Source organism: Enterococcus sp. DIV1283b (genome assembly GCF_051710965.1).
In the GTDB taxonomy this organism is placed as follows: domain Bacteria; phylum Bacillota; class Bacilli; order Lactobacillales; family Enterococcaceae; genus Enterococcus_B; species Enterococcus_B lactis.
Map to the genome: position 1 here is coordinate 2,808,014 of NZ_JBIOLR010000001.1, position 57,671 is coordinate 2,865,684.

Consider the following 57,671-nt stretch of genomic DNA (forward strand, 5'->3'; position numbering starts at 1 on the left):
TCTGAAGCGTACTGGATTTCTTTGTTTTTGCCAAATGCATTAGTAACGACTGCTGTTTGCTGCTTCAACCTCAAACTGTCTGCTAAAGTTGAAACCGTTCCTTCCCCTCCATCGCCTATGGGTAGCAGATCATATTCAGCCTGAACCAAAACTTCTTGGAAACCTGATTGAATGGCTTGTGCTGCCTCTAAGGCTGTCAGACTTTCTTTGAAAGAATCTGGCGCAATCAGAATACGCATTATTTTTCCCTCCGTTCCAAGATTAGTTCTTTTTCCAGCTGGTATTGGTCTCCATTGACAAAAATAGGTAATGTTTCTTTCGTCTCTTTTTTTATTACTATTTGTTTTTTTGTCAAGACGAACTGCAACCTGTGATTTTTCCAAATAAAAGGAAAAGAAATTTTTCCCCATGCTGAAGGAAGTCTTGGAGAAACTGAAAGAGTTCCATTCGTTACTGTAATACCTGAAAAACCAAATATAACTGCTAGCCATAGTGCTCCTAATGAAGCAGCATGAATCCCGTCATCTGAAGAATGCGGATCTGGTCCTAAATCAATCAGGCACGCTTCTTGGAATAAACGATACGCCCATTCCATTTCTTGGATACGGCAAGCCTCTATGGCGTGAATCGCTTTACTCAACGATGAGTCGTGGATCGTTTTGTTCTCATAGTAACGCAAATTCTTAGAAACGATTGGTTGAGAAAAATACTCAGGCAATAGGTATAACAACATAACAAGATCTGCTTGCTTGCTGACTTGGAGTTCATTTACTTCGCTACGGGCATAATCAAGTAAAATAGACTGGCTGCCAGGACGTTCTTTGTAAGTGGTCAAATCAATAACTGGCTTGCTGAGATACGTGTCATCTTGCGGAATCAGCTGTTCTTTGTTAGGCACTGGCAAATATAACTTGTCTAAAAAATTTTGACATTCTTTCAAAAAAAGCGGATCGCCAGCTTGATATTTGACAGCTAAGGCCACATTATAATGCGCCAGATAGTTCGTATATGCATTATTGTCGATATATTCTGTGTATTCATCTGGACCAATGACTCTGTGTATCTCTAAATGATCATCGACTTTTACAGCTCTGCTCAGCCAAAAAGCCGCTGTTTCATGAATGAGTGTTTTTCCCTTTGTTTCTAAAAACGATTGATCCTCTGTTGCTTGGACATACTCTTGAACGGCATAAGCAAGGTCTGCACTGATATGGTGTTCTGCGGCAGCTGAAGCAACTTCTTGTCTTGTTCCGGTTTTGATATTCAATGCAGCAAATTTGGGTGTCTCTTCCTGACCAGTGTGCGCGCTCTCCCACGGAAAAAGTGCACCTTGATAGTGATGATCTCGTGCTTTTTGCCGTGCGCCTTCTAATCGATCATAACGGTATAGCAGCAAATTCCTTGCTACTTCAGGAAACTGATATAAAAAGAAAGGCAGGATAAAAATTTCCGTATCCCAGAAAACATGACCTTTATAACCTTCGCCAGTTAGTCCCTTCGCCCCTACACTGACACTTGGATCATTGCGGGGAGTCATAATCTGTAAATGGTAAGCAGCGAAGTCTATCGCTAACTGATCGAAAGAAGAATCGCCTTGGATCGTTATCCGATGCTGATGCCAAAAATCTGCCCAATAAGCCATCGACTGCTCTAAAATTTCTGTATAACTAACGCTTTTCTGTGCTTGGACAATGCTTTTCTCAAATGGGTCTGTTTGCTGAAGAGAGGTAGAGAGCACGATGATCTTCTCTAGCGTAAAGGACGTATTTTTTCTGACCTTTTCTGAAAAGGAAGCGGTGATCCGGCGATTTTTTGCTTGGAACACACCTGCTTTATTGAACTTAGCTGCAATCCCGATATCAATTTTACTTTCTGTTGTCTGGTAGGAAGCACTGATCAAATCGTCACCAAATACTCGCAGTTCTTTTTCAACCAACTGCTGTGTACCAAAATTAGTTTGCTGTCCATCGATACCCGTTTTCACATCTACTTGGCAGTCTTCAGTCAACGGCTTGATGACCACTTTCAGGGCTGCCTGATGGAGATTGTTTTGATCAGCAACACGGCAAGTGATGACTTCTACTTTTTTTCCTTGAGCAGTTTCAATGAGTGCATAGCGTTTAAGCTCTCCCGTTTCTAAATCTATTGCTCGTTCATATGCAAGAACTTTCATCGTTTCAAGAGAAAAATGTTCACCGTCGATTTTTATTTCCCATCTGATGACATCTGGGAGATTCACTAACTCGGCTGATTCTGCTCCTAAAGGCCGGTTATATACACCAGCTGCAAACATTCCCCTTACTTGATTCCGATAGTCTTCCTCTTGGCTTCCTCTGATACCCAAAAATCCATTCCCAATGGTCATCTGACTCGCATACTTATTGATATACTCTAAATCAAATTGTTTTTCTTCTACTTTCATAAGGTAATAACTTCTCCTGTTTCTGCCGAACGATATAAATTTTCCACCAGATTCTGGATGATGTACCCTTGCCAACCATCTGCAATCATCTGAGTCTGGTCACCGAGCGCCCGATTCACAAAATGAGCCATACTTTGTTCATGTGGGTCATTAACTGGCGTGGTCTTTTGTAAGGAAACCAGCTTTCCATCTACATCTTCGAATAGTTCGCCTGGATACAGATTAGCACCTGCCTGATCGCCACAAAAAGCCACATTCAGTTTCTCTTCTCTGATATTCAAAGCAAACGAAGTATTCAATTGGATGATCTTGCCGTTTTCTAATTCCAGTGTGCCAAAAATTGCATCTTCTACTGTGAATTTGCTTGGATCCCATTTCCCAAATTTCCCTGAATTTTTTTTCGTGCCGATTTTTTGAAAGCTGTAAGCCCGAACGCTTTTTACTTTAGGAAATCCAGTAATATACATCGCTGTATCAAGCATGTGGATTCCATAATCGATCAAAGGCCCGCCTCCTTGAAGTTCTTTATCGATAAACGTCCCCCAGCCTGGAACACCAGACCGTCGAAGCGCATTCGCTTCGACGTAATAAATATCCCCGAGAACATCAAGATGATTCTTGATCATTGTTGCTTCGTCAGAAAAACGATGCTGGAATCCATAAGCCAAAATCTGCCCGTGTTTATCGGCTGTCTCTGCCATCTTTCTTGCTTGATCAGCTGTCATAGCTGGTGGTTTCTCGCACATCACTGAAGCATTAGCTTCGAGGGCAGCCAATACATGTTCGAAGTGAAAGCGATTGGGTGTACAGACACTCACGATATCGGGAGAAATCTCATTCAGCATTTGTGTAACTGACGTATACGCATGAGAAAATCCTGTACGCCGACAAAAGTCTTCTGCTCGCTGGCTAACTGGATCAACCACAGCGGCCAATTCTAAGACATCTGATCTTTTTTGATAATAAGCAGCATGTACTTTTTCTGCTACTTGTCCAGCGCCTATGATTGCTACTTTTTTCATTTGTTTCTCCCTCCTTTACTTATTATTTTTCTTTCTCTATTCTTTCTCTAAATCATTTAAATGACGCGCTGTTTCCAGACAATTTTTCAAGTATTGCAATGATTCTTGATAAATTTCCACTTCATTTTCTCCTCGCAAACGACATTCATACACCATATAACCTTCATAATTATTTTGAAGCAGCGTTTGAAAATGGCGAGTAAAATCAATTGCGCCAGATCCTGGTTGGTAGCGATGATTATCTGCTAAATGGATATGTCCCACATACTCTTTTTGCTTAGTCAATGCTTTTGAAATATCATCTTCTTCAATATTCATATGATAAAAATCAGCGATGATCTGCACATGTTTCAATTGATTGGAGTCAATGTAATGACGCGCATCTGCTAACAAATTGATCATGTGGTCTTGGTATCGGTTCAAAGGTTCCAAATAAATAACCGTACCTGTTTCTTCGGCTACTTTGTCTAAATAACGAAGTGATTCGCTGACTGCTTTGTAGTCTCCTTCTTTGCTTCGTGGTGAAACCATCGGTGGTAATCGATAAGTGAACATTCCCCAAGCTGCTGGAATAACGATTCCTTTGCCTCCAACCTCGCTTAGCGCGCGCAAAATCTCAGCAATTTGACGTACACCATTAAGACGCCGTTCTTCGATAAAGTCACCGATCCACCCATCGTAGCCGTTACAAGCTGTCACTACTGGGATTCCTGTTTCTTTGATTGCCTGTTTGACTGTATCGATATTTTCTATTAACAACTTACCGTCGATTTCGTATTCTTCAAATCCACATTCTTTGATAAATCTAAATTTTTCTAAAATGTCTCTTGGGAAAAATGCTTGATCTTGCGTACCGAATTTCATTGTTCTCCTCCTTGTACTTGAACACCCATTTTGATACTTTCTTCTGGGTGCTGATCTACATAACGCATGTAAGCTTCTGCACTTTCTGCAAATGGCACAACTGGATCAATGATCTCTTCACAATCCAAGTAACCGTTCATCAATAATTCCCAACATGTGTCCTCGATCCGTTTACGGTTCCATCTTGGGTAATCTGGGTTTGGTTCACTAGATGCTCGAGCAAAGACGATTTTTGCATTATTGAAATGTGCTTCGCGACCAAGATTAAACCCAGCTGGAAAAGGTTTAGCAAAGGCAACATAAGAAATGATCCCGCCATAGCCGATCCCTCTTAAAGAAGCTTGTAATGCGGCAGCACTGCCACTCGTTTCAATAACTGAATCTACTCCACGTTTATCTGTCAATTCCTTTAGACGAAAACCGACATCCTCTTTCATAGGATCTAGCGTGTAATCGGCACCGTATTTTTCTGCTAATTCTCTACGCTGCGCTATGGGATCGATCCCAACGATGGTAGTGGCACCTGCTTTTTTAGCTAATTGAATCGCAATTTGTCCGATAGCGCCTAAACCGAAGATTGCTACAGCATCACCTGCTCGAACATGTGCTTCTCGGATACCACCTAAAGCGAATTGAGCGGGATCGTAACATACTGCATTTTTCCATTGATCCAACCGATCAAGTTTACGTAGTTTATAATTATCAACACCGTTTGTAATCAGTGTTTCACGAATGGGTCCATAAGTGCAGACTAACTCTCCTTTTTGATACTCTGTCACCAAACTGCCCGTTTCTTCGATCGTACCGACAATCATATTTCCTAATTGAAATTCGCCAAATACCACACCGCGTTGGCTTCCTTCTTCTCTTGGCATGAATAGGCGCCATTCTTCTGAAAATTCCTCGTCGATAAACGGACTTAGTCCTCTGAAATCTACAATTTCCGTTCCTGGTTTTGGAGTAGCGAAAATTACTCGGATACGTACTTCGTTCTTTTCTATCTCACGGTCTTCGTAATCTTTGAATCCGGCTACTCTTGGTTCTAATGCAACTAATTTTTTCATCTTTTCTTTCCTCTTTCTTTTCTTTTTTATCCTTTTACGCCGCCTTCGACTAAATCACCTTTAATGAATCGTTCAGATAGCGCATACATAATAATGACTGGTAAAGCGGTCACCAATGAAGCGGCCATCATTCGTCCCCAGATATAGTCTGGTGTACTGAATAATGTGTTCAAACCAATTGGTAAAGTAAATTTTTCGGAGGTCGACAGGAAAATCGAAGCAAATAAATAATCATTCCACGAAACCATAAAACAATAAACGAAGACAGAAATGATTCCCGAAATAGCCAATGGTATAATGATCCGAATAATGATCTGTACACGGCTAAGGCCATCGATCATTGCTGCTTCTTCAATGTCGGTCGGAATCGTATCAAAATAACTTTTTAGCATGAATATCGCCGTAGGCAGTGTTTGAACGACCATCGTGATAATCAGTGCTGTATTGGTATCATACAAACCTAGACTGGAAATGATTTTAAATAACGGGACAACGATCAAAATACCGGAAAACATGTAGACGGTATAAAAGCTAGCATTGATTTTCGAGCGAGCTTTGAAGCGTAGTTTTGACAAAGCATATGCCCCGCTGATCCCAATCACTACTGCAGTTACGGAGGCTATCAAGGAGATCACTAAACTATTTTTGAAATACATGATGAATGGAAAAATCTCAGCATTGAAAATATCCTGATAATGTTCAAAAGTCCATTCTTTCGGGAAAATAGTTTGTGTCGTCGCAATGGCTTCTTGTGAATCCTTGAATGACGTCATCAGCATGATCAAAAATGGAAACAAATTGACAGCTAACAGCAACAGAATCGCCGCATAAAATAAGATTTTCTTGCTCTTTTTATTTTTCATTTTAAGTCCACCTTCTTTCGTGAGAGCAAGACGACCGCTGCAATAATGATGAATAGCAAGATCGATATAGCTGCTGCTTTTCCAAGATCATTGAACGCAAAGGCTGTTTGATACAAATAAACGCCTAAGATATTGACTTTATTCGTCAGTAGATAGACATCTGTAAACATATAGAACATCCAGATAGATCGTAAAACAATCACAGTTGCTAGTACTGGTTTGATTGCCGGCAGTGTCACGATCTTGAACTTCTGCCAAGCATTTGCACCGTCCATTTCTGCTGCTTCATAAAGTGTTTTGTCGACTGTTTGCAAAATAGCCAAAAATGAAATAAACGCATACGGATAGTATCTCCAGATTGCAAACAAAACGACCATAAAGAAGCTAGCAACTGGCTGATCGAACCACAGCGGTGCTTCGTTGAAAATCTGCAACTTATCTACTAGCAAATCATTGACGATTCCATAACTATTGTTGAACATATATTTCCAAGCAAAAATCAAAGAAATAGATGGCGTAACATAACTTAATAAGATCAGTGAACGAACCGTTTTCCTAAATCTAAACTTGCGGTTAAGTAAAATAGCGACAGCTAATCCTAAAGCTGTACTGCCTGCTACGACTAGTAACGTATAGGCAACTGTCAAGCCTAAAGAACGATAAAACTCACTATCACTTAAAATTTCAAGATAATTGCTTAACCCAATAAAAACTGCATCTAAATTAGGATTCAGTGGCATATCGAAAAAACTGATCTGAATATTGGAAAGCATTGGGATCAGCACTAGAACAGCTAATAAAAGCATGCTTGGTGCTAAAAGTCCCATGGCTAATTTTAAGTCAGAATGTTTCCTTGGACGATTCATTGAAACCTCCCCCTGATAATCTGCCAATAGCTATCTACTTTTTTCGGTCACTATTGGCAGAACTTCATGTTATTTCGTATTTTTTTGTGCGTCAGCTAAAGCTTGATCGACATCTTCGTTGCCAACAGTTACTTGATTCACCGCTTTTCCGATCACACCTGAGCTAGTGATATCTCCCATTTTCGTAAAGTTCTTTTCTCCAACTAGTCCAAAAACTTGTACTTCATCAAAAGCACTAGCAATCTCAGATGGCAACTCTCCAAATGACTTGATGACTTCATTTTCTTTGTAACCATCCAATTCTACTACTTGCTTATTCACTGGTTGAGCACCACCAGGGGACATCAAAACCCATTTCTCCATATTTTTCGGTTGGGATAAGAAAGCGGTAAAAGTTTCAGCAGCCTCTTTTTGTTTCTCGTCTAGACCAGAAGAGATCGTCAAGCCAGATACTGTGCCATAGACAGCTTGATCTTTTTGTGTTGGGATAGCAAAACCGATATTTTCTGAATTCCCTGCTTCGTAAACAGAAGGCAAAATATAAGTTGAATAAATAGCCATTGGGACTGTTCCATTCATAAAGGCATCCTTGATTTCTGTCACATCATTGGAACCTGGCATTGTGTATTGTGATAAGTTTTGATAGAACGACAAGGCTTCTCTCATCTTGTCCGTGTCGATCGTTACCTCGCCTTTCTCATCCAAGACGTTTGCCCCATTTGACAAAGCAAATTGAGAGAATGCCTGCTCGCTCATCGTTCCTTCAGCAGTAGGCATAGCAATCCCATATTTTTTATTTTCTTTATCTGTGAAATGTTGAGCAATTTTTAAAATATCATCCCAATTTTTCGGTTCTGAAAAACCAGCTTCTGCTAATTTTTCTTTGTCATACCAAATGCCTTGAACCCAGCCACTGATTGGGGCAGCAATATAGCTTTTTCCATCTTCCGAACGAACAAGATTTTTGGCGCCATCATAATAATTGTCTTCTCCAGCTTTCTCAATAACATTTTGGACTGCCGTCTGATCGATCAGTTCATCTTTATCCATCACTTTAGCAAAATCTTGGCTGACTTCCATTACTTCTGGTAATTTACCAGAACGAGCTAGTGTAACGATCTTCGTATTGAATGCCGACTCTTCTACTGGCATTTGCTTGATTTTGATATCTGGATTTTCTTTTTCAAAATCAGCGACTAGTTCATTGATGACACTTAACCGTTCCTGTTCGACAGAAGAGTGCATGAATTGGATCGTTGTCTGTTTTGATTCCTCAGAGCTTTTACTTCCGCCACAAGCAGTAAGCAGAAATCCAGTAGCCAGCAGACATGTAGTAACAAGAATTTTTTTCATTTTTTCCCACCTCTTAATTTATTATTTTCAGCCACATGTATTCATAAGGCTGGAATCTCAACTTTTGTTCTTGACTGCAATGGATAATTTGACCAGAAAACAAATCTTGGTAGTCTCCTTTTGGTAAAAGATAGTCTGCTGATTGGTCGGAAAAGTGTTGGATGACTAAAACTTTCTCTTCCTTCGCTTCGCGGATAAAACTAATAAAAGAATCTGCTGAATCGAGCAAGTGAATCAAACTATTCGGATGGAAGGCTTTTTCTTTTTTTCGAATAGCTAGCATTTGTGTCAACTCTTCATACACTGCTGTTCTTAATGGGTCTGTCTGCAACTCTTTCTCAATATCTGCTAACGAAAATTTTTGCCGATTGATTTTTCGATTCTCTCCTGTTTTTTCTACGCCTTTGTAATCATTTCGACTTCCTAGCACACTTTGAATATAAATTGCCGGTACACCTGGTAGCGTTACCAAAAATGAATGAGCAGCTAAAAAGCGTTTGCTTCTCCATTCCGTCGTATCTGTTGGAGAGCTCAATGCATCTAGATACGTCGCGTTTATCTCATATGGACTAGTCGTTCCATCTGGATTTTTCTTGTAGTTTACTCGGGCACCCTCTTTCTTCAGCTGTTCCACTAAATCAAGGATTGTTGTTTCTGGCAAAATACCTCGTACCGGATTCAATCCGATACCGTCATGGGAGGCTAAAAAATTGAAAAAAGTTGTTTTTTTCGATGCGAAATCGATGGTTTTTAACCATTCTTTCAACTTACTTGTATTACCCGAACGAATCGCTTGAAGGGTCAAAGGTGGTAGCGAAAACTGATAGACCATCTGTGCTTCATTCTCGCCATTCCCAAAATAACTGATATTATCTTTGTGTGGCACATTTGTCTCAGTGATCAATACCGTTCCTGGAGCTGCTTCATCAACGATTGCACGGAATAATTGGATGATTTTATGCGTTTCTGGCAGGTGTATACAAGAAGTTCCTAGTTCTTTCCATAAAAATCCCACAGCATCCAAGCGAATAAATGAAGCGCCTTTTTCTAAGTAAAACAAAAGAATATCGATCATTTTCAATAAAACTTCTGGATTTTTAAAATTCAAGTCTACTTGATCTTCACTAAAAGTCGTCCATACGTGTTTTTCTTTCCCTTTTTTGTCAATGAACGTTGTAAATAACGGGCTGGTCCTTGGTCTAGTCACGCTACTTGTATCTGTATCCAGTGGCAAATCAATAAAAAATTCTTTGTACGTATCATTCAAGTTTAAATATTCCTGAAACCAATTACTTTCAGCAGACATATGATTGCAGACAAAGTCGAACATCAACCTTGTTTCGCTTCTCATTTCTTCTACATCGTCCCATGTGCCCAAATGGTCGTTGATTGCCTGATAATCTAAAACGGAGAAACCATCATCAGATGTATATGGAAAAAATGGCAAGAAATGAACAACACTAAATGTATCTGCCAAATACTTCCGATAAAATTTTTTAAATGTACGTAAAGTTGGTTGCTGCTCTTCAAAAAATTGATCTCCATAAGTAATCAAGAAAATATCTTCTTCGTCCCAATGCAGTTTGCCTGCTTGGCTTTTCTTCTGCTGATAATCACTGACTTTTTGTTCAATTTTGGAGGCGATTTTTTCAGCTAAATCTGAGTCGCGATAAATTGCTTGTAAAAGTTTTGTATACATCGGATTCCCCTTTCTTTTTATGGGAGCGTTCCCAGCAACTCGATCATATTACGGAAAACGCTTACTGTCAATAGCGTTTTTTTAAATAATTTTGATATACGCAAAAATACAAATAAGAAAGCTTATGTATCAATAGTTAGTGGATTATTAAAAAAATATGATCTCTTATTATCCTCTAAGCTATTCCTCCATTTTCAAAATCATAGACAAAAAAGAATGTCTATTGTACTATGGAATTATTCTAAAACGCTCCCAAAAAGGAGGTGCATATAAAATTGAAACCAACTATTTATGACATTGCGAAAAAAGCCAATGTCTCAAAATCAACTGTCTCTAGAGTATTAAATAACCAGCCAAATATATCTGATAAAGCAAAATCTAGTGTACTTAAAGCAATCAAAGAATTAAATTATGAACCGAGCAAAATTGCAAGAGGACTATCAGGAAGTGGATTTGATGCGATTTTAGCATTATCCCATCGCACATCCCATACGACTTATGGCAATCCCTTCTTTTCAGATGTCATTCAATCCATTTCTGCCGTTTCTGAACAAAATAACTTCGACTTGATTCTACAGACGGCAAAAACACCAGAAGAAGAGTTGGAGAAATGCGCAAAAAAAATCCAAGAAAAAATGATCCGAGGAATTATTATTTTAAGCTCTACGATGGATGAAACACTTCTTTTTGAATTGGATCAATACAATATTCCTATTGTGGTGATTGGAAAAGTTGGTCATGACTATACGAACATTTACTCAGTAGACACGGATAATTTCCAAGATAGTTACGATTTGGTGGAAACACTAATCAATAACGGCCATCAGCATATTGGCTGCCTCCATGCTCCGACAGAAGTTTATGTATCCAATGATCGTCTCAATGGTTACCGTCAATGCTTATTTGATCACCACCTAGATATCCGTAATGAATGGATCATAGACGGCGGCTTTCGCTTAGAAGATAGCATGGCAGCAATGAATGATTTAATGAAACTACGAGAAAGACCAACTGCGATTTTTTCTACCGATGCATTAAAATCATTGAGTATTTACAAAGTGGCAGAACAATCTGGAAAGCAGATACCTGATGATCTTTCGATCGCAGGATTCAGTGATCCCTTATTGTCCTCCCTATTTTCGCCACAGCTGACTCGGATAGACATTCCGACAAATCAGTTAGGAATCAAAGCCACAGAACTTTTATTCCAACTAATCCACCACCAATACCCTGAAGAAAAAAGAATCATTCTTTCAACCGAGATTACTCTCACAGATTCGATCCAACAACAAGAAATGTAGAACAGAGTTATAAAAGAACAGAAACACTGAGGATAAGTCAGTTACTCTGTTCTTTTTTCAATCACTCATTTCTCGTTACCCCCTCCCGGTATTTTAGCGGATTTTTCTTCATTTCCCTTTTTTTTCAATTGGTTGTGGATAACTATAATGTTTGTGTTAAACTATTTTTTCCACAGGAAAAAAACTATTTTTAACCACGTTGTGTATAAGTTTTTATAGTTCATTTTTTCAAACTCATTTACCCTTATTTCAATCCATGTTATGTGGGGATACTTATCTCTAAAACATAAATAGAATAACTAGACATGTCTACTGGTTTTGTTGTATTCGAGGATCTATTCACTAATAGCTAGCAAAATATTAAAAATAACCGCTCTATCTTCCCATGAATTTATTTTGCATTCAAAAAATGATCTATCTTTATTTTTATTGATTGACTTCTCTGGGAAGATGATCGTTCCGATACCTTAATGGGATACGAACTGATGTTGTAAGATCCTTTCCCACTTTTCTTCTAGTTAGACAAATTATTTTAGACAAACAAAAAAAGAGGTTGTGACAATAATTTGTCACAACCTCTTTTTTAAAATATCTATTTTGTTTGATTGTTCATTGCGTCTTCTGCAGCCATTTGCGCTTCAATATCTGAAATACTGTAGACATTTTCGCTTGCTACACCGACTTCTTTTGGTTCCATGTCACGGTAACGTTGCATACCAGTACCAGCTGGGATGATCTTACCGATAATAACATTTTCTTTCAAACCAAGAAGAGGATCTTTCTTACCGCGGATCGCAGCATCCGTCAAGACACGAGTTGTTTCTTGGAATGATGCAGCAGATAAGAAACTATTTGTTTCTAATGATGCTTTTGTGATACCTAGCAAGACAGGTCGAGAAGTTGCAGGAACGCCTCCTGAGACTAGCGTATTGTAGTTTTGATCTTTAAAGTCTGCGATGTCTAATAATGTACCTGGTAAGATATCTGTATCACCTGGATCCATTACACGAACTTTACGCAGCATTTGACGAACCATTACTTCGATATGCTTGTCGCCGATTTCTACCCCTTGCATACGGTAAACACGTTGTACTTCACGAAGCAAGTAGTTTTCAACAGATAATACATCGCGGACTTGCAACAATTGTTTTGGATCGATTGATCCTTCTGTCAATGGCGCACCACGGTGGATCATATCGCCTTCTGCTACTTTCATACGTGCTGTATAAGGAACAGTATACGTACGTGTATCTGTTTTTCCTTTGATTGTTACTTCTTTGGTACGTGTTGCAGGATCTTCTGAGATATCGATGACATCCCCTGTTACTTCTGTGATCACTGCTTGCCCTTTCGGATTACGTGCTTCAAAGATTTCTTGGACACGAGGAAGACCTTGAGTGATATCGTCTCCGGCAACCCCACCCGTATGGAATGTACGCATCGTCAACTGAGTACCAGGTTCACCGATTGATTGAGCGGCGATCGTACCGACTGCTTCGCCGACTTCAACGTCAGAGCCAGTTGCAAGGTTACGTCCGTAACAATGTTTGCAGACACCATGTTTTGTATTACATGTGAAGACAGAACGAATTGTCACTGTTTCGACACCTGCATCAACGATTTGTTTTGCGATGTCTTCGGAAATCAATTGGTTTCCTGCGATGATCATTTCATTTGTTTCAGGATGACGTACTTCTTTACGAGTGTAACGTCCCACTAAACGATCTTCTAATGATTCGATAATTTCATTTCCTTCACGGATTGCTTGGATTTCAAGACCTCGGTCAGTACCGCAATCTTCTTCACGGATGATTACATCTTGGGCCACGTCAACCAGACGACGAGTCAAGTAACCTGAATCGGCAGTCTTCAAGGCTGTATCGGTCATCCCTTTACGAGCCCCGTGAGTTGAGATAAACATTTCCAAGACGGATAGTCCTTCACGGAAGTTCGAAATGATTGGCAATTCCATGATTCGACCATTAGGAGCGGCCATCAAACCACGCATTCCGGCAAGCTGTGTAAAGTTGGAAATGTTCCCACGAGCTCCAGAATCAGACATCATGAAGATTGGGTTTTTCGCTTCCAAACCTTCCATCAGTTTTTGTTGGATGCTGTCTTTTGCAGCGTTCCAAACAGCAATGACACGTTCATAACGTTCGTCATCTGTAATCAGACCACGACGGAATTGTTTTGTAATAGTTTCAACTTGTTTATGGGCATTTTCAATGATTTCTTGTTTTTCATTCAGTACACTGATGTCAGCGATCCCTACTGTGATACCGGCATGTGTTGAATGTTTATACCCTAAGTCTTTCATACGGTCAAGCATCTTAGAAGTTTCTGTTACTTTGAATCGTTTGAAGACTTCTGCGATGATGTTCCCTAAGTTCTTCTTCTTGAACGGTAATACTAATTCTTGCTCTTTGATATGTGCAGGAATATCCGTACCAGCTTCAACAAAGTATTTATCCGGTGTTTGGACGGTCAAGTTGAAGTCTGTTGGTTCATTCAAATAAGGGAATTCAGGAGGCATGATCTCGTTGAAAATGATCTTACCAACTGTTGTGATCATCGTACGTTCTTTTTGCCATTCAGTAAATGGTTTTTCACCTAATGAGTTAGGGTTCACACCGATACGTGAATGTAAATGAACGTATCCGTTGCGCCATGCGATAACGGCTTCGTTTTGATCTCTGAAGACCATTCCTTCGCCTTCGCGTCCTTCTTCTTCCATTGTCAAGTAGTAGTTACCTAGAACCATATCTTGAGAAGGAGTAACAACTGGTTTACCATCTTTAGGGTTCAAGATGTTTTGAGCAGCTAACATCAACATACGTGCTTCTGCTTGTGCTTCTTCATTCAATGGCACGTGGACAGCCATTTGGTCTCCATCGAAATCGGCATTATAAGCTTCACATACAAGCGGATGCAAACGGATTGCGCGTCCTTGTACTAAAACTGGTTCGAATGCTTGGATACCAAGTCGGTGAAGCGTAGGTGCCCGGTTCAGCAATACTGGATGTTCCTTGATTACGTCTTCTAAGACATCCCATACTTCGTCTTCTTGACGTTCGATTTTACGTTTCGCATTTTTGATGTTTGAAGCTAGTTCACGTTGAACAAGTTCACGCATCACGAATGGTTTGAATAATTCGATGGCCATTTCTTTTGGAAGTCCACATTGGTACATCTTCAAGAAAGGTCCAACAACGATAACAGAACGACCGGAGTAGTCTACACGTTTACCTAGCAAGTTTTGACGGAAACGACCTTGTTTCCCTTTCAACATATGAGAAAGAGATTTCAATGGGCGGTTACCTGGTCCAGTTACTGGACGTCCGCGACGACCGTTATCGATCAATGCATCTACTGCTTCTTGCAACATGCGTTTTTCGTTTTGAACGATGATTCCAGGTGCGTTCAAGTCTAATAAACGTTTCAAACGGTTATTACGGTTGATGACACGACGGTAAAGATCATTCAAGTCACTTGTTGCAAAACGTCCACCTTCTAATTGAACCATTGGGCGCAAATCTGGTGGAATAACAGGGATAACATCCATAACCATCCAGCTTGGTTGATTTCCTGAAGCACGGAATGCTTCTAAAATATCCAAACGGCGGATTGCACGTGTACGTTTTTGTCCTTGTGCAGATTTCAATTCTTCTTTCAATTCGGCTGCTTCTGCATCTAGATCAACATTATCAAGTAATTGTTTGATCGCTTCTGCACCCATAGCAGCTTGGAATTCTTGTCCATATTGTTCACGTTTTTCGCGATATTCGCGTTCTGTCAACAATTGTTTTTTCTCTAAATTCGTGTTTCCTGGTTCGATAACCACATATGAAGCAAAATAAATGATTTCTTCCAAAGCGCGTGGGCTCATGTCTAATACAAGACCCATACGTGAAGGAATCCCTTTAAAGTACCAGATATGTGAAACAGGAGCTGCTAATTCAATATGTCCCATGCGTTCACGGCGAACTTTCGAACGAGTCACTTCCACTCCGCATCGATCACAAACGATTCCTTTATAACGGATACGTTTGTATTTTCCGCAGGCACATTCCCAGTCTTTTGTAGGACCAAAAATCCGCTCACAGAACAACCCTTCGCGTTCAGGTTTTAAGGTACGATAGTTAATCGTCTCAGGTTTTTTTACTTCACCGTAAGACCAGCTTCTGATTTTTTCGGGAGAAGCCAAACCTATTTGCATACTTTCGAATTTATTTACATCGATCAAAAGGGGTTCCCTCCATTTCATTTAATGGCAAACCGCAAGACGGCTGATCTTCGACCGCCTTGCAGCTCATAGACCGGATTAGTCTAAATTATCTTCTGCGGTTTCAAAGTTTTGGATGACATCGTCTCTTTCATCTTCCACTTGTTCAGCAGCTTTCTTTTCTAATTCTTTGGCAGTTTGCTGTTCGGCAAATTTTGTCAAAGCATCAACAGTGATCAAATCGTCATCTTCATCGTCCATGTCGCGAAGTTCGATCTCTGTCTCTTCGATATCCAAGACACGCATGTCCAGACCTAGTGATTGCAATTCTTTCACCAATACGCGGAAGGATTCCGGTACACCTGGTTTTGGAATTGGTTCACCTTTGACGATTGCTTCGTATGTTTTCACACGTCCGACTACGTCATCTGATTTGTATGTCAAGATTTCTTGTAAAGTATAAGCCGCACCGTAAGCTTCCAGTGCCCATACTTCCATTTCACCAAAACGTTGTCCACCAAATTGAGCTTTACCTCCCAATGGTTGTTGTGTAACCAATGAGTAAGGTCCGATTGAACGTGCATGCAATTTGTCATCGACCATGTGAGCAAGTTTGATCATGTACATTACACCGACAGACACACGTCCGTCAAATGGTTCACCTGTACGTCCGTCGTACAGAACAGTTTTCGCATCGCTGGCCATACCGGCTTCACGAACTGTTTCCCATACGTCTTCATCACTTGCACCATCGAATACTGGCGTTGCTACGTGGATACCTAACTGACGTGCAGCCATACCCAAGTGTAATTCCAATACTTGTCCGATGTTCATACGTGAAGGCACCCCTAAAGGATTCAGCATGATATCGATTGGTGTTCCATCAGGTAGGAATGGCATATCTTCTTCCGGCATAATACGGGATACAACCCCTTTATTTCCGTGACGACCGGCCATTTTATCCCCTTCATGGATTTTACGTTTTTGAACGATATAAACACGAACTAACATGTTTACGCCTGGTGACAATTCATCTCCAGCTTCACGAGTAAAGATTTTCACATCGTGAACGATCCCGCCGCCGCCATGCGGTACACGTAATGATGTATCGCGGACTTCACGAGCTTTTTCGCCAAAGATCGCATGCAATAGACGTTCTTCTGCAGATAATTCTGTTACCCCTTTTGGCGTGACTTTCCCTACAAGCAAATCGCCATCTTGGACTTCTGCACCGATACGGATGATACCCATTTCGTCTAAATCTTTCAATGCGTCTTCCCCGACATTAGGGATTTCGCGTGTGATTTCTTCAGGTCCTAATTTTGTATCGCGGGCTTCTGATTCATATTCTTCAATATGAATAGAAGTGTATACGTCATCTTTTACCAAACGACGGCTCATGATGATCGCATCTTCATAGTTGTATCCTTCCCAAGTCATGAAACCAACTAAAACGTTTTGGCCTAGAGCCATTTCGCCTTGTTCCATAGATGGTCCGTCTGCCAGAGTATCCCCTTTTTCGACTTTCTCACCCAAATGAACGATTGGACGTTGGTTGTAGCTTGTTCCGGAGTTTGAACGACGGAATTTTGTTACATCGTATTTATCTAATGCACCGTTGTCGCGGCGTACGCGGATTTCAGAAGCATCAACGTATTCAACGACACCGTCATGTTTACATAACAAAGCAGCTCCTGAGTCATGCGCTGATTTGTATTCCATACCAGTACCAACCCATGGTGCTTGAGGATTGATCAACGGCACTGCTTGACGCTGCATGTTGGCACCCATCAAGGCACGGTTGGAGTCATCGTTTTCCAAGAAAGGAATACATGCTGTCGCAACGGCAACTACTTGTTTAGGTGATACGTCCATGTAGTCTACTTTATCAATAGATACTTCTAAGTTTTCACTTTGAGCACGAGCCATAACAACGTCTTGAGCAAATGTTCCATCTTCATTCAATGGGCTGTTTGCTTGGGCTACGATGTAATGGTCTTCGATATCTGCTGTCAAGTAGTCGATTTGGTCAGTAACCCGACCTGTTTCGCGGTCTACACGACGATAAGGTGTTTCGATAAATCCGAATTTATTTACTTTCGCATAACTGGACAAACTATTGATCAACCCGATATTTGGGCCTTCAGGAGTTTCAATCGGACACATACGGCCATAGTGGGAGTAGTGAACGTCACGAACTTCATAACCGGCACGGTCACGAGTCAATCCGCCAGGTCCTAAGGCTGAAAGACGACGTTTGTGTGTCAATTCGCCAAGAGGGTTTGTTTGATCCATGAACTGTGACAACTGAGAAGAACCAAAGAATTCTTTGATACTTGCCACAACTGGACGGATATTGATCAATTGTTGAGGTGTCAATGTTTCAGTATCTTGGATCGACATTCTTTCACGAACCACACGTTCCATACGTGCTAGCCCGATACGGAATTGGTTTTGTAAAAGTTCACCGACTGAACGGATACGACGATTTCCTAAGTGGTCGATATCATCGACATTGCCGATACCTTCCATCAAGTTCAAGAAATAGCTCATTGAAGCAATGATGTCGGCTGGACGAACTGTTTTTACAGCTGCTTCTGGATAGCCGTTTCCGATCACGTTCACTTCACGTTCAGGATCTCTTGGTGAAAATACTTTGATGACTTGGACAGTCATTGGATCTGTGACCACACCATCTTCTGATGGATAGTAAGTCACTGAATTTAGACCGTTATCAATGAAAGGAGCTAATGTTTCCATGACTTGGTGAGTCAAGACTGTTCCTTTTTCAACGATGATCTCGCCTGTTTCTGGATCAACTAATGTTTCAGCTAATGTCAGATTCAATAGACGTGTTTTCAAATCTAATTTTTTGTTTACTTTGTAACGACCAACGTTTGCTAAGTCGTAACGTTTTGGATCGAAGAAACGAGCATTCAGCAAGTTACGTGAGCTGTCTGCTGTTTTTGGTTCGCCTGGACGCAAACGTTCGTAAACGTCTTTCAAACCTTCTTCTGTTCTTGAGTCGCTTGCGTTTTTATGCAAGTCTTTTTCGATTGTATTGCGTAATGTTTCGCTGTCGCCGAAGATTTCAAAGATCGTATCATCGGAACCAAATCCTAACGCACGAACTAATACGGTTAAAGGAATCTTACGTGTACGGTCGATACGTACATAAGAGATGTCTTTTGCATCAGTTTCCATTTCTAGCCAAGCGCCACGGTTAGGGATAACAGTAGAACCGAATCCTTCTTTTCCGTTTTTGTCAACTTTTCCATGGAAATAGACACCTGGTGAACGGACTAACTGAGAAACGATTACTCGCTCTGCCCCGTTGATGATGAATGTTCCTTGTTCTGTCATTAATGGGAAATCACCGAAGAATACTTCTTGTGCTTTGATTTCGCCAGTCTCGCGGTTTGTCAAACGCAATGTTACATGTAATGGTGCAGAGTAGTTTGCATCATGCGCACGAGCTTCTGCTACTGTATACTTTGGTTCTTTCAATTCATAATCCACAAATTCCAAAGATAGATTGCCATTGAAGTCATCGATTGGCAAAATGTCTTCAAACATTTCTCTAAGTCCCTCATCTAAGAACCATTGGTAAGAGTCTGTTTGAATTTCGATCAAATTTGGTAATTCCAACACTTCACTGATTCTTGCGAAACTTCTACGTTCGCGATGTTTTCCGTATTTTACTACGTGTCCAGCCAAGCTCTTCACCCCTCTAAAATGTCATTCAAAAAGACTACCCGATCAATTGTTACAATAATATTTCAAATATTATTTTTAGGTAACAACAGACATTTTTTGCGGCTTTTAGGCAAAAAAAAACCAAAAATAGAACATTCTCTTGAAACCTTACTTCGTGAGCTTCTACTTTTGTTTCCTTATATTAAAGCCGAAACGGACAATATTTCGTTTCTGCCTTTTCTTCATCAGATAGTTTTTGCAACTTCATATACTACACTTATTTTCTATAAAAGTCAACACTTCCTGGCGTTTCTTCTGCTTTCTCGCAATATTTTCTTAATGTTTTCAATTTTATGTTTTCAATTATCTGACAATTCTTAATTGACAGACCTTTTTTTCTCGGTTATACTTTAGAAAATTCATTTTGTGGAGGAACTTCTATGCGAACCAACATCAAGCAAATCGTACCAACACAACTGAATAACTTTTACTTTAGCTACTTTAGATAGGTTTGTATTCATCATGATGGATACAAACGTTAAACGACAGTTTGTATCTATGATGGCTAAAGAACTTTGTATTGCAGCAAAAAGCCACGTAGACAAAATGCTAAGTGGCTGAGCAGTGAAAATACAAAGTAAAAGTATCAAGCATTCTACTTTTTCAATTTATTTTCCGACTTTTCAATCCATTTAGACATTTTGTCTGAATGGATTTTTTGTTTCCCAAAATTAAGGAGGAAAAAGAAATGAAAAAAAATATATTCATCGGATTAGGCGCTGCCCTGCTACTAGCTTTAGGAGGTTGCGCACAAAAAGACAATTCCGCAGAGGCATCAGATGGACAAAAAACAATTGGCGTATTGCAACTTGTACAACATAACTCGTTAGACGCTGCCTATAAAGGATTCAAAGAAGGATTAGCAGAAGAAGGGTATAAAGAAGGCGATAATCTAACAATCGATTATCAAAATGCCCAAAACAACCAAGACAACCTGAAAAGCATGAGTGAGAAACTCGTCAAAGAAGATCCTGATCTGCTACTTGGAATCGCCACTCCAGCAGCACAATCTTTATTAAATGAAACAACCACTATCCCGATGACTGTCACAGCGGTCACAGACTTGGAACAAGCCCATTTAGTCACATCCAATGAAAAACCTGGCGGCAATGTGACTGGCACGACAGATATGGTGCCAATCGAAAAACAAATCGGCTTACTGTTAACTATCGTGCCAGACGCCAAAACAATCGGCATCATGTATAACAACGGTGAAGCAAACTCTAAGATCCAAGCTGATTTGGCAGAAAAAGAATTGAAAAAAGCGGGCGTCAAAGTCAAAGTATTGACAGCAAATTCCACAAATGATGTCCAACAAGTGACGAAAAGTCTAGCTAAAGATGTAGATGGAATCTATATTCCTACTGATAACACGTTCGCAAGTGCGGCAAGTGTTGTCGGTGAAGTCGCAAAAGAAACAAAAACACCTGTCGTTGCTGGCGCAGTTGATCAAGTCAAAGACGGCGGTCTAGCAACAGTAGGGATCGACTACGAAAGCTTGGGCAAACAAACGGGGATCATGGCAGCAAAAATCTTAGACGGCAAGAAGCCAAGTGAACTTCCTGTCGAAACAGCGAATGATTTGGAACTGTATGTCAATAAAGACATGGCCAAAGCATTAGGCATCAATCCAGACAGCATCAAAGAAGCTGAATAAAACACAGGAGGATTCTCATGACAAATTTGCTCTCTCTTTTCTTATCATCTGCATCGCAAGGGGTCTTATGGGCCCTGCTTGCGATTGGTGTGTATGTCACTTTCCGTATCTTAGACATTGCCGACTTGACTGCTGAAGGAAGCTTTCCTTTAGGTGCAGGGATCGCGGCAGTAAGTATTACAAATGGCTATCACCCATTGACAGCTTGTCTTCTAGGCTTTTTAGGTGGTGCGGCAGCAGGGCTTGTTTCCGGACTGCTTCACACAAAATTAAAAATTCCCGCCCTTCTTGCAGGGATCATCACCATGACTGGTTTATATTCTGTCACCTCCCGTGTGATGGGTGCGCCGAACATCTCTTTATTGGGTCAGCCAACGATCTTTCATTGGGTCGAGTCATTCGGCATAACAAAAGACAACGCTGTACTAATCGTCGGTCTGCTTTTTGCTTTGATCGTTGTATGTTTACTTGTTTTGTTCTTACGTACAGAAACAGGACTTGCTATTCGTGCAACTGGCGATAATCTGGCAATGAGCGAAGCAAACGGAATCAACACAGATAATATGAAGATCATCGGTTATATGATCTCTAATGGATGCATTGCTCTTTCTGGCTCCTTGCTTGCGCAAAACAACGGCTTTGCTGATTTGAATTCTGGTATTGGAACGATCGTGATTGGACTTGCTTCTATTATCATCGCAGAAGTTTTGTTACGTAACCAGCCACTATTTCTCCGTCTCTTGACTGTCGTTTTAGGTGCGGTCATTTACCGTTTTATTTTGGCGTTAGTCTTCGAACTGAATGTTGAACCAAGTGATTCGAAACTTGCTTCTGCTTTCGTGCTAGTAATCTGTCTTTCTTTCCCGCAGATTCAGCAAAAATTCCATTTATCTCAAAAAAAGAAAGGCGGTAGTGTCAAATGAATGACGTCTTAACATTGGAAAATCTCCATCATACCTTTGAAAAAGGAACGATCAACGAAAACCATGTCCTGAAAGGTATTAATCTTTCTTTGGAACCCGGCGACTTCGTGACGATCATCGGCGGAAATGGTGCTGGTAAATCTACTTTGCTGAACAGCATCGCCGGTACATTTTCTGTTGATCAGGGACAGATTTTATTGAATGGAAAAAATATCACGAAAAAATCCGTTGTCGAACGTTCGAAATCCATCAGTCGCGTATTCCAAGATCCTAAACTAGGGACAGCCGTTCGTTTAACGGTAGAAGAAAATCTTGCTCTTGCTATGAAACGAGGAAAAAAGCGTGGCTTCTTTCGTGGTGTCAAATCGCAAGACCGAACATTTTTCAAAGAACAGCTGGCTCGGCTGAATTTGGGTTTGGAAAATCGTTTATCCTCAGAAATCGGTTTGCTGTCTGGGGGACAACGTCAAGCCATCACGCTGTTAATGGCTACATTGCAGCGTCCAGAACTGATCTTATTAGATGAACACACTGCAGCGCTTGACCCTGCTACTTCCAAAACCGTCATGGACTTGACAGAAAAGCTGATCACCGAGCAGAGTCTCACTGCTTTCATGGTCACTCATGACATGGAAGACGCGATCCGCTATGGAAATCGACTGATCATGCTTCATCAAGGAAGGATCGTCGTCGATATCCAGCAAGAGGAAAAACAGCAACTCACAGTACCTCAACTATTGGCGTTGTTCAAACAAAACAGTGGCACGATGTTGAAAGACGATCAAGTACTTTTATCTTCATAATCAGAAAGAGGCTGGGACAAAAAATGAACGCCCACCCTCTTCTTTTTTCTCTTTTCTTCTTTCATTTTTGCTTTATGTATCAACCGTTGTTTCTTCGAAAACTATTTTGTTCTCTCCTTCTTCCTGATAGAATGGATGGGAAAGGAGCTTGGTGCCATGACAACAAAAGACAAAGTACTTCATTTATTGAAAGAGACGCCAGATTTTCTTTCTGGAGAAAAGTTAGCACAGCAACTGGAAGTTTCCCGAACAAGTATTTGGAAAGCCATCAAAGAATTGGAAAAGGCAGGCTATCGTTTTGAGCACGGGCCTACAGGGTATCGTTACCTGCCCTCTGACGTACTAGATGCAAAAGAAATCCAGCAAGAGCTACGGTCTTTTATTCCCGATTTGAAGGTACAAACGATGTTGACTTCTGAATCTACGATGAAAGATGCCAAACTGGCAGCGGCTCACGGAGATTCTGTTTCGAAGTTATTTGTTGCTGATACACAAGAACAAGCTCGTGGACGTTTTGGACGACCTTTTTTTGCCGAACCTGGACGAGGAATCTATATGAGTCTCTTGCTCCATCCAGACAAACGGTTTGATGAACTGCCTCAATATACGATCATCGCAGCCAGTGCCTGTGTGAAAGCCATTGAATCTGTTACCGGTCGTTCTGCTTCGATCAAATGGGTCAATGACATCTACATGGATGGAAAAAAAGTCTGTGGGATTTTATCTGAAGCAGTCAGTGATATGGAAAGCGGCAGGATCAGTCATATCATTATCGGGATCGGGCTGAATTTTTCTGTTCCTCAAAATCATTTTCCAGCTGATCTCCAAGAAAAAGCCACTTCTGTCTTTCCTGATGGACAAGCGAGTCTCACAAGGAATCAACTGATCAGCAAAATCTGGCAGGAGTTGTTTACCTATCTTTCTCAACCGAAAAAAGCATTGGACTTTTATAAAGAAAAATCATTCGTATTGGGAAAAACCGTGTCGTTCAATCAAAAAGGAACGACTTATGTCGGTCTTGCAAAAGAAATCGGTGATCATGGTGAACTGATCGTCCAAACAAATGAACAGGAAATGAGTTTGTCTTCTGGCGAAATCAGTCTCACATCTATCCGTACGCAATAATATCAGATTTCACAAAAGGACACCTGATCTCATACAGTGTCCTTTTTTCTAAGTTCTCTTCAAACGACTCTCTTTATCCTCTCAACTTGTAGTTTTTCTATCCTCTAGAAAAAGGTGTTCTAAACGTATCAAGAAAACATGGTACACTTTCATTAAATGAATCAATGCAAAAAAACAGGAGAAACATGCGTTTGTACAGCAAAAAGAGATAGAGGACCGATTCCTTTTCTCGGTTTTCTATCTCTTTTCTATCAATGGTGGTAAAGCTGATTATTGTTTCTATTCAGTTTTTTTATGATACCCACAAAGGACTATTTGGTAGTCCTTTGTGAAAATACTTATGAGATCATAAGTTATGTGCTTGTTTCCTAAAAAATATCTATCTCCTCATCGTTCTTTTTATTGAGGAACGATGTCGATAGAGCCGATATAGCCTGCGCGATAATTTTCGATGACTATCAGTAGCAGGCATTGTCGATACCATCTTCTCCCCTAGGATTGAGATAGTTCACCTTTTCTTCTTGAAGCGTGCGACTGATATTGAGCACGTGATTTTCCGCTTGCAAGTCTTCATTGATGAACATATTTATCATACTCGTCAACACTAGCGTTGATAGTAATAGACTACCAATGATTTTCTTTTTCAATCCAATTACTCCCCTTTTATTATCTATGTAGCAACCAACTTACAACTAAAAAATCAACGCATCCCATCCCCCCTGTCTGACATTCTCGTGTTTCCATCTCCTATGATAAGGGACTATTTTGTTTTTTAATCTTTTTGTATGCGATTGCAACACTTTTAATAACATATTTGTTATTTTTTCCTACTTGTTACATAGATAGAACAATAAATAGAGTGATCAAGAAAGTTCTTTTGCTTTTGGAAAGAACTTCAGCTGGTTCTCCGGTGCTTCGCACACCACTTGCATTTTGAATTTTTTCTCTGCGACAGAACGGATCAAAAATTTGTCTGCGCTCGTCAATTTTATCCCGCTTTCTTTTTCGATGTCTTCAAACGTAAATGCATGTTTCTCTCCTTTTAGCCGAAGGATCAGGGGCGAAACGTCTGTACGTGTTAAATTAGTGATGAGTTTTTTCAAATGCATCCTCCTCAATTTGATTTTTGCGGACAGCTGTTTTTCGCTTAGATAGACAGTAAAAATCGGCTGATTCCTCTGCCAACTTCACTTATGTTTTTACTATAACATGTTTTTTTTCATGCCTTGGGACCATAATTTCTAAAATTAAAAAAGAATGATACGAAGAAAAAAAGCCTTTGACAACAAGGATAAATGAGGATTGAAAAAAATCGTTACGTGCCTTTTCTCATAAATAAGCCCCTTGTTTTATTTTTTATGGAAAATATCAGAAAAGCGTACCAGATATTTTCCACCTTAGAAAAAGCAGGAACAAAAACAAAAAGAAAGCATGATAAAGTGAATACAAAGATACAAATAAAAAAAGAAAAGAGGAATTGACATGCCAAAAGAAGATATTGCAAATTCACCAGATTATAGGCAAGAAACACTATTAGATAAAATGATCAGTGAGATTAAAGACCCTTCGATAAAAAAACTTGCAGCACAACTACAAGAAAAGACCAATGCTGTGGACATTGCAAAGACAAACGCAAGCAACTACGGCAAATTTACACCTGAATCCAAAATAACTGAATATAAAAATGAGTATAACGAGGCAAAATCAGAAGTAGAAAAAGCACGAGAGGAACTAGGAAAACGATCACCAACAATATTAAAAACCTTTGATAATACTAGAAAAACAATGGCGAAACAAAAGGCACAACAGAAGCAAAAAGACCAATCAGTTAAAAAACAAGAGGCAAAACAAAATAGTGATTTAAAAGATTTTAAGAAGTTGCTAACTAATCAAAAAGATAATTTAAAACAATATAAGAATGTAAATACATTCATGAATAGACGTTTCAACAAAAATAAAATCGCAAATGCAATACAAAATTACGTAACTACTCAAGTAAAAATTGATAATGCAATCAAAGCTGATCAATCGTTATATTTGAATACTAAGCAAGAGAGGGCGAAGCTAGAAAATCCACCTCAAAAATTACAAAAAGCAGTTGAGGAATACAAACAGAACCTTTCTAAAAGCCTAACCTCTCATCAGGTAAAAAACAGACGAAAATCCACCCACGCAGCATTAGGTAACTTAACTCAACACGCTAGTGAAAAAGCTAGTGGTTCAAATCTATCAAGTCCATCTCTGCCGAAACCTAACCACACACTTGGAAAATAATACTCAAGAAGCCCATCAACCGATTTCAATCGATTGATGGGCTTTTATGTTCGTACATCATTTTCTTCAAATCAACATCTTTCTACCTTACGAAGCAACCTCAAATCGATAGCGAATGTCCAATCCAATATTGACTTCTTGCTGATAGTTCCCGAAGTATTGACCTTCGATCATAAATTGGGTTTGTTCATTCGGTGCTAGCTCAGCAACTACCTGGTTTGGTGTACTTTCATAAAGATCGACAAGGATATTGCTCGTCTTGTAATTCATACGAAGTTTTGCCGCTGCCCTCTCTGCAGATGGATCTGCATCAGCTGTACGTAACAGCTCCAAGTTATTCGTATTGTTCGTGATGTTGATTTCTTCCACACTGACTTTTAGATTTCTCGTCCCAGCATTCTCGATGTAGTAAAGCGGGGAAGAAACCATTCCTTTATTTACGTCAGTCGTTCCGAAAAGCAATTTTTTAGGAATCTTGACATCGATCCATTCCGTCGAGTTCTCCACGATAAATGGCACCGTATAGTTATACGTAGCTGTACCGCCTGTCGCTAACGCTTCTTCTACTTCGATGATTCCGTTACTTGTTCCAGCTTTACTTGTGTCAGGATATTGGATGAACTTTGTCACATGGATCGTATCGAATCCGTCAGTCGACAGATAAGATTCGATATTTTGACTTAATTCCTCTTCTGTCAATCCACTTTCAATGGTTTGTGTTTCTACCTTCAATTGATTGATACGTAGAAGATTGAACCCATTGGCTGTCATTTCGTAAAAAGCTTGCGGGTAGCCGATTACTTCTTTTACTAGTTGTTCATTTCTTGAGACAGCTGTTTTATTTCCAAGTAGGTTATTCCCCGCAGAATCAAAAACTTCAAAAGAAAGCACATCACCATAGGCTAATTCATTTTGTCTAAGAACATTGTTCCAGTTGCTCCTCAGTGTTTGTGCGTCCACAGTTAAGTTATTTGTCAAAAGGGAGAATCTTGGCGAAGTAAGATCACCACGATAAAATACTGCTTGTGGTGCAGAGGCTACTGGACTGAAAGAATCAAGTCCGTCTCCTTGCGTAGCTGTCAGTTTTGGCAAATTATTCTCTTCGGTCAATGACAGAACAGCCACTGTCTTATCAGAGTTTGCTGCCTGATCTTGGGCGATGATCGAGTTCCCCCACTTCACTTCATAAGGAACTGTCAGTTGTACAATACCTAGTCCATCAGTTGTACGGACTTCAATATCGATTTCACGTGTACCAATCAATGACGTATCAAGTTCTGAACGTAAGACTACTTCATACTCACTCGCATCCACGACTGTGCCATTTACTCGTACATTTCTAACCAATTCCTTTAGATGGCGTCCATCGGCACTTTCACCTAAGTTGAACGTTTGTGGAGCTGCTTCTGCTTCCAACTGTTTGATTGGAACTAATCCATTGTCAGTTACTCGGTAGTAAGAGAAAAGTGTGCCGAATGTATAGTTTTCGGCAACTTCATTTACCATCAGTCTGCTTCGAGTCCGAGATTCTGCATGGTAAACTTTGATGATATTCCCCGCAGAAACCTCCAATGGATTACCTTGATTGAATCCATTGATTGCATCCCTGATAACCGCATTACCCTTGACTTCATATTGATAGGTGCTTGTTTCTCCGTTGAATACTTCGATTGAATAATACACGTCATTGCCGAAATTAGGGTGAACGTTTAAATATTGACGACTACTGTTATCACCAAATGTCGAATGAAGTTGTAGCTTTCCATTCCCACCTTTTATCAAACTGTAGGATCCGACTGTATTTTCACCAAGTCCTCTCAAGGAAATCGTACTTCCCCATTTGACTTCATACGGTACAGTTGTTCTCAGGATGCCTAATCCGTCCGTCGTGCGTATTTCGACTTCTACTTCACGCGTATCGATCAACGTCGTGTTGACTTCGGAACGTAACGAGATTTCATATTCACTTGCATCCACTGCTACACCATTTACCTGCACATCCGTAACGAACTCGTTTAGGTCACGTCCATCCGTGTTTTCACCTAAGTGGAATGTCTGAGGAACTGCTTCAGCTTCCAAGTGTTTGATCGGTACTAATCCATTGTCCGTTACTCGGTAGTAAGAAAAAGGTGTACCAAAGGAGTAGTTTTCTGCTACTTCGTTTACCATCAATCGACTGCGGCTGTGGGACTCCCCATGAAAGACTTTGATGACATTTCCCGCAGAGACCTCTAACGGCTGGCCTTGATTGAACCCATTGATTGCATTTTGGATAATCGCATTACCTGTGACTTCGTATTGATAGGTGCTTGTTTCTCCGTCTAATACTTCGAGGGAATAATAGACACTACTTCCATAATAAGAATGGACTTGCGAACCTTGATTCGTTCTATTGTCACCAAATGTCGAATGAAGTCGCAATGTCCCATCTGTGCTTCTCGTTAAACTATAGGCGCCAACTGTACGATCACTAAGTCCTCTTAAAGAAATCGTACTTCCCCATTTCACTTCATATGGAATATCTAATTCTAAAGATACAGAGGATTTAATAGAAGTTACTTTGACTTTTACGTTACGATCGCCTACTAAAGAAGTATCAAAATCAGTGAGTCGCTCTACTTCGTATTGATCAGGAGGAATCACTGTATCATTTAATGTGACCTCTTCTAATAAATCGTGAAGATCTAATCCACTAGTATTTTCGCCGAGAACAAAATCCTGTTTCATTGGTTTCACTGCAAAAATAGGAGGCATTGGCTCAAATCCATCTTCTGTCACTTTATAGTAAACATAGTTCGTCCCATAAGTGTAATTTTTCTCTTGTTCATTCTCCATCAATAAGTTTTTATCTTTATAGTTATTTGATCCCTCTTCTTCGATGTGATAGACTTTCACGACATCTCCGACAGCTACAGCTAGTGGAGTCCCATTGTTGAATTGATTGATCGAATCTTCGACGATCATTCCCCCCGTTACTTCATGCATGAATTTCCTTGATCCATCAGATAATACTTCGATGGAATAGTAAACCGTGTCTGGGAACAACTGATGGACTTGACTGGTAAGTGAATAGATCTCACCTTTCGTTGTAACGATCTGCATAGCTCCATTCGCATTTTTGTTTAGGCTGTAAACACCGACTGTTCCGTAACCATAACCTTTTAATTTAAGCGTACTTCCCCACTTGACGGTAATCGGCACTTCGATGACTGAAACAGCTCCCCATGAATCTTCCAGTTGAATGCTAGCGGTCATCTCTCCAACGCGATCGATGTTTGGTCGGTTTAGATACGTTGCTTTCAGCGCTGACGGATCGTCTCTGTCATCTGATACATTCTCTAGCAGATCCATCGGCGAATCTGGCAAAGATTCTCCTAAATGCAATTCTTGCGCAATTGGATCAGCTGTTGGAGGGGCGTTTTCAACTGTAAAGGAGATCTCATAGTCATAGGAGACTGTCTTTCCTGTAGATAAAGTTTCTGTTACTCGGATCCTTCCGATTGTTGTACCGACGACAGAAGTATCTGGATACTGGACAAATCTATCCAAGTTGATATTCTCTACACTTGATACATCTAAGAACTCGGCTAATTGACTGTCTAATTCACTCTCCGTCATCCCTTGTGATATCGTGTGACTTGATGTAGTTAGTTTATTGATATTTAGCGCTCGGTAACCGCCTGCTGTAATCTCGTAGTAGACTTCTCCGCCGTTAGAGACAAATTGCTCGTTTTCTGTCACTGCATTCTTTGTTGGATCTGCCACCCATGTACGGACGACATCCCCATAGTTGACCGTTTGTGTGGTCCAGCGACTTAAGACATCTTGTTGTCTCTCTCCTCCTCTTGCTGAGACTGCTTGATTCGCGGAATCATTTGTCAAATCAAGAGTATTTTTTTGACTAAAATCGTACCAAGAGAAATTATAGTAATTTTGGCCTAAATAATTTTCATTTATCACAAAATTATTGGTAGGTAAATTATTTCTACCTGTAACTGCAGTAATCGACGGATGAGCTCCACGATGATGCAAGGTGAAAGCTGCTGCTGATCGAACACTCATTGCATCTGTGGTGCCATACACAATACTATTTCCCCATACGATTCCTATATTGACAGATGTATCTTGTGATAGTGTTGTCCCATTCACAGTGACTCGAATCGATTGTGGTCTTCCAACGATGCTCACAGTATCTGTAGCAATAGGTGCAGAAGTCATTTCTACCTCATAACTATCGTCATCAAGTTTCTCTCCATCTACCTCGACATCTAAAAACTGACGTAGATCGACTGTATTCATATCTGTTCCTAGCAATACCTTACTATCAGGCTTAGCCGTTACTTCAAGTTTAGAAGTAACAACAAAGGGTACTGTATAGTCGTATGTCACAGTTTTTCCTGTAGACAAGGTTTCTTCGACTCGGATCGTTCCGGTTTTTTCTCCGGGAGTAGAGGTATCTGGATAATCGACGAATCCTACTATTCGAAGATTTTCTTTGCCAGAAGTGTCTAGATATTGACTGACTTGACTATCCAAAGACGCTTGCGAAGTCCCATGTTCAATCGATTGTTCTGTTGGCGTCAATGTGTTGATATCCAATTTACGATAACCGTTCGTAGTAATTTCATAGTAGACTTCTCCACCATTAAAGACAAATGGCGCATCTATTGTCATTGAATTTGTCACTGCGTTCTTTTCTGGATCTGCCACCCATGTACGGACGACATCCCCATAGTTGACTGTTTGTGTGGTCCAGCGATTTAAAACATCAGACCGTCGTTCGTCACCTTTTGCTGTTACGGCTTGATTAGCAGACACGTTCGTCAGATCCGCACTGTTTTTTTGACTTAAGTCATACCAAGAGAAATTATAGTAATTTTGTCCTGCGTATCTTGTATCTATAAACGCATTAGGACCCGTACTGTCTCTCCCCATAGCTGCAGTAACCAATGGACGAGCTCCCCGATGATGTAAGGTGAAAGCAGCTACTGTCCGATTACTCATTGCACTGCTCCCACCAAACACGATACTATCTCCCCATACGACGGGTACTTGTAAATGTATTCTTCCACTCTCATGAACGGTTCCATTCAGCCTATAGCGAATCCTCACCCATCCATTTCGTAATCCTGCTATACCTATAAAATCCCAGAGACCTAAGTTAGACTCAATGATCTCGTAACTATCTGGGGGCAACAGTATCCCGTTAACCCGTACTCTCAGACTATCTTTTTGCGCCTGAGGACGCACTTCTCCCAAAGCAAGAGGACTTTCAGGATTTGCTGTGATCTCTACAGTAGGTGCTGGCCTAGTATTGACCGTAAAATTCCCGATTGACAGATAGTTGATCGGCACATCTTCTATACGCACAGGTCCTAATGGCCCCCACGAAGGCACCGCAGTAGCACCTAATACAAGATTATGGATCCCAGCTGTTAATTGGTAGTCGGTACGGTTGCTGGCTCTTGTTCTAGTAATCGTACCTGACATCGTCATCGTGAAATTGTTATTGTTTATCGTGTGATTCGACGTAATACTAAGATCGCCAGAAGCACCCCCGACTTCGACGACTTCCGTACGTCCAATCTGGTAAGTTGTTAAATAAGCACTTGTATGATTTGGCGGTCGACCATAGGACATCCCGTCAAACCACTCAATACCGATATTATTATTACCAACAATGTGTGCGATCCAGTCATTGCCGTTCCCGTGTGCGAAAGAATGAGTTGGGATCGTAAAGCTGTAGGAAATACTGTCTCCTACATTGGGGCCCAGTTCTGACAAGTTGCTGACTCCCGCGTTAAATCCAGGTTGAGCTGTTGCCCGATAGGTGCTTTCTCCATTACTTCTCAGTTCCCCTCGATATTGGGGAATATTGGGAAGATCAGGATTCTGTGGACTTGGCACAGCCGTTTCTGGTACAGGAGCTACTGGCTCTGTTTGCGGTTCGACGGTCGACGGTTCGACTGGTTCCGCTGATGCTTCTTCTGCTACAGGCTCGGCTACTGCAGAAGCTTCTTCCACTTGCGGTTCGGCTATTGGTTCTGTCGGTGCTTCTTCATTTGCTGACTCGCTACTTTCAGGCGTCAAAGATGAGACTGCGTAGACAAGGGTAGTCGGGCTGATGCTGGAAAACAGCAAGGTAAAAACTGCTAATATTTTGAATAGTTTCATTTTTCTCTCCTCTCTCTTTTGTATTTGCTCGTCTGTCTAAACATTTGTGTCTCCAGACAAGGTTTTTTTACTTAATAAAGAAAGAGAACCGAGGAGAAGCAGCACGCCTGCTGCCGCTACCCACCTACTTGTCCCTACAGCATTCGTCTGAGGCAGATTGCCTTTAGTGTCGCTAGAACCGGATGTTCCCGACGTATCTCCACCGGTACTTTTTCCCGAATCAGTTGCGGAATCCGCAGTTGAGCCTGTACCAGGCCCAGCACTTGAACCTGTTCCAGGATCTGTGCTTGGACCTGTTCCAGGTTCCGTTGGTTTTTCTGAATAGATCAGTCCGCTAACTTCGATCGTGCTTTCTTTTTCTGCTGCATCTGCCAAACCGCTCATTGATAGACAGATAAACCCTAGAAGGAAAAACAGCGGAAGGATCCCTGTTTTTTTCATTTTTTTATACCCCTATTGCTTCAAATTGCAAGACAAGCTCATATTTAGGATTGATGGCTTCCCCAAATTGGAAATTCGCTCCGACGCTACCAGAGAAAGTGAACTCTGTGACATCGTTTTGGTTCGGCAATGTCACTAATTCACGTGGAAATTGTGGAGCAGTCGTCGGGTTGACTAAAGGGATGGATGTACTGCTGCTGACACTATCCATGTTCAACACTAATTCCGGCACTTTATCTGCATCTTGCCCTTTAACGAAGTTGCCCACAGAGACTTTCACGCCTTTTGTCGAATTGTTTCTGATTTGATAGATTGGTGCTACGACCTTCCCCTCTGTCGCATCTGTTTGTCCGAACAAGACTTTTGTCGGGATCGATACATCGATCCAATCAACTGGATCTGTTGGCCCAGGTCCAGGCCCTGGGTCAGTCGGGTCCCACTCTTTAAAAGTACCTTCTGCTGGGATCGTTGCGTTATCTTGCTTTTGGACTGATTCGTAAACCGTATTCGGATCAGGTTCGCCACCCACCCACGTATAAGCGCTTACCGTTTGTCCGATTGCCGCACTGCTTACTAATGCAAGTGCCGGCAACACCATTTTTCTTGAGACTTTCATTTCTTTTCCTCCTAAAAAATATATATTTGCTATCAGTTAACTTTCAACTGTTAACTTTCCAACGACAGAAGATGTTCCGACTACATTCTTTTCGGTATCCAAAAATTGGACCGTACTGATCGTTTTGTATGTTCCTTTAGCTACTTTACGCAACAGTTTGCCTTCACTTACATATTGTTCTGGCTGGATCACTCCAGAAATGTAGATTTCATCGTCTTCTCCTTCGATATAAGTTGTCACTTCGATGGCATATTCGTTACTGGGCGGGTTTTGGATATTGACTGACCCAGGTTTGTCAGAGGTATCAAAACGCATCGTCGTATCCAACTTCAGTCGAACATAATCTTCGTCTGCTTGATCTTGCAGAAAATTACGCAACTCTTCTTCTGACATGTCCTTGATGAATGATTGATCGCCGCTATTCAAATTCATGATCACTTCCGGCTCTTTCCAGAAATGGTCATAGACAAAAAAGCCGCCGAGTGCAACTACCAGTACTACTAGGGAAGCGATGATCTTTTTTTTGTGTCGTTTGACCAGAATATCTTCCTCCTTTGCCATTTTTTATCGATAGAGCTTTCCTGTTTTTTCTATAAAAACAAATGGATCTGATTTTAGTTTTCCATGATGCTTTTATCGTTAAAACTGCCTACCTGTTAATACTTTATCAGACTCAGAACACACTCTCAGAACAGTTTTTTCCTTTTGTAGAAATATGTGGATGACCAGAAAAGTTAAATAAACTTCCTTCTTATTGGATTATTTATTAGGTTAAAATAGTAATCGGTTACAATATAAAATGGAGGGATTTGAAATGAAAAATAGAAAATTGCGTTTACTGACGGCTTCACTACTATTTAGTACATTCCTTACTACTATACAGACCGTGGATGCCAATCAACTGAAATCAAAAAAGAACTTGCGACTTGTTTTTGTCGTAAGTTCTTTTTTATTTAGTGTCTTAGTCTTTCAATCCCAACAAACGTCTCGCATAGATTACCTGACCAGAGTGCATGGCAGCATCATCAATAATAGAAACGAGACGCATCCCTCGCGTGACTGGTGGTGTCCAGTTCTCATCAATTACTTCATCTAGCTCGGAAGGTTCTAACCCTCTTAAATAAGAAATAGCAGAATCAGAAGCTGCCCGCAAGTATCCTAGCAAGTCTTCTACTTGATTAGCTTGGATCTGTTTTGCTTGTTCCAGACTTTGCTTCCAATCTTGTTCGTCATCTGCTATTGTCATCGGAAACCGACTTTCCCAGTCTTGGCTGTGCCAAATTGGAGAGGTACTGGCTAAATCAGCAATCTGGAAATCCAATTCTCGAGCGGTATGCCAAGCCAGCCAAGTCATTGATTTGATTTGCGGGGCTCTGTCTTCCACTGGAAAACGGTTGGCCTCCTCAGTAGAGACGCCTTCAAACAAACGTTCAAATCGCTCATATGCTCGGTCCACACTCTCGCATAACATATCTAAATAATTCATCTGTTTTCCTCCTTTTTATTTATCCTACTTGCTTTTTCCTAACTCTAGGATTTCTACTTATATGTTACTACACCCCCTCATTTTTTACACTTTCCAGTCACTAACATGAATCGTTTGAAGATTGAAAAAGAAAAATACTTCTCCATTAGTATTTGAATAAAAGCAAGCAAAATGAATGATTCATTAATATTGTTTAAATAAACAATGATTTTTCAAACGAACAGTTTAACCCTAGGAAAAAAAGTGTATAATAGGAAAATATTTGAAAAAGGAAGAAGGTAAACAATGAAAAAAGGGGTAAGTTTACTTGTACTAGTTACTTTATTGTTCAACATCTTTTCGTATGGTGTGACCGTTTCAGCGGAGACATTTCCTAAAGATCCTGGGAATGTTTATAATGATTTAACTGGTAACTATGGTTTGCTGGGAATTGCTAGTCAATTCCATGTATTTGCCAAAAATAAGACAACTGTTAATGCACATACAGACGGAAATATAGCGACACATGAACTGGATGCAAAAAATAATTTTGGGACAGAGCTTCATGAAGGTTTGTTGAACCAAGAGATCAATTATATACAAAAAACTGATTCTTTCATTAATTCTTCAGGTATCCCTACTGGTGACACAAGAGTAAATAAATTTGTCGTTGGTAGTAGTGTGAATGTAGCATTACAAGATGGGCATCCTACGGTTAATGGATCAAGGCTTGATCACTTAACTCCAGATGATTTTTATAAAGATCGGGATGGAAACGAATATATTGATTTCGAGCAAGAATTTGCTAGATTGAATGTAGCAGCAAATGACCTTGCAACTGCCACCCCAGCTAAAACATATACTGCTGCGGATTTTCCAGACATGAATAATCGAACCATTGACTTGACTGGTTTATCGAATTCTGGATTTTTATTGGTAAATATCGACGCAGAAGTGTTAACGATGAATACGCCACTTCAAATCATTAATCCAAGTGATCAAGTAGTCGTATTTAATGTCATCAACAGTGCTTCTGCATTGAACGTACAGTCACCAATCAAATACAATGATCGTTCAAATCATGAAACAGAAGATTTTTCGGATGCGAATATCTCTTGGAATTTCGGAAATGAAATGACTGATTTGACAATCAGTGCTCCTTTTCAAGGAACGGTTCTTGCGCCTAATGCCACTATTCACATTACTCAAAACCAAGACGGAACGATTATAGGGACAAATGTGATTTTAGATGCGGCTACCAATCGTTGGGATCCTAACGAAATATTTATCAGCGACAATGGTACAGGCGGTACAGATACCACGTCCACAAGTGATAGTACGGATACAACTACCACTTCAAGTGATAGTTCCGATACATCAACTACAAGCGATAGTACAGATACAACTGCTTCAAGTGATAGTACAGACACAACTGCTTCAAGTGATAGTACAGATACCACGTCCACAAGTGATAGCACAGATACAACGACTACAAGCGATAGTACAGATACCACGTCCACGAGTGATAGTACTGACACGTCAACTACAAGTGACAGCACAGACACAACTACCACTTCAAGCGATAGCACAGATACAACGACTACAAGCGATAGTACAGATACCACGTCCACGAGTGATAGTACTGACACGTCAACTACAAGTGACAGCACAGACACAACTACCACTTCAAGCGATAGCACAGATACAACTGCTTCAAGTGATAGTACGGATATCACATCCACAAGTGATAGTACCGACACAACAACTACAAGCGATAGTACAGATACAACAGCTTCAAGTGATAGTACGGATACCACATCCACAAGTGATAGTACCGACACAACAACTACAAGCGATAGCACAGACACAACTACCACTTCAAGTGACAGTACAGGTACAACGACTACAAGCAATAGTACGTATACTACTACCACTTCAAGCGATAGCACAGATACAACAACTACAAGCGACAATACGGATACAACAACTACCACTTCAAGTGATAGTACCGACACAACTGCTTCAAGCGATAGCACAGATACAACGACTACAAGCGACAACACGGATATCACTGGCACAGGCGTTAGCAAAGACCCTAGAACTACAAATATTAGTACGAATACAACGGCCATAAGTGACAGTACCGATACGATAGATACAACATTTATCACAAGTGATAGCCGTCATGCAAGTGTCTCCTTCCCAAGAACAAGTTCGGATAACAGGACGAACGTTAACGTAACTAATAAAACAAGCGATGATCATTTAAACAAATCCAAAAAAGTACTTCCTAAAACTGGAAGTCAATCAAATAATTGGATAACATTCGCAGGCGTTATATTACTTGTAATCGGTTTAAGCATCACTTTCATGAGTAATAAGAAGTCGAAAAGATAAAAAGATGATCCGAGATAAAAAATAAAGAGCAACGTCAGTTAGTGACGTTGCTCTTTATTTTTGCTTGTTAACATCAATAAAAAACATTTCAAGTGATCCAAAAACACGCAGATTTCATTCTTAGGAATCTATCCACGTGTTGAACCAATTTCTATTCAGTCTTTGCGATCCAGAATCAATTGGGTAAGGGAAAAAAGATTTTCTCTCGTTCGAAGAGAGGTGTCAGGTAATTTCTTGATTTCTCTCAACGCCTTTTCGGTGTAGGCTGCTGCTAATTTCTTGGCTTCTCCCACACCTCCTGTACGTTCAACGATTTTGCGTACAGCTTCAACGTCTTCTTCTGTCATTTCCGTTTTCTTCTCTAAATAAGGCAGTAAACTCTGTTTGTTTTTTTGCAAAGAATAAATCAGCGGCAAAGAATAGACTCCTTGACGCATGTCTTCTAGTACAGGTTTCCCGATTTCCTGACTCTCTTTTGTATAATCCAAAATATCATCGATAATCTGGAAGGCCATCCCGATAGAGAGTCCGATATCTCCTGCTTTTTTTGCGAAACGCTCGCTTGTTCCACTTTCAAAAGCGCCAACAGAACAACTTAGTTGGAACAATTCAGCTGTCTTACCTGAAATGTTCTCCAAATATTCTTTTACAGAAAGTTCATAATTATAGCGATCATCCATCTGCCCTAATTCGCCATTCAATACTTTTTCCATACTGCGAGAATTCAATTGAAGACTTTTCAGGGAAGTCGAGTAATCAGACAATAGTTTAAAACAGCAGACAAATAAATAATCTCCTGCATAGACAGAAACGACATTACCAAACTGACTACGGATATTAGGCTGACCACGCCTCAGATCCGCTTCATCAACGATATCATCATGGATCAGTGTGGCCGTATGGAGCATTTCGATGGAAGCTGCCAAAGCGATGGCTTTGTCCCGGTCTTGCTCTGGTCCAAATTGTGAGAACAGTAGCTGATAGGCAGGTCGCAACAGTTTTCCGCCGGCATGGATCGTTTCTTTGATTGCTTGTTCGACAGGTTTGTTTTTCAGACGGACAGTTTCTTCCATCCGTTTTAGTGTTTCTGTCAATTCTTTACTTAAAGCAGGATAGTTTTCCCACATTGGATGTAGCTTCATAAAAAAACTCCTTGTGTGACGATTATTTTTTGGTAAACATCGGGCTCCATTGTTGTTTGGTTCCCTGCTCATAATCTTTTTGGAATCTTTGCAGTGTCTGCACATGTCGTAAAAGATAATTCGCCGCGATCCCGATAGCGATTCCTGACAAGATTCCTAGAACGGAAAGGACTGGCAAGTACAGCATGACTGTCCATGATTGCGCAATGAAAGAGGCCATCAAAAGCTGACCGACATTATGCATGAAACCGCCGGCCGCACTGATTCCGATGATACTGACACGTTTGGGTCCTAATTGCTTAACCAATAACATCCCAAAATAACTAAGCAGAGCACCACTCATACTGTAAAGGAACGTGGAAATCGTTCCACCTAGCAAGGTAGTCAGAAATAGTCGCAGCCACAATAGCAAGAAGCTGTCCCGTTTTTTCATGGTAAAAATCGCAACGATCGTAATCAGGTTGGCTAAGCCCAGTTTTGCCCCAGGCGCAAAAGCAAAAGGATAAGGGATCATATTTTCCAATAAGCCAATGATCACTCCTTGTGCAACAAGTAGCGAAATATAAATCATTTTTTGTAATTTACTCATGGTGTGTGAAGGTCTAATAAATCAGACTGTCTTCGTCACCCCCATCTGTTGATCGGACCTCGATCACTAATTTATGTGGTAAACAAACAATGGTTTCGCCATTTTTCGTTGCCCAGCCTCGACGTACGCAGATCTGGTCATCGCAATCTGCTTCTTTTATCCGTACTCGATCGCCATCTATCTCGATCAAGTTATAATCTCCGTGTTCATCTTTGTAAGTATATGTGTAGCTCTTTTCTCCAGCCATCAAAGGGAATGTTTTGATTTCTGTGCCATCCACACGCAGTACCGCTTCTTTTTCTGCTGTTGCGGTGTTTTGCTGAAGACCAAAAATCATGACTGGTAAAAAAGAAAGAACAGTCAAAAGAAAAATAATAAAAACATCCCAAGGTTTGAGCAGACTTTTTTCAGCAAATTCTTTAAGGCTCATTTTTGTTCTCCTTTTTCCAGATTAACTCACCCAATTTTAGCATAAAAACAAGAGGTTGTGACACCTGCGCCTTGCTTTGAGTAATAAGAACGAAGAGTAGAAAACAGCTTTCCATGTTTTCTGATTCTTTGGGCTTATTACCGAGAAGCAGCAGGTGGAACACCGTTTATATCAAGAGGTTGTGACAGAAGTGGGCAGCTTCAAGAAATAAGAAGGAATTTATGAAAATTGCTTCTCAAATTTTTGTGAAATTTCATCTTATTTCCGAAGAAGCTACTTCTGGAATACCGTTTATCAGAGGTTGTGACACCTGCGCCTTGCTTTAAGCATGGAGACTCATCTCGGACATCTTATTCCTTTATTTTTACATAAAAAGGAGGCTGCGACGGTTTGCCTCAGCCCCTTTCTATTGAAATATTGCATTCAAGTAACGTTGTTCATCTATTTTTGTCTATTTATTTCTTGCCGTATTGGGCACTTGATCTACCGTACCACCAATTACCTAGTGTACGTTGTAGCCATGGAATCACCCAGCGATCCAAACCAATCGCACGACCGGAACCGTTCATCAATGCGAAAGCAACAAAAATGAACCAAATGTTTACCCAGTAAAACATACCTGATAAGCAGAACGTAATCACTAATACGATCGTTGTCGCACAGCATAGCCATGTGAATAATCCAGCAATCAATGCTAATGCCAAGGCAATTTCAAAGAATACCATGAATTTCTGAAAGAACATCGCTACATCATTATTTGGCATGATCACTTGCATGATCTTTGTGAACCAGTCTGGTGACTTCTCAATCACAGCCATTGGTTCTTCTCCGTATGCATAACTTAACCCGAAATGTGCAGCTTGAGTTGCTGCTTCTCCGGCACTTGCCCCTGCTCCGCTAGCAGCTGTCGTTGCATCTCCAGCAGCAGAAGCACCACTGGCAACATCTGTTACATTATATTCCCATGTCCAAGGGAATACACTGTTTCCAGTGAACCATGATCCTTCACCAAACCATGTACTTGGTTTGAACACTTCACCATTCCCAATGATTTTTTTGGAAGCTTCAACAAACCAAACTAAACCATAGAAAATACGAAGTGGCACACTCCATAAGACGTTGCCGTAACGAGAAGAATGTCCGCGAGTCACGTTGCGATCGTCTTTGATATGGAAAAACTCATGCATTAAATATTGGAACATATAATAACCAGAACGAATATCAAAGAAGTATTTCAAATTCACGATATGTTTCATTACGATAGCTAAAAATCCGCTTAAATGGATCTTATCAAATAGGTTAGCTACCCCCCATTTGGCACCAATAGAAACCATAAATCCTTGATAGTTTCCTTTAAATTTATGCTTTTCTCCGCCTTTGATCGAAGCCACGATATTCGCTGCGGCTGTGTGTCCTGTTTGTTCAGCAGCTTGGACGATCTGCGGTGTCGGTGTTCCTGGGAACTCTTCATAAAAGACTAAATCACCGATGATATAGATGTTTTTATCTTCGTAGCCTTTTGCCTGCATGTATTCATTGGCGATCAACCGCTGTCCGCGTGCTGCTTCTAATCCAAAGTCAGCAGCGTCAGAAGTTCCTTTAACACCAGCTGTCCAAATCAGTGTGTGAGTCGGAATATTGCGTCCGTCCTTCAGCTTGATATGATCCGCAGCCACTTCTACGATTGGTGCGTTCAATAATAATTCTACATTGTGCTTACGCAAATAGCGTTCAGCTTTTGCAGCATCATTTCGGTCTAACATATTCAAGATCGTCGGCATTGCCTCTACGACCATCAGTGTGATCTCGTTTGGATCCAACTTATACTCTTTGGCTAAGCGATTTTTCCAGTCGATTAGTTCCCCAATCATTTCAATACCGGTAAACCCAGAACCACAGACAACGAAAGTCAGCATGGCTTTACGCAACTCATCATTTGGTTCCAATGCAGCTTTTGCTACTGTCTTCTCAATATGTTCCCGAATCCTTACAGAGTCTTCAAATGACCAAAGGGTGAATCCGTGTGCTTTGACACCAGGTGTACCAAAGTCATTCGGCTCTCCGCCCATTCCAAGGATCAGCTGATCAAAAGGATAGGAACCTAATTTGGTCTTGACGATTTTCTGTTCTTTATCGATACCGACTACAGTGTCTGTGACAAGTTGTACATTCTTTTGACGAGCAAACAAATGCTGCAGATCGTATTGGATTGCTTCTGGTTCTACACGTCCGCCAGCTACTTCATGCAACTCGGTCATCATAGTATGGTACGAATGACGATCGATCAGAGTAATTGCTACATCTTCTTTTTTCAGTTTCTTTGCCAAGTATTTTGTAGCTGAAACACCGGCATATCCTGCTCCTACAACGACAATATTTTGCTTTGCCATTGATCATCCGCTCCTTATAGACTATCTATATAATGAATATATGATAATTCTTTTAGTTTGATACTTATTACACAATCTCCATATATTATATAGATGTTCTGTTCTTTTGTCTAACTCCTTTTGGATTTTTTTCAAATTTTAAAATAAAGCGTTTTTTCACGAAATTTGCTGAAAGAAAACGTTTGAAATATTACATGGGTTATTTATCAAAAATAGTTGACTTATAGGCTAAAAAGATTAGAATGTATAATGAATCACAAAGAAAAGTTGTGGACTAAAAATGGAATGGTGGGGTATTAAAATGAAGAAAAAACGTTTTGTAACTGGATTTGCCGTGTTAGCATTTTCAGCTCTAGTGTTAGGCGCTTGCGGCGCAGATGACAACGGAAGTTCAAATTCTTCTTCTGAATCATCTACAGCACAATCTTCGACTGCAAAAAGCACAACAGAATCATCTGCAAAAGTTGTTGCTGGCGGAGACTTGCAAGACGGCACATATAAATTAGAAGAAAAAAATTATTCAAATGGTTACCGCGCAGTCTTTGAAATGGTTGTAAAAGACGGCAAAATCACTGAATCAAAATATGATAACGTCAATGAAAACGGCGAATCAAAAACAAAAGATGCAGAATACAACAAAAACATGGAAGCAAAATCTGGCACAAATCCAGAAAAATACATTCCTGAGTTGAATGACCAATTCTTAAAAGCACAAAGCGCAAGCGGTGTGGAAGTCGTAACTGGAGCTACTCACTCATCTGAAAGCTTCCAAAACTACGCACAACAATTGATCCAAGCTGCTCAAGCTGGTAACACAGATACAATCGAAATCGACAATGGTGCTGATTTGAAAGACGGCACTTACAAGCTAGAAGAAAAGAACTACTCTAACGGCTACCGTGTGCAATTCGAAATGACAGTTGCTGGCGGCAAAGTAACTGAATCAAACTTTGATTATATTGACAAAGACGGTAAATCAAAACAAGATGATACAGAATACAATGAAAACATGAAAGCCAAAAGCGGGACAGAACCAAAAACTTACATCCCTACTCTTAACGATGAATTCGTCAAAGCAATGGGTGAAGAAGACGGCTCACCAGCTGATGTAGAAGTTGTTACAGGTGCTACACACAGCTCACATTCATTCATCATGTATGCACAACAATTAGTGAATGCAGCTGAAAAAGGCGATACTCAAACAATCGAAGTAGATAATATCGTAACAGAAAAATAATCACATAATCATACTAATAAAAGTTGGAGGGTGGGACGATAGCCAGATTAGGCAGTCGTCTCACCTTTCAAAATGAAGAGAGGAAAACAATGCGGAAAAAACTACTATTTTCCTTAATCACACTGGGCATCTCTTTTATGGTGCTAACTGGCTGCACTAATTCAGCAAAAAATACAACTACTGAAAGTTCAGCATCTACCAAGATCTTAAAAGATCCGTACTCTGATGAACAGTTCTTGTTAGGGACTTACGTTCGTATCCGTGTGTATGATGAAGGCAAAGAATCAGCATTGAAACCTGCCTTTGATCGAGTAAAAGAACTTGGTGATAAAATCACGATCAACCAAAAAGGTTCTGAGATCGATGAAGTAAATGCACAAGCTGGTATCAAACCCGTAAAAGTTTCTGACGACATTTATACATTAGTCAAACGAGCCTATGAATATAGCCAAGATTCTCAAGGCGGATTCGATATGGCAATCGGTGCAATCACTCAATTATGGCGAATCGGTTTTGATGACGCCAGAAAACCTTCACAAGAAGAAATCGATCAGGCATTGAAATTAGTGGATTATCATAAGATCGAACTAAATGACAAAGAAAAAACGGTCTATCTAAAAGAAAAAGGGATGATCATCGACTTAGGTGCAATCGCCAAAGGTTACATTACGGACGAAGTAGTGAAAGTCTTGAAAAAACAAGGTGTGACTACTGCTATCGTCGACTTAGGTGGGAATGTCTATGTCTTAGGACACAGCCCAAGAGGCGAAAATCAAGACTGGACAGTCGGCATCCAAGATCCAAATATGGCTCGTGGCTCTGTTCTAGGTTCGATCAAAGAACGGAACAAAACATTAGTTACTTCTGGAATTTACGAGCGCTATTTAGAAGTAGATGGCAAAAAATACCATCATTTGTTCGATCCAAAAACGGGTTATCCGTTCGACAACGATATCGCAAGTGTCACGATCATAACAGATAAATCGATCGATGGTGACGGTCTGTCTACAGCAGTCTTTTCAATGGGTGTGAAAAAAGGTCTGGAATATGTCGAAAGCGAATTGAACAATGGGACGGAAGCAATCTTCGTAACGAAAGATGATAAAGTATATGTGACCGATCCAATCAAAGACACCTTCAAATTATCTGAGGACTCCCATTACACGATGGGTGACCGTTCTGAATTAAAATAAGGAGCACGAACCATGACACTAAAAATCTTTTTAGAAGTAGTTGAAATACGAACAAAGGTGGCTAGTGTATTTCCTTTTGCGGTAGGGGTATTATTCTCTATCGCTTTTTTTCACGAGATACATTGGTTGAACACTTTTTTATTTTTTATTGGAATGCTAGTTTTTGATTTGGCGACTACCGCAATCAATAATTACATGGATTATGAAAAGGCTCATTCTGAAGTATATAAGTATGAAGAAAACGTCATTGGTCGCAGAAATCTATCCCCTGTGTTGATTCGAAACATGATTTTAGCGATGATCGCATTTGTTTTTGTTATTGGCGTTATTTTAACGATCAATACGGGTTGGCTTTTGCTTTTGATGGGATTTATTTGTTGTTTTATCGGAGTATTCTATACATTCGGTCCAATTCCCTTGTCTCGAATGCCTTTAGGGGAAATCTTCAGCGGAGTGACTATGGGACTTGGCATTTTTGCCATGGTCGTTTATGTCAATACATTTGGTTCGGATGTCTATGATCTGACAGTCGATTTTTCATCCGGGCAATTTGCTTTGGTAGGGAATCTTTGGGCTGTAGCAGCAATTGTCTTAGCCTCTTTACCCCTGGTGTTTACGATTGCCAATATCATGTTAGCTAATAATTTGCGAGATCTTGACCGCGATATTGAAAATCATCGCTATACACTGGTTTTTTATATCGGACGTCCAGCAGGGACAGTCTTATTCCAGCTATTGATGTATGCTTGCTATTTTGTGATTTTGATGGGGTTATTGAGTGGTATCTATGAATGGCCGATCTTAATCACCTTCTTGACTTTACCAATTGTAAAGAAGCATTTAGATCAATTCAAGCAAACATTACCCCAGCCTATCAGTTTCAGCTATTCCATCAAAAATATGGTCTTATTCAATGCTAGCTATGTATTGGGTTTATTACTAACAATCATTATGCAAGCCATTTAACGACTTGAAGAGGTTGTGACAGAAGTGGGCAACTTCAAGAAATAAGAAGGAATTTACGAAAATTGCTTTTCAAATTTTTGTGAAATTTCGGCTTATTTCCGAAGAAGTTACTTCTGGAACACCGTTTATTCGGAAAAAGGAACTGCAACAAGACTTTTGTCACAGTTCCTTATTTTTTTAGATTCGTATCAGCGAACTTGATGAGGACTTTTTTGAACTGATGAATTTCTCATAGACTCAGCATTTTTACGCGCTTGTTCTACCATATTTTCTAAGTTTGGATTTTGTTTATTAATCTCTCCTTCTCTACGCACAGCTGGTAGTAATTCCTTCAATTCATTGGACATTTGTTCCGCACTACGAAGGTGTAACTTGACATTTGCAGTATCAGCAAAATTGTTGATCGTACGGATCACTTCCGCTGTCTTTTTAGGATAAAAATTGTTGTAGCTATTTTTTAAAGCGTTTAAAGCAAATCCTTCTTTATAATTCAATCGTTTAAATGTTTTACTGTCTTTTACATAACTGGATTTATCTTTGATTTGTTTTCTTGTTTCATATATTGTTTGCTCAAGTGTATGCATTTTCTGACAAATTTTTCCATAATCAACCAAATTGTTTTGATATTTTTGAATTAGTCCTACAGATTGATTATAAATCGTTATTCCATTTTTATATTCACCAGATTGAAATGCTTTTTTAAATGTTTCTCTATACTCGGGACTTTGTAGCGCTATCCCTTCCTTCTGTATTTCTTTTTGTCCCTCAATCAGTTTTTTGTTTATTGATTGCCATTCTTTACAAACATTTTTGAATTTCTCATTCAACAATTCTTTTTCTTTTTTTAAGTCCTTCTTTTTAGGCATTTCTTTCGACCTCTCTTTCTGTTTTATTAAGCTTACATGTTGGCTTTGCTGTTTTACCGACAACCGTTTTTTTTATGTTTTGATTTTCTCTAGGATTAGTTTGAATACTTTTAAGGGCTGCTCGAGCTTTAATAAGCTCTTCTTTCGTGACTTGAAGATTACTAGAAAGTCGTTCTTTATTCACTTGTTGCTTGTATAATTTAATTCCAAAATTTGCTGTTTTCCGGATATCGTTCATTGATCGTTCAACACTATGACTTAAATTTGATTTGGCTGTACCCACCGCATATCCTTTTCTTTTCATCGTCTTGCTTTTATACTGATAATCATTTTTGTCATTCAATAGCTTTCTTACATCTAGAATCTGTTCTTCGACATCCGCTAATCTTTGATTCCACACCCTGTATGCTTCTTTTGTTTGATTATATTCATTAAGCAACACTCGCTGTTCAGGAGGTGAAATCATCCTTCTCGTCATTTTCTTCTGTTGTTCGTTTAACTTCTTTTCGATTTTTTTGACGTTATTTAAAATATAAGTAAAGTGATTATTCAGTAAGTTTTTACTACTGCGTAAATAAGCTTTTTCTCGTTTATCCATAATGAACCTCCGCTTTATTCACTAAATCGAGTCATGTGCTGTTGACAATTGCGCCTTGTTTCATTTGTCTATTGTTCTTGAGATACAAACTGTTATACGCTTGATTTAGAAAATGCTTAGGAAGAGATGGAAATCACATTCTTCCTAAGCTTTTTCGATTTATTTTCTTATCTAGATAATGACGGTGCTGAAATTTTTTTCTCATTGAGCATTTTTTCATTCAATTGTTTGGCTACCTTAGTTGCGGAAACTTTAATCTCACTTAATGAACGTTGACGGTTCTGTGTTGGAGCAACACGATTGCTTTGCATTCGTTGGATTCGGCCCCGCGATTTTGCAGCTTTATTGCTTCTTGTTCGCTCATTTCTCTCTGCTTTTGTATCTGATTTTTGCGATGCCGATCCTAGTTCTCTGGTTTCGATATTCCGGTTCACAGTAATTTCTGGCGTTTTGTCTTTTTGAATATTTGATTTTACTTTTCTAGGTCTAGCCATTCCTCTTTTAGCATTGATTTTAAGTGTGGGCCTAGCTGCTTGATGTGTTTTTTCAGATAATCCCACCGTTTTGCCTTGCAATTCCTGACTTTTGGTCTGTCTCTCATTTTGGACTGCTATATTTTTTTTGTTCTCTTGTTTGACTTCTTTTTGTTTCCCACGCAACTTTTCCACAAAATTGATGCTTCTTGTTCTAGCGTTATATAAAAGTTTAAACATAACTATTGGAACACGAGGCAGGCTTTTAATAGTCTCGCGAAAACTTTTCTTTCTCACAAGATTGATCGTTCCTCTTCCAATTCTATATAGAGACTTCACGGCAAATAATAAAATACGGGGAGTGCTTTTAGCGAGATGGAGAAACCCTCTTTCCGTGAGTTCTACTTCTTTATCTTTCGCAGCATTATTTCCATCCATATCAGTTCGTCACATCTCTTTCTGTGATAATGACTTTGTTTCCATCTTCATCCGTCGTTTCGATCGTACGTTCAGGCAAATCTTCTTGTTTCGTTCCATCTTGTGTAAGTGTGACATCATCATATCTTTTTTCATAATAAGAGTTCCACTTGAAGGTCCCTACTGGTCCTGCCAAGATATATTTTGACCCTTCTTCTGTTATCTTAAAATTAATATCTTGTTTTCTATCATTTCCGTCTGTTCGGCTTAATGAAACAGTAGCTCCTCTTTGTTCCGTAACTATTCCTGTTATGGTATATTGGAATGTCTCCGTTTCCTTATCATCACCTTCGATTTTCGTTTGAATATATTCCCCATCTTTGAATTCCAACTTGAATGTTCGATCTGAATTTTTGTTCTCCCAGTGACCTTGCGTCAAGATATCAGACCACATTTGGTTCACTGCTTTTTCAGCCGCTTCGATTTGTTCTGCATTTTCTGATTCCATTTTTTGTTTGATGTCTTCATTCGGATATAAGAAGATCTCTTCTTCTCCTTCTTTCAGATACATCACTGTGCTACCCATCCGTGTTTGTAACTGGAATTCCTTTGTTTTTCCATCTTCTGCTTCTAAAACCATAATATTTTGATCCTTGAGGTAGTATTCGCCTTTAGGAATCCAGGAAGAAGCCCAGTAAGTTCCATCTGCATCTAACTCGATATACATATCATCCGAACGGTTCGAATACCATGTTCCGCTGTAGATTGTTCCGTTATAACGTCCGATCGTTTCTTTGCTTTCTTGGGTCTGTTCTGTCTTATCATTTGCTTGGGCTGTTTCCTTTGGTTTTCCACTCATCAGTGAATAAGTGACAAGAGTAATTACTGCCACGATTAGAACAGCTATACCTATAATGATGTTTCTTCCAGCTTTTGTCTCTAAAAAATTTTTAAGCATCTTCGCACCTTTCCTAAAAATAAGATTATGGGGTTCCATACCCCGAGATAGCTATGCTATCTAAAGCATAGGTTCTTCTTCTTACTCGATTGTCGGAATTTCCTTCGATGACTTGGACCATTCCGCCTCCTGCATATTCTACGATCCCGACAAAATCCTTGCCAGTTCTTCCACCTGTCCAATCAAAGAAAATAAGATCACCAGATTGTGGTAAATACTCTTCATCATGACGTTTGAATTTTTCATTTTCGTAGAACCAGTCTCTCATCGCTAATACATTTGGCGTCTTCAATACTTTATTTTGACTGATGTAACCTGCTTGATCTGCTACCCATGAAACGAACATCGCAGACCATTCTGCACGATTTTCAAAACCAAACCAGCGCCAATATTTATCACCATTCAAATTCCCTAACTCTTCTCTAGCTATTTCTACCATACGTCCACTCTCGACCATGATATTATTCGTTACAAGTTGCGCATAAAACATATTTCCATAATCATATCGCCACGTATAACCAAACAGCAACGCAGTAGGATTGTGATACGGAACGGTTTTTCCATTACTTTTATCTCGGGCAAAGATCCTGCTGTCATCAAAGGAGTAATCACTATTTCTTCGGATCAAGTCATCTAAATAACCTTCTCCAAAGTTATATGCCTGGACGGCAGCTCGCTCATTCTTCTGGTTTTCCTGTGCTTTTTTCAGAAGACGAGCAAAATAACGTACGCCAACTTCGATGGATTCTTCTGGACTCCTAATTGAATTTGGCGGTCTTCCTTGTGATTCACTGGCTTGCATGATATCCGGAAATTCTCTCTCATTCCCGCCTGTTTCTACCCAGATAATGGATAAAATCGCATTTTCATACCCTTCGATATTATTCTTCTTTGTCTCTTCGGCCACTTTCTCTCGCCATTTAGTAACAGAAGCTGGTGGATTGATCAGTTCCCCTCTCAACCCTCCGCCACTGCGGAAATAACCGAGATTCGTCTCATGAGCAAAAGAAAGATTATCGATATACACTGCTGGATATAGTGGCGGATCTGCGTGCCAGAAACGATAAAGCTCCATATCCATAAGCAAATTACCACCATTATCAGAACGAGTATATCCAATAAGATCACCTGCAGATAATCGCTGCCCTGAACGTAGTCCAGGAACAAGATCGATGTTTCGGTAATGCAGATAAAATGAAAATTCATTGATGTAGACCCATGTACGTAAACCAGTTCCGTCTCCTAAAATCCTACCGATAGTTTCTTCCCCCATCGCGTAGACTGGCGTCCCTGGCTCTGCTTCTAGCACAATATCATTGTTTCTATCATCTGGATTTCGTCCACGATATCCGTAATTGTCGATTACACTTGCGTAATGAGTGGCCCCGAATGGATTAAGTAAAAAGATTTTGTTCTCAAAGCGATCTAAATCACTGATTGGATAATATTTATCAACTTCCTCTTCATCGAATGCAGATACTCTGCCGTAATAAGGGTCATTGTTTGAAGGAATAATTCCTCCTCTCATCGTATAGACATCTACTTCCGGGTCTGAATCTAGCATTTCTCCTAATGTTTGGATATTGATGTTGATCGTCACGATATTTTTTGTTTCTCTTTTGACTTCGACTCTCTCTTCCCCAGTTTCTTCGTCAATCGTTACTGTTGTTGTTTCGATTTCTTTTCCTAGTTCAGCAAGCGTACTGTAGTTATAGACCATGTCATGGATAGCAAGGATTTCATCTCTGACTCGATTGACACGGACTGGTTCTTGCGTCAATGGATGGGGTGCATCTTTGAATATGGCATAGATAGTTCCTCGACTAGTCCAAGGAATCCAGTGACCAGTTTTTTGACCGATTCTTTCCCGATATTTCGCTATTGCTAATTCATCGATATCGTAATCTTCGAATTTTGCATTCAAATAGTATAAGTAACTATCGCCATTTGAAGAATATAAGAACGTCTCGGGATCTGATTGAACACCGTTGACATGGAAGTATACTTCATCGAATTGATTGTCATTTGCTAAATTTCTGTAAGCATTGTAGACATTTCTATTTTTAAGAGCATCTAGTTGAGTGACATAGCGATAAGCTTCTTCAAGTGCCATGTCTTCGGTCTTTATCACGAATAGACTAGCAATAAACATGAAAATCGTGATAATTACAGTGATGACCGTAATGACTATTGCCACGATGGTTATGATGATAATCAGTTTCAACAATATCGGTACTAAAATAAACAGCGCAATCAATAGCCCGATTAAATTCAAGTTGCCGTCCCCATCTCGTCCTACCTTATCGATCACTAATTCCTTTATCTGTGAACGAAAACGATTTTTAGGCGAAATATTTCGTTGTAATGAACGGTCTACTTTATGTTTTAGATTTTTCACACTGTATGTGCTTGCTCGACCAGATTGTCTCTTATATTTCTGGCTGGTTTGACCAGTTTGCTTCGATTGATCAGAGAGAGTCGAACGCTGATGTTTTCTTTTATATGTTTGAGCAGTTTTGGACTGTCTGTTGATTTTAGTCTGATTTTGCTTCAAAGAAGCTTTTTGCGCCTCACTGACATAGCCTTTATATGACAAGTCTGTTTGTAAAGCTTGTTTACGAAAACTCTGCTTACGAATAATCGTTTGTGTTGTCTGCGTGCTTTGTTTATTAGAAATCACACTATTCCGATAAGTCTGTTCATTCGGTTTTTCTCGTTGGATGATATGTTGTTGGTTCGTTTGGCGAGCATTTTCCAATTTTAGCTCTTTTTTTGATTTTAAAAGTAATTGTCTTCTTCGAAATAACTTTTGCTGTTTCGCGATTTTCGGATTGTTCACTGCGACAATTCTTTTTTCGAGAAGCATGGCACGAAGGCGTTTTTTTCGCGTATTCGAAGTAATCAGTTTTACTTTTTTCCCGTTTTTTTTCTTCAACCGAATGTTTTTCTTTTTCTCACTACTCGTTTTGAAGGCTTTTCTTTTTGATGATTTCTCACCATTTCTATTTAAAACACTATTTTCTGCTTTAGACTTGGAAGTGGAGATGCTTCCTTTCTCATCCTCTCTTTCGTTATCCAGTTCAATATTTCCTCTTGGATTTTCCAAATCAGCCACTATCACATATCCTTTCTGCTTGTTTTTGCTTTATTATGTTTCTCCAGGCTTGGTTGACATCATTTTGTACAGCTTCGTATCTTTCGGAAAGTGATCATAAAACGGGAGAGTGGTATCCCCAAATACCATCAATCCGTAGCCTTCAGGAGAATTGACGACATATTTCTCCTGTTCTTCCGAAATATCGAATAATCGAACGAGCTGTGTTCTATCTGATTTAGCCTGATTGAGCATCATGACGAAGTCACTGTTAGACAGCATTCTTCGTGCAAGATCCGATAGCAGCAATGTCTCCACGTTCTGAGTAATCCCTGTTGGAATGGCCCCCCATTTTCTTGCCCGACTCCATAGTTCAAAAAAGTAATTCTCTGAATATTCATTGGTAAACAAAAGCTGCATCTCATCGATATACAGCCATGTTCGCACGCCTCGTTCTCTGTTTTCCGTGATCCGATTCCATACTTGGTCTAAAACGATCAGCATCCCCATTGTCTTTAACTGTTTCCCTAAGTCTTTGATATCGTAAATCACAAGTCGTTTGGTTATATCCACATTGGTTTTTGCAGAAAATACCGATAAGCTTCCTTCGATATAAATCTCCAAATCCATGACTAGCTGTCTCGCTTCCTCTTCTTCCTGCTCTTTCAATATGTTATAGAAATCCACAAAAGTGGGTGTATCACCGCTCATTAATTCGTACGTTCTACGACAAACTCGGTCGATTAATGTTTTTTGTGTTGAGCTCAAGCCTAGTGCCCCACCAATGATCAAATCGAACAACGAAATCAAGAATTCTGACTTCAATATTACAGGATCGGTATCGTCCCCATAGTTTTCATTGATATCCATCGGGTTGATCGTTGTTGCAGAATCACTGGATATTTTGATGATCTCTCCATTGAAATTCTGTCCAATAACGGAATACTCCCGCTCTGGATCAATAATAATGACTTCATCTTCTGCATCTCGCAATAATACATTCACGATCTCACGCTTGACTGAGAAACTTTTTCCTGACCCTGGTGTACCTAGCACAAAGCCGTTAGGCGCTTTCAACAGCTTTCTGTCTAGTGAGAGTATATTTTTGGAAATGGCATTGACGCCATAATATTTCCCGTTTTCTTGGATCAGATCAGAGATCGTAAAAGGAATAAAAATCGCTGTGCTGGCTGTTGATAGCGTACGATCTAGCGGTATCGAATTTATTCCTAGCGGGAGTGTCGCATTTAGTCCATTCTCCTGCATAAACTCTAATTCAATGATTTTGAATCCAAAGCGACGACCTACTGCATTCACTTCATCTTGGACCTCTGCTAAATTTTCAGTTGTTTCTGCCCGAAAATGGATTGAACTTGTTATGGCGTAAAGCTTCTGTCCTCTATTTTGCAAATCGTCTACCAATCCTTTTGCTTCCGTTAATGAATACGAAAGGTCATAAGAAAGCATTTCGTAGTCGTAACCACTTTGCAGTGCCTTTTTTTGTTCATCGACTTTTTGCTGTTCCATAAAGGCTAGCTTTGTTTTTACCAAATCAAAAGCTTCATCTTGTTCTAACGGATCGATATGCAGAGTGATCACTAATTCTTTAGGAATCTCCAGTAGTTCATATAAAAATGTATCAGCTAATTCAGAAGGATATTCTTGGAGATAAATTGTTTTGGCATAATGAGAATCTACCTTCAAATAATTTTTATTTTGTTTTACTTCGATGATTTCTGGGAGTACATCTTCCGCTTCTTGCTTTTCTCTTTTGTCATCTGTTCCTAAAATCTCCGAGAGGATGGTCAATAATTCTGGTTTTTCGATTTGTTTAGTTTTACTTCCTAATCGACTGGCAAACATTGAGAATCGATCTGCCACCATTTCTAATTCTTTTTCTGCATGTTCTATCTTTGTATGTTTTTGGACAAAAGTGAACAAGATACATTTGCGGTACCCATTTTTTTCTTCGTCTAATTTTCTAGAGATGACTTCATTCATTTCTGATCGATAGTCATCTAAAAAATCACCTTTTTCCTGATAATAAAGGACTTTTTGCAAGTCTGCCAAAGGACGTTTCTTTTTATAAACGGTCAGTTGCAACTTGGTTTTACTACTTAAAGAATTCAGAAAATCACAGTATTGAGAAAAAATCTCGATTTGATGTTCTTCTGAAGATAACTGGTAATTGATATCTTCTAATTCAATCGTTGTAGAAAAGGTAATCTCATCGATTTGACAAATGCCACTAGGATAGATTTCCTGAAACGTAAAAGTAGCTCGCAAAGGATCTGTCTCTTTTATTTCTTTTGGTTTCTTCCCGCCTTTTTGTGTTTTTGGTTCATTGTTTTTCAATTTTTTCTTTAATTTTCTCGTTTGAGTAAGTGACTTCAACTTCATCATGTTTCTTGTCCGCCTAAATCTTTATTTGCTTCTATATTTGTTTCTTCAGTTTGTTCTTTCTCTTCTTTTTTGCTTTTTTCTCCCATTTTCGTCTCTTGCTTCTGCCTCACACCGGGTGAAAAATGGTACTTGAAGAACTGTTTGATATATACTTCAAAAGTCAATCCATTACGCTTGAACCAACCAAATGAAACGATTGGTATCGATGAAAGGATCATCAACCAACTGGTGATTTCCATCGGGATCTTCAGCCATGCAATGAATATTAAACTGATGACGATATTCACTCCGGCAGCAACACTAAGACAAAGCAGTTGCTTCAGGGTCATACCAGCGATTACTTTTTCTTTGTATTCTTTGATATCTTTTGGTACTTTTACTTCGACAGCCATAGTTCCTCCTTATGATGCAGAGAGCAATGTTTTTGCCCATCCTTTTGTTTTATTGATTGAAAGCAGTAGAGCAAGCATATAAATGGTCAATCCCATGATGATCCCCCAGATTCCGCTACCGACTTCTTCCATGATTTTTATAAACAAAAGCGGATAGATAACTAAGACCAAGCCAATAAATGTTGCTTGTAGTCCCGTGGCCGCAAAATTTTTGAAAAAGCTTTTCGACATTGCTGAAAATTCCTGGTTTGGAAGTGCCCCCATCGGGATTGGTGCCATCGCACAAAAAATATAAAGTTCCAAGAATCTTAGATAAATCGTTACTTGGATCAACACTCGCACAACAAGCGAAACCAAAAACATGATACACATGACTAATAGAATAACTAGTTGTTCCCACCATGAGAGGTCGGCGACTGCTGAACTTACCCGATCTGCCACATTATTCAGTACACCATCATTTCCGATCTCGATCACTCTGGCAGTCAAGTTGCTGGTAATAATGATGATTCCGTCTAATATGTCTTGGATTCTTAAAATTACTATGTAACAAAGCACGAATTTAATCAGTGCTTTCATAATCATCTCGAATCCAAGCATAGGGGCGCCACCTGCCCCTTCTACTTTCATTGAGATCTTCTGGAACTCCAAAAGAACAAAAATAGCCAATATTGATAAGGCAATCGGCCCTACTACATGTTGCTGCAGACGCATAACCAAACTGTATGCATCATACATATAAGACTGCAGATCCTGACTCAACATAGCTTGCAAATCTTCTCCATTCAGATAAGTAATAATCTGATTGAAGAGACTCATTATCGCTGTGTGCATACGCTAAACTCCTATCATCCTCATTGTATTCAAACTCATGGCAACAAAGAACTCATATCAAAGGATGTAGCAAACCAGCCTGCAGCCACTAGAATCAATCCGCCACCAACGATTTGCCAGATACCTTGCTGCAGCTGAGGTCCATTTTTATCTTTTAAAGCACCTGCTAAAATAATCGTCCCCCAAATGAGCCACAAACCGCCTCCAACTAAAGTAAAACGTGAAACTAATGTAAACACCTGTTCTAATAATCTTGAATCCATAATAATTACAATCTCCCTTACTAGTTGATTTTTATTTTTAAAACCTAATTTCAGTATAGCTAAAATTTTCCCTTACTCTCTCACAGTTATTTCTAAGTTCAGAAAATTTTGGAACGTTTCAGAAAACACCTTTCTTAGTCATTTTCACATAAAGAAGGAGTCCCAAAAGAACCCCTCTTTCAATTCATATAGAGCTGCCGTTCATACTTTGTCCCATAATCAAACTGTCTCTCTCAAGGCTTCCTCGTCATAGTTATCGTCATGGTCTTCTTGATACTCGTCATACAAATCAGCTTCCTCATCGATCGTGTCATCTGCTTCGTAGAATGTCTCGTCAAAGTCTGAGAGCAACAGTTCATTTGACTCATAAGGTAACTCCTCTTGTCCAGGAAGCAACTGCTCCTCTTGCTCGGAAAAATCTCGCGTATACATATATTTCTCTGTGACATCTCCGAGTTTTTTATAATTCTTGTGTTTGGTGATGTCATATTTTGAAGATAGGAACGGATGGGCTCCTCGAATTTTCAAGATACATTCTTGCCCTTTCAGACTCGCGACTTCATCAGGATCCATCAGGTTTCTTCCTAGTTTTTGGAAGCTTTCATTGAACGAACCGTTTGCCCCTTTCGTCACACTGATGTTTCGTTGTTCGATCGTCTCTTTACCCAATAATTTAGAGATATATTCATGGGTGCTTTGTTCCATCCCTCCCAAGTACAAGAAGGAGTCACTTGTCCCGATGATCGTTTCCCATGTGTTCTTATACAATGTTTTCAGCTGACTGATATTTTGCAGGATCACACTTGTCGAGATCTCCCGACTTCGGACAACAGATATCACTTTTTCAAAATCTGGGATCTGACCGATATTGGCAAATTCATCAAGAATACAGCGTACGTGAACAGGCAGCCGTCCTTTGTATTCGTTGTCTGCTTTGTAAACCAGCATGTCAAATAACTGCTGGTACATCATGCTAGCCAGAAAGTTGAAACTCGTGTCTGTATCTGGTAATAAGATATACAAGATAGTTTTCTGATCTCCGATCGTATCCAATGCTAATGTGTCTTTGGAAACAAGCTGTCTGACACTCGGTATGTCAAATGGTGCCAGACGAACCCCCAAGCTGACTAAAATACTTTTCGTTGTTTTTCCTGCTGATAATTTAAAGATTTTGTATTGTGCAACAGCAAAATTCTGCGGGTCCTTTTCTTCTAATTCTTGGAATAAAACATCTAATGGACTGACAAAGTTTGGTACGTCTTCATCAATATCAGCTAATCGGACTAATTCGATCACACTTCCTAATGTACGATCTTCCTCCACGACCTCTTGGATCAGATAACTAAAAATGGCCATCAGCAAAGCAGTCTCTGCTTTTTCCCAGAATCCATCTCCACCTTTTTTATCCGGATCAGTTGTATTCTTGATCAAGTTGTTGATGATCTTTAAGATATCATCTTCATTTCTGAGATATTTGAAAGGATTATAGTAGTCGGTTGCTTTCCGGTTGATCAAATCAAAAATCTTGATCTTATACCCCGCTTCTTCAAACATTTTTCCTGTCTCCATCAACAACAATCCTTTGGAGTCACTGACAACATAGGAAGAATGCATCTGCATCAGATTAGGTTTTACAAAGAACCGCGTTTTACCACTTCCGGCTCCTCCTACCACGACGATATTTTTATTACGGTTGAAGTTGTCTCTTTTTGTAATCTTCATTCGACCAGATAAAGACAGACTTTCTGTTTTCGTCAATAAGATATTGAAGTCTTTCTTTTTATCAATAAATGGTCTGATGTCTCCAGGCTTTCCCCATCGCGCACTTCCGTATTCTTCGTTTGGTCTGGTATTTTTACTATCAAATGTCTTATATAAGACAAGCAATATATAAGCAATCCCAAACACAAAACCTGACAGCAACGACATTTGTTCGAATTCGATATGGATGGTGAATTCCGCTATTTCTGCAAAGCTCTGATTGATTGCTTCCATGATCCTATCTGCTAGCTCCAATGAAGCAAATCCTTCACTTAAGAACAGAAAGACGATCCGATTTCCAAAATAAAAAAGTATGCTAAAGACCAATAGATGGAGGCTAAAAATTATAAAGCGT

Annotated in this window: 42 protein-coding genes (2 of these 42 running past the window's edge); 10 read left to right on the forward strand and 32 right to left on the reverse strand. The window is 39.9% G+C overall.

Annotated features, from left to right (window positions below; genetic code table 11):
• From IGJ53_RS13785 to IGJ53_RS13825, 9 genes are all read right to left on the reverse strand, one after another.
• Nucleotides 1–239: the 5' end (the start) of a glycerate kinase gene (locus IGJ53_RS13785; RefSeq protein WP_259741644.1), read on the reverse strand. The gene continues 892 nt to the left of window position 1, outside the view; only the first 239 of its 1,131 coding nucleotides appear in the window; it begins with the start codon at nt 237–239; its stop codon lies beyond the left edge, outside the window.
• Nucleotides 239–2,422 carry a glycoside hydrolase family 65 protein gene (locus tag IGJ53_RS13790; RefSeq protein ID WP_259741643.1) on the reverse strand — a complete coding sequence of 728 codons (2,184 nt, stop codon included), beginning with the start codon at nt 2,420–2,422 and terminating at the stop codon, nt 239–241. The genes IGJ53_RS13785 and IGJ53_RS13790 overlap by 1 nt, the downstream gene beginning before the upstream one ends.
• Nucleotides 2,419–3,444 carry a Gfo/Idh/MocA family protein gene (locus IGJ53_RS13795; protein ID WP_259741642.1) on the reverse strand — a complete coding sequence of 342 codons (1,026 nt, stop codon included), beginning with the start codon at nt 3,442–3,444 and terminating at the stop codon, nt 2,419–2,421. The genes IGJ53_RS13790 and IGJ53_RS13795 overlap by 4 nt, the downstream gene beginning before the upstream one ends.
• A gap of 36 nt (nt 3,445–3,480) precedes the next feature.
• Nucleotides 3,481–4,308, reverse strand: a complete 828-nt coding sequence (locus tag IGJ53_RS13800) for a sugar phosphate isomerase/epimerase family protein (protein WP_259741641.1) — start codon at nt 4,306–4,308, stop codon at nt 3,481–3,483.
• The gene (locus IGJ53_RS13805) at nt 4,305–5,372 is read right to left on the reverse strand and encodes a zinc-dependent alcohol dehydrogenase (RefSeq protein ID WP_086323460.1); all 1,068 of its coding nucleotides are present in this window, start codon (nt 5,370–5,372) and stop codon (nt 4,305–4,307) included. The genes IGJ53_RS13800 and IGJ53_RS13805 overlap by 4 nt, the downstream gene beginning before the upstream one ends.
• A gap of 26 nt (nt 5,373–5,398) precedes the next feature.
• Complete coding sequence (locus IGJ53_RS13810) at nt 5,399–6,235, reverse strand: carbohydrate ABC transporter permease (RefSeq protein ID WP_010733051.1); 837 nt, start codon at nt 6,233–6,235, stop codon at nt 5,399–5,401.
• Nucleotides 6,232–7,101 carry a carbohydrate ABC transporter permease gene (locus IGJ53_RS13815; protein WP_438750480.1) on the reverse strand — a complete coding sequence of 290 codons (870 nt, stop codon included), beginning with the start codon at nt 7,099–7,101 and terminating at the stop codon, nt 6,232–6,234. Before IGJ53_RS13815 ends, IGJ53_RS13810 begins: the two co-directional genes overlap by 4 nt.
• A 69-nt stretch (nt 7,102–7,170) precedes the next feature.
• The gene (locus IGJ53_RS13820) at nt 7,171–8,454 is read right to left on the reverse strand and encodes an ABC transporter substrate-binding protein (RefSeq protein WP_086311365.1); all 1,284 of its coding nucleotides are present in this window, start codon (nt 8,452–8,454) and stop codon (nt 7,171–7,173) included.
• A gap of 13 nt (nt 8,455–8,467) precedes the next feature.
• Nucleotides 8,468–10,153, reverse strand: a complete 1,686-nt coding sequence (locus IGJ53_RS13825) for a sugar phosphorylase (protein WP_259741640.1) — start codon at nt 10,151–10,153, stop codon at nt 8,468–8,470.
• A 275-nt stretch (nt 10,154–10,428) separates the two neighbouring features.
• Here IGJ53_RS13825 and IGJ53_RS13830 point away from each other — a divergent pair, with 275 nt between their 5' ends.
• Nucleotides 10,429–11,454, forward strand: coding sequence for a LacI family DNA-binding transcriptional regulator (locus tag IGJ53_RS13830; protein ID WP_010733047.1), 1,026 nt, complete (start codon nt 10,429–10,431; stop codon nt 11,452–11,454).
• A 592-nt stretch (nt 11,455–12,046) separates the two neighbouring features.
• On the opposite strand, the gene rpoC is transcribed toward IGJ53_RS13830, so the two are convergent.
• Both rpoC and rpoB read right to left on the reverse strand, forming a co-directional pair.
• The gene (rpoC, locus tag IGJ53_RS13835) at nt 12,047–15,700 is read right to left on the reverse strand and encodes a DNA-directed RNA polymerase subunit beta' (RefSeq protein WP_311135308.1); all 3,654 of its coding nucleotides are present in this window, start codon (nt 15,698–15,700) and stop codon (nt 12,047–12,049) included.
• 78 nt (nt 15,701–15,778) lie between these two features.
• The gene (rpoB, locus tag IGJ53_RS13840) at nt 15,779–19,396 is read right to left on the reverse strand and encodes a DNA-directed RNA polymerase subunit beta (protein WP_010733046.1); all 3,618 of its coding nucleotides are present in this window, start codon (nt 19,394–19,396) and stop codon (nt 15,779–15,781) included.
• A gap of 727 nt (nt 19,397–20,123) precedes the next feature.
• Between rpoB and IGJ53_RS13845 the strand changes: the two genes are divergently transcribed.
• From IGJ53_RS13845 to IGJ53_RS13860, 4 genes are all read left to right on the forward strand, one after another.
• Nucleotides 20,124–21,092 (forward strand): ABC transporter substrate-binding protein, encoded by a 969-nt coding sequence (locus IGJ53_RS13845; protein ID WP_010733045.1) that lies wholly within the window; start codon nt 20,124–20,126, stop codon nt 21,090–21,092.
• A 17-nt stretch (nt 21,093–21,109) separates the two neighbouring features.
• Nucleotides 21,110–22,015 (forward strand): ABC transporter permease, encoded by a 906-nt coding sequence (locus tag IGJ53_RS13850; protein ID WP_002320483.1) that lies wholly within the window; start codon nt 21,110–21,112, stop codon nt 22,013–22,015.
• Complete coding sequence (locus IGJ53_RS13855) at nt 22,012–22,818, forward strand: ABC transporter ATP-binding protein (RefSeq protein WP_010733044.1); 807 nt, start codon at nt 22,012–22,014, stop codon at nt 22,816–22,818. Before IGJ53_RS13850 ends, IGJ53_RS13855 begins: the two co-directional genes overlap by 4 nt.
• A 156-nt stretch (nt 22,819–22,974) precedes the next feature.
• Nucleotides 22,975–23,943, forward strand: coding sequence for a biotin--[acetyl-CoA-carboxylase] ligase (locus IGJ53_RS13860; protein WP_259741638.1), 969 nt, complete (start codon nt 22,975–22,977; stop codon nt 23,941–23,943).
• 458 nt (nt 23,944–24,401) lie between these two features.
• Here the strand turns inward: IGJ53_RS13860 and IGJ53_RS13865 are convergent, their stop codons facing one another.
• Nucleotides 24,402–24,590 carry a hypothetical protein gene (locus IGJ53_RS13865; protein ID WP_010733042.1) on the reverse strand — a complete coding sequence of 63 codons (189 nt, stop codon included), beginning with the start codon at nt 24,588–24,590 and terminating at the stop codon, nt 24,402–24,404.
• 216 nt (nt 24,591–24,806) lie between these two features.
• Nucleotides 24,807–25,052 carry a hypothetical protein gene (locus IGJ53_RS13870; protein ID WP_016629240.1) on the reverse strand — a complete coding sequence of 82 codons (246 nt, stop codon included), beginning with the start codon at nt 25,050–25,052 and terminating at the stop codon, nt 24,807–24,809.
• Nucleotides 25,053–25,425: 373 nt separating this feature from the next.
• Between IGJ53_RS13870 and IGJ53_RS13875 the strand changes: the two genes are divergently transcribed.
• Nucleotides 25,426–26,217 (forward strand): hypothetical protein, encoded by a 792-nt coding sequence (locus IGJ53_RS13875; protein ID WP_259741637.1) that lies wholly within the window; start codon nt 25,426–25,428, stop codon nt 26,215–26,217.
• An 87-nt stretch (nt 26,218–26,304) separates the two neighbouring features.
• Here the strand turns inward: IGJ53_RS13875 and IGJ53_RS13880 are convergent, their stop codons facing one another.
• The 5 genes from IGJ53_RS13880 to IGJ53_RS13900 form a co-directional block, all read right to left on the reverse strand.
• Nucleotides 26,305–32,391 carry a putative mucin/carbohydrate-binding domain-containing protein gene (locus tag IGJ53_RS13880; protein WP_438750485.1) on the reverse strand — a complete coding sequence of 2,029 codons (6,087 nt, stop codon included), beginning with the start codon at nt 32,389–32,391 and terminating at the stop codon, nt 26,305–26,307.
• Nucleotides 32,392–32,427: 36 nt separating this feature from the next.
• Nucleotides 32,428–32,832: an LPXTG cell wall anchor domain-containing protein gene (locus IGJ53_RS13885; RefSeq protein WP_438750487.1), complete on the reverse strand. Its 405-nt coding sequence runs from the start codon at nt 32,830–32,832 to the stop codon at nt 32,428–32,430.
• 4 nt (nt 32,833–32,836) lie between these two features.
• Nucleotides 32,837–33,448: a hypothetical protein gene (locus IGJ53_RS13890; RefSeq protein WP_010733038.1), complete on the reverse strand. Its 612-nt coding sequence runs from the start codon at nt 33,446–33,448 to the stop codon at nt 32,837–32,839.
• A 36-nt stretch (nt 33,449–33,484) separates the two neighbouring features.
• Nucleotides 33,485–34,009 (reverse strand): hypothetical protein, encoded by a 525-nt coding sequence (locus IGJ53_RS13895; protein ID WP_010733037.1) that lies wholly within the window; start codon nt 34,007–34,009, stop codon nt 33,485–33,487.
• A 400-nt stretch (nt 34,010–34,409) separates the two neighbouring features.
• Nucleotides 34,410–34,934, reverse strand: a complete 525-nt coding sequence (locus IGJ53_RS13900) for a DinB family protein (RefSeq protein ID WP_259741633.1) — start codon at nt 34,932–34,934, stop codon at nt 34,410–34,412.
• Between the two features lie 285 nt (nt 34,935–35,219).
• Between IGJ53_RS13900 and scm the strand changes: the two genes are divergently transcribed.
• Complete coding sequence (gene scm / locus IGJ53_RS13905; RefSeq protein WP_438750490.1) at nt 35,220–37,310, forward strand: collagen-binding MSCRAMM adhesin Scm; 2,091 nt, start codon at nt 35,220–35,222, stop codon at nt 37,308–37,310.
• Between the two features lie 155 nt (nt 37,311–37,465).
• Here scm and IGJ53_RS13910 read toward each other — a convergent pair whose 3' ends face one another.
• The 4 genes from IGJ53_RS13910 to IGJ53_RS13925 form a co-directional block, all read right to left on the reverse strand.
• Nucleotides 37,466–38,452 (reverse strand): polyprenyl synthetase family protein, encoded by a 987-nt coding sequence (locus tag IGJ53_RS13910; RefSeq protein WP_259741891.1) that lies wholly within the window; start codon nt 38,450–38,452, stop codon nt 37,466–37,468.
• Nucleotides 38,453–38,474: 22 nt separating this feature from the next.
• Nucleotides 38,475–39,041, reverse strand: a complete 567-nt coding sequence (locus IGJ53_RS13915; protein WP_042957083.1) for a Gx transporter family protein — start codon at nt 39,039–39,041, stop codon at nt 38,475–38,477.
• 13 nt (nt 39,042–39,054) lie between these two features.
• On the reverse strand, nt 39,055–39,471 hold the full coding sequence (locus IGJ53_RS13920; protein ID WP_010733030.1) for a NusG domain II-containing protein: 417 nt from the start codon (nt 39,469–39,471) through the stop codon (nt 39,055–39,057).
• Between the two features lie 455 nt (nt 39,472–39,926).
• Nucleotides 39,927–41,861, reverse strand: a complete 1,935-nt coding sequence (locus IGJ53_RS13925; RefSeq protein ID WP_259741890.1) for an NAD(P)/FAD-dependent oxidoreductase — start codon at nt 41,859–41,861, stop codon at nt 39,927–39,929.
• 301 nt (nt 41,862–42,162) lie between these two features.
• On the opposite strand from IGJ53_RS13925, the gene pplA reads away from it, so the two are divergent.
• The 3 genes from pplA to menA all read left to right on the forward strand — a co-directional run bounded on the left by pplA (nt 42,163) and on the right by menA (nt 45,257).
• Nucleotides 42,163–43,098 (forward strand): extracellular electron transfer flavoprotein PplA, encoded by a 936-nt coding sequence (pplA, locus tag IGJ53_RS13930; RefSeq protein WP_002307821.1) that lies wholly within the window; start codon nt 42,163–42,165, stop codon nt 43,096–43,098.
• A gap of 89 nt (nt 43,099–43,187) precedes the next feature.
• Nucleotides 43,188–44,291, forward strand: a complete 1,104-nt coding sequence (locus IGJ53_RS13935) for an FAD:protein FMN transferase (RefSeq protein ID WP_010733028.1) — start codon at nt 43,188–43,190, stop codon at nt 44,289–44,291.
• Nucleotides 44,292–44,303: 12 nt separating this feature from the next.
• Nucleotides 44,304–45,257 carry a 1,4-dihydroxy-2-naphthoate polyprenyltransferase gene (menA, locus tag IGJ53_RS13940; protein ID WP_010733027.1) on the forward strand — a complete coding sequence of 318 codons (954 nt, stop codon included), beginning with the start codon at nt 44,304–44,306 and terminating at the stop codon, nt 45,255–45,257.
• Nucleotides 45,258–45,445: 188 nt separating this feature from the next.
• Here the strand turns inward: menA and IGJ53_RS13945 are convergent, their stop codons facing one another.
• From IGJ53_RS13945 to IGJ53_RS13990, 10 genes are all read right to left on the reverse strand, one after another.
• Complete coding sequence (locus tag IGJ53_RS13945) at nt 45,446–46,123, reverse strand: hypothetical protein (RefSeq protein WP_010733026.1); 678 nt, start codon at nt 46,121–46,123, stop codon at nt 45,446–45,448.
• Nucleotides 46,116–46,721: a hypothetical protein gene (locus tag IGJ53_RS13950; RefSeq protein WP_010733025.1), complete on the reverse strand. Its 606-nt coding sequence runs from the start codon at nt 46,719–46,721 to the stop codon at nt 46,116–46,118. The genes IGJ53_RS13945 and IGJ53_RS13950 overlap by 8 nt, the downstream gene beginning before the upstream one ends.
• A gap of 167 nt (nt 46,722–46,888) precedes the next feature.
• Nucleotides 46,889–47,632, reverse strand: coding sequence for a hypothetical protein (locus tag IGJ53_RS13955; RefSeq protein WP_010733024.1), 744 nt, complete (start codon nt 47,630–47,632; stop codon nt 46,889–46,891).
• A gap of 1 nt (nt 47,633) precedes the next feature.
• Nucleotides 47,634–48,569 carry a hypothetical protein gene (locus IGJ53_RS13960; RefSeq protein WP_010733023.1) on the reverse strand — a complete coding sequence of 312 codons (936 nt, stop codon included), beginning with the start codon at nt 48,567–48,569 and terminating at the stop codon, nt 47,634–47,636.
• A gap of 25 nt (nt 48,570–48,594) precedes the next feature.
• A complete protein-coding gene (locus tag IGJ53_RS13965; protein ID WP_010733022.1) occupies nt 48,595–51,684 on the reverse strand; it encodes a lysozyme family protein in 3,090 nt (1,029 codons plus the stop codon).
• Between the two features lie 33 nt (nt 51,685–51,717).
• Entirely contained in the window at nt 51,718–54,066 is a 2,349-nt protein-coding gene (locus IGJ53_RS13970) for a VirB4-like conjugal transfer ATPase, CD1110 family (protein ID WP_259741865.1), read from the reverse strand.
• Complete coding sequence (locus tag IGJ53_RS13975) at nt 54,063–54,458, reverse strand: PrgI family protein (protein ID WP_259741866.1); 396 nt, start codon at nt 54,456–54,458, stop codon at nt 54,063–54,065. Before IGJ53_RS13975 ends, IGJ53_RS13970 begins: the two co-directional genes overlap by 4 nt.
• 9 nt (nt 54,459–54,467) lie before the next feature.
• Nucleotides 54,468–55,292 carry a hypothetical protein gene (locus tag IGJ53_RS13980; protein WP_010733019.1) on the reverse strand — a complete coding sequence of 275 codons (825 nt, stop codon included), beginning with the start codon at nt 55,290–55,292 and terminating at the stop codon, nt 54,468–54,470.
• A gap of 35 nt (nt 55,293–55,327) precedes the next feature.
• Nucleotides 55,328–55,555, reverse strand: a complete 228-nt coding sequence (locus tag IGJ53_RS13985; RefSeq protein ID WP_010733018.1) for a hypothetical protein — start codon at nt 55,553–55,555, stop codon at nt 55,328–55,330.
• A 219-nt stretch (nt 55,556–55,774) separates the two neighbouring features.
• Nucleotides 55,775–57,671: the 3' portion of a VirD4-like conjugal transfer protein, CD1115 family gene (locus tag IGJ53_RS13990; protein ID WP_010733017.1), read on the reverse strand. It continues 11 nt past the right edge of the window; the window shows 1,897 of its 1,908 coding nt (coding positions 12–1,908); its start codon lies off the right edge, out of view; its stop codon occupies nt 55,775–55,777.

Coding starts and splice junctions, on each gene's coding strand:
- IGJ53_RS13790 (WP_259741643.1), bottom strand. CDS start 2,422: ATGAAAGTAGAAGAAAAACAATTTGATTTAGAGTATATCAATAAGTAT.
- scm (WP_438750490.1), top strand. CDS start 35,220: ATGAAAAAAGGGGTAAGTTTACTTGTACTAGTTACTTTATTGTTCAAC.
- IGJ53_RS13880 (WP_438750485.1), bottom strand. CDS start 32,391: ATGAAACTATTCAAAATATTAGCAGTTTTTACCTTGCTGTTTTCCAGC.
- IGJ53_RS13915 (WP_042957083.1), bottom strand. CDS start 39,041: ATGAGTAAATTACAAAAAATGATTTATATTTCGCTACTTGTTGCACAA.
- IGJ53_RS13970 (WP_259741865.1), bottom strand. CDS start 54,066: ATGATGAAGTTGAAGTCACTTACTCAAACGAGAAAATTAAAGAAAAAA.
- IGJ53_RS13810 (WP_010733051.1), bottom strand. CDS start 6,235: ATGAAAAATAAAAAGAGCAAGAAAATCTTATTTTATGCGGCGATTCTG.
- IGJ53_RS13820 (WP_086311365.1), bottom strand. CDS start 8,454: ATGAAAAAAATTCTTGTTACTACATGTCTGCTGGCTACTGGATTTCTG.
- pplA (WP_002307821.1), top strand. CDS start 42,163: ATGAAGAAAAAACGTTTTGTAACTGGATTTGCCGTGTTAGCATTTTCA.
- IGJ53_RS13975 (WP_259741866.1), bottom strand. CDS start 54,458: ATGGCTGTCGAAGTAAAAGTACCAAAAGATATCAAAGAATACAAAGAA.
- IGJ53_RS13900 (WP_259741633.1), bottom strand. CDS start 34,934: ATGAATTATTTAGATATGTTATGCGAGAGTGTGGACCGAGCATATGAG.
- IGJ53_RS13795 (WP_259741642.1), bottom strand. CDS start 3,444: ATGAAAAAAGTAGCAATCATAGGCGCTGGACAAGTAGCAGAAAAAGTA.
- IGJ53_RS13925 (WP_259741890.1), bottom strand. CDS start 41,861: ATGGCAAAGCAAAATATTGTCGTTGTAGGAGCAGGATATGCCGGTGTT.
- IGJ53_RS13960 (WP_010733023.1), bottom strand. CDS start 48,569: ATGCTTAAAAATTTTTTAGAGACAAAAGCTGGAAGAAACATCATTATA.
- IGJ53_RS13890 (WP_010733038.1), bottom strand. CDS start 33,448: ATGAAAGTCTCAAGAAAAATGGTGTTGCCGGCACTTGCATTAGTAAGC.
- IGJ53_RS13855 (WP_010733044.1), top strand. CDS start 22,012: ATGAATGACGTCTTAACATTGGAAAATCTCCATCATACCTTTGAAAAA.
- IGJ53_RS13875 (WP_259741637.1), top strand. CDS start 25,426: ATGCCAAAAGAAGATATTGCAAATTCACCAGATTATAGGCAAGAAACA.
- IGJ53_RS13920 (WP_010733030.1), bottom strand. CDS start 39,471: ATGAGCCTTAAAGAATTTGCTGAAAAAAGTCTGCTCAAACCTTGGGAT.
- IGJ53_RS13980 (WP_010733019.1), bottom strand. CDS start 55,292: ATGCACACAGCGATAATGAGTCTCTTCAATCAGATTATTACTTATCTG.
- IGJ53_RS13950 (WP_010733025.1), bottom strand. CDS start 46,721: ATGGATAAACGAGAAAAAGCTTATTTACGCAGTAGTAAAAACTTACTG.
- IGJ53_RS13850 (WP_002320483.1), top strand. CDS start 21,110: ATGACAAATTTGCTCTCTCTTTTCTTATCATCTGCATCGCAAGGGGTC.
- menA (WP_010733027.1), top strand. CDS start 44,304: ATGACACTAAAAATCTTTTTAGAAGTAGTTGAAATACGAACAAAGGTG.
- IGJ53_RS13845 (WP_010733045.1), top strand. CDS start 20,124: ATGAAAAAAAATATATTCATCGGATTAGGCGCTGCCCTGCTACTAGCT.
- IGJ53_RS13860 (WP_259741638.1), top strand. CDS start 22,975: ATGACAACAAAAGACAAAGTACTTCATTTATTGAAAGAGACGCCAGAT.
- IGJ53_RS13935 (WP_010733028.1), top strand. CDS start 43,188: ATGCGGAAAAAACTACTATTTTCCTTAATCACACTGGGCATCTCTTTT.
- IGJ53_RS13815 (WP_438750480.1), bottom strand. CDS start 7,101: ATGAATCGTCCAAGGAAACATTCTGACTTAAAATTAGCCATGGGACTT.
- IGJ53_RS13805 (WP_086323460.1), bottom strand. CDS start 5,372: ATGAAAAAATTAGTTGCATTAGAACCAAGAGTAGCCGGATTCAAAGAT.
- IGJ53_RS13985 (WP_010733018.1), bottom strand. CDS start 55,555: ATGGATTCAAGATTATTAGAACAGGTGTTTACATTAGTTTCACGTTTT.
- IGJ53_RS13885 (WP_438750487.1), bottom strand. CDS start 32,832: ATGAAAAAAACAGGGATCCTTCCGCTGTTTTTCCTTCTAGGGTTTATC.
- IGJ53_RS13955 (WP_010733024.1), bottom strand. CDS start 47,632: ATGGATGGAAATAATGCTGCGAAAGATAAAGAAGTAGAACTCACGGAA.
- IGJ53_RS13800 (WP_259741641.1), bottom strand. CDS start 4,308: ATGAAATTCGGTACGCAAGATCAAGCATTTTTCCCAAGAGACATTTTA.
- IGJ53_RS13910 (WP_259741891.1), bottom strand. CDS start 38,452: ATGAAGCTACATCCAATGTGGGAAAACTATCCTGCTTTAAGTAAAGAA.
- IGJ53_RS13870 (WP_016629240.1), bottom strand. CDS start 25,052: ATGCATTTGAAAAAACTCATCACTAATTTAACACGTACAGACGTTTCG.
- IGJ53_RS13895 (WP_010733037.1), bottom strand. CDS start 34,009: ATGGCAAAGGAGGAAGATATTCTGGTCAAACGACACAAAAAAAAGATC.
- IGJ53_RS13825 (WP_259741640.1), bottom strand. CDS start 10,153: ATGTATACAAAACTTTTACAAGCAATTTATCGCGACTCAGATTTAGCT.
- IGJ53_RS13945 (WP_010733026.1), bottom strand. CDS start 46,123: ATGCCTAAAAAGAAGGACTTAAAAAAAGAAAAAGAATTGTTGAATGAG.